50 protein-coding genes and 1 pseudogene (1 of these 51 running past the window's edge) are annotated in these 57671 nt (G+C 56.9%); 32 read left to right on the forward strand and 19 right to left on the reverse strand.

Going from position 1 to position 57671, the window contains the following annotated elements:
* From uca to ABNS66_RS09235, 4 genes and pseudogenes are all read left to right on the forward strand, one after another.
* The coding region (gene uca, locus ABNS66_RS09220; protein WP_348655306.1) for an urea carboxylase at positions 1-3464 on the forward strand (3464 nt) is incomplete at its 5' end.
* Positions 3461-5272: an allophanate hydrolase gene (gene atzF, locus ABNS66_RS09225; RefSeq protein WP_286839049.1), complete on the forward strand. Its 1812-nt coding sequence runs from the start codon at positions 3461-3463 to the stop codon at positions 5270-5272. The genes uca and atzF, both read left to right, overlap by 4 nt.
* Positions 5273-5309: 37 nt before the next feature.
* Positions 5310-5444: pseudogene (locus tag ABNS66_RS09230) on the forward strand (CPXCG motif-containing cysteine-rich protein); the annotation flags it as partial.
* A gap of 116 nt (positions 5445-5560) precedes the next feature.
* Entirely contained in the window at positions 5561-6073 is a 513-nt protein-coding gene (locus tag ABNS66_RS09235; protein WP_286839047.1) for an O-acetyl-ADP-ribose deacetylase, read from the forward strand.
* Between the two features lie 3 nt (positions 6074-6076).
* On the opposite strand, the gene ABNS66_RS09240 is transcribed toward ABNS66_RS09235, so the two are convergent.
* The gene (locus ABNS66_RS09240) at positions 6077-6505 is read right to left on the reverse strand and encodes a TlpA disulfide reductase family protein (RefSeq protein WP_286839043.1); all 429 of its coding nucleotides are present in this window, start codon (positions 6503-6505) and stop codon (positions 6077-6079) included.
* A gap of 72 nt (positions 6506-6577) precedes the next feature.
* On the opposite strand from ABNS66_RS09240, the gene arsC reads away from it, so the two are divergent.
* Genes arsC through sppA form a run of 4 tightly spaced genes read left to right on the forward strand, consistent with a single transcriptional unit; the run spans position 6578 to position 9770 of the window.
* Entirely contained in the window at positions 6578-6931 is a 354-nt protein-coding gene (arsC, locus tag ABNS66_RS09245) for an arsenate reductase (glutaredoxin) (protein WP_204996837.1), read from the forward strand.
* 10 nt (positions 6932-6941) lie between these two features.
* Entirely contained in the window at positions 6942-7538 is a 597-nt protein-coding gene (gene wrbA, locus ABNS66_RS09250; RefSeq protein WP_286839041.1) for an NAD(P)H:quinone oxidoreductase, read from the forward strand.
* Positions 7539-7561: 23 nt separating this feature from the next.
* Positions 7562-7939 (forward strand): DUF2069 domain-containing protein, encoded by a 378-nt coding sequence (locus ABNS66_RS09255; RefSeq protein WP_204996839.1) that lies wholly within the window; start codon positions 7562-7564, stop codon positions 7937-7939.
* A gap of 16 nt (positions 7940-7955) precedes the next feature.
* The gene (gene sppA, locus ABNS66_RS09260) at positions 7956-9770 is read left to right on the forward strand and encodes a signal peptide peptidase SppA (RefSeq protein ID WP_286839038.1); all 1815 of its coding nucleotides are present in this window, start codon (positions 7956-7958) and stop codon (positions 9768-9770) included.
* Between the two features lie 59 nt (positions 9771-9829).
* Here the strand turns inward: sppA and ABNS66_RS09265 are convergent, their stop codons facing one another.
* The 3 genes from ABNS66_RS09265 to ABNS66_RS09275 are packed head-to-tail and all read right to left on the reverse strand — an operon-like array spanning position 9830 to position 14300.
* Positions 9830-10846, reverse strand: a complete 1017-nt coding sequence (locus ABNS66_RS09265) for a TIGR03617 family F420-dependent LLM class oxidoreductase (protein ID WP_286839035.1) — start codon at positions 10844-10846, stop codon at positions 9830-9832.
* A gap of 15 nt (positions 10847-10861) precedes the next feature.
* Complete coding sequence (locus ABNS66_RS09270) at positions 10862-11863, reverse strand: hypothetical protein (protein WP_286839033.1); 1002 nt, start codon at positions 11861-11863, stop codon at positions 10862-10864.
* Between the two features lie 52 nt (positions 11864-11915).
* Positions 11916-14300 (reverse strand): PEP/pyruvate-binding domain-containing protein, encoded by a 2385-nt coding sequence (locus ABNS66_RS09275; RefSeq protein ID WP_286839031.1) that lies wholly within the window; start codon positions 14298-14300, stop codon positions 11916-11918.
* A 167-nt stretch (positions 14301-14467) separates the two neighbouring features.
* Between ABNS66_RS09275 and ABNS66_RS09280 the strand changes: the two genes are divergently transcribed.
* Positions 14468-15100, forward strand: coding sequence for a TetR family transcriptional regulator (locus ABNS66_RS09280; RefSeq protein WP_204996844.1), 633 nt, complete (start codon positions 14468-14470; stop codon positions 15098-15100).
* Between the two features lie 29 nt (positions 15101-15129).
* Here the strand turns inward: ABNS66_RS09280 and glpE are convergent, their stop codons facing one another.
* The 7 genes from glpE to cls form a co-directional block, all read right to left on the reverse strand.
* Positions 15130-15450 carry a thiosulfate sulfurtransferase GlpE gene (gene glpE, locus ABNS66_RS09285; protein ID WP_286694708.1) on the reverse strand — a complete coding sequence of 107 codons (321 nt, stop codon included), beginning with the start codon at positions 15448-15450 and terminating at the stop codon, positions 15130-15132.
* A gap of 63 nt (positions 15451-15513) precedes the next feature.
* Positions 15514-18660 carry an efflux RND transporter permease subunit gene (locus ABNS66_RS09290; RefSeq protein ID WP_286694709.1) on the reverse strand — a complete coding sequence of 1049 codons (3147 nt, stop codon included), beginning with the start codon at positions 18658-18660 and terminating at the stop codon, positions 15514-15516.
* Positions 18657-19883 (reverse strand): efflux RND transporter periplasmic adaptor subunit, encoded by a 1227-nt coding sequence (locus tag ABNS66_RS09295; protein WP_286694710.1) that lies wholly within the window; start codon positions 19881-19883, stop codon positions 18657-18659. The genes ABNS66_RS09290 and ABNS66_RS09295 overlap by 4 nt, the downstream gene beginning before the upstream one ends.
* Before the next feature lie 137 nt (positions 19884-20020).
* Positions 20021-22321, reverse strand: a complete 2301-nt coding sequence (locus ABNS66_RS09300) for an MlaD family protein (RefSeq protein WP_286839028.1) — start codon at positions 22319-22321, stop codon at positions 20021-20023.
* A complete protein-coding gene (locus ABNS66_RS09305) occupies positions 22308-22940 on the reverse strand; it encodes a paraquat-inducible protein A (RefSeq protein WP_036255498.1) in 633 nt (210 codons plus the stop codon). Before ABNS66_RS09305 ends, ABNS66_RS09300 begins: the two co-directional genes overlap by 14 nt.
* A complete protein-coding gene (locus ABNS66_RS09310; RefSeq protein ID WP_204996849.1) occupies positions 22937-23551 on the reverse strand; it encodes a paraquat-inducible protein A in 615 nt (204 codons plus the stop codon). The genes ABNS66_RS09305 and ABNS66_RS09310 overlap by 4 nt, the downstream gene beginning before the upstream one ends.
* Positions 23552-23561: 10 nt before the next feature.
* Positions 23562-25049, reverse strand: coding sequence for a cardiolipin synthase (gene cls, locus ABNS66_RS09315; RefSeq protein WP_286839026.1), 1488 nt, complete (start codon positions 25047-25049; stop codon positions 23562-23564).
* Between the two features lie 144 nt (positions 25050-25193).
* Here cls and ABNS66_RS09320 point away from each other — a divergent pair, with 144 nt between their 5' ends.
* The 7 genes from ABNS66_RS09320 to ABNS66_RS09350 all read left to right on the forward strand — a co-directional run bounded on the left by ABNS66_RS09320 (position 25194) and on the right by ABNS66_RS09350 (position 30634).
* Entirely contained in the window at positions 25194-25652 is a 459-nt protein-coding gene (locus ABNS66_RS09320; protein ID WP_204996851.1) for a MaoC family dehydratase, read from the forward strand.
* A 156-nt stretch (positions 25653-25808) separates the two neighbouring features.
* Positions 25809-26090 (forward strand): hypothetical protein, encoded by a 282-nt coding sequence (locus tag ABNS66_RS09325; protein WP_204996852.1) that lies wholly within the window; start codon positions 25809-25811, stop codon positions 26088-26090.
* Positions 26091-26341: 251 nt separating this feature from the next.
* Positions 26342-26632 (forward strand): hypothetical protein, encoded by a 291-nt coding sequence (locus tag ABNS66_RS09330; RefSeq protein WP_286694714.1) that lies wholly within the window; start codon positions 26342-26344, stop codon positions 26630-26632.
* A gap of 10 nt (positions 26633-26642) precedes the next feature.
* Positions 26643-27038 carry a thioesterase family protein gene (locus ABNS66_RS09335; protein WP_286839022.1) on the forward strand — a complete coding sequence of 132 codons (396 nt, stop codon included), beginning with the start codon at positions 26643-26645 and terminating at the stop codon, positions 27036-27038.
* A gap of 163 nt (positions 27039-27201) precedes the next feature.
* Positions 27202-29019, forward strand: coding sequence for a DEAD/DEAH box helicase (locus tag ABNS66_RS09340; RefSeq protein ID WP_286839020.1), 1818 nt, complete (start codon positions 27202-27204; stop codon positions 29017-29019).
* Between the two features lie 61 nt (positions 29020-29080).
* Positions 29081-30202 carry a chromate efflux transporter gene (gene chrA, locus ABNS66_RS09345; RefSeq protein ID WP_286839019.1) on the forward strand — a complete coding sequence of 374 codons (1122 nt, stop codon included), beginning with the start codon at positions 29081-29083 and terminating at the stop codon, positions 30200-30202.
* A 27-nt stretch (positions 30203-30229) separates the two neighbouring features.
* Complete coding sequence (locus tag ABNS66_RS09350; protein ID WP_286839017.1) at positions 30230-30634, forward strand: PaaI family thioesterase; 405 nt, start codon at positions 30230-30232, stop codon at positions 30632-30634.
* Here the strand turns inward: ABNS66_RS09350 and ABNS66_RS09355 are convergent.
* The 3 genes from ABNS66_RS09355 to ABNS66_RS09365 form a co-directional block, all read right to left on the reverse strand.
* A complete protein-coding gene (locus ABNS66_RS09355; protein ID WP_286839014.1) occupies positions 30631-31620 on the reverse strand; it encodes an LLM class flavin-dependent oxidoreductase in 990 nt (329 codons plus the stop codon). The two genes, ABNS66_RS09350 and ABNS66_RS09355, sit on opposite strands and share 4 nt — an antisense overlap.
* A complete protein-coding gene (locus tag ABNS66_RS09360; RefSeq protein WP_286839012.1) occupies positions 31617-32687 on the reverse strand; it encodes a metal-dependent hydrolase in 1071 nt (356 codons plus the stop codon). Before ABNS66_RS09360 ends, ABNS66_RS09355 begins: the two co-directional genes overlap by 4 nt.
* Before the next feature lie 77 nt (positions 32688-32764).
* On the reverse strand, positions 32765-33094 hold the full coding sequence (locus tag ABNS66_RS09365; RefSeq protein WP_286839010.1) for a TIGR02647 family protein: 330 nt from the start codon (positions 33092-33094) through the stop codon (positions 32765-32767).
* A gap of 41 nt (positions 33095-33135) precedes the next feature.
* Here ABNS66_RS09365 and ABNS66_RS09370 point away from each other — a divergent pair, with 41 nt between their 5' ends.
* Positions 33136-34614 carry an amidase gene (locus ABNS66_RS09370; RefSeq protein WP_286839008.1) on the forward strand — a complete coding sequence of 493 codons (1479 nt, stop codon included), beginning with the start codon at positions 33136-33138 and terminating at the stop codon, positions 34612-34614.
* Between the two features lie 9 nt (positions 34615-34623).
* Here ABNS66_RS09370 and ABNS66_RS09375 read toward each other — a convergent pair whose 3' ends face one another.
* Entirely contained in the window at positions 34624-36066 is a 1443-nt protein-coding gene (locus ABNS66_RS09375) for a succinylglutamate desuccinylase/aspartoacylase family protein (protein WP_286839007.1), read from the reverse strand.
* Positions 36067-36286: 220 nt separating this feature from the next.
* Here ABNS66_RS09375 and ABNS66_RS09380 point away from each other — a divergent pair, with 220 nt between their 5' ends.
* The 5 genes from ABNS66_RS09380 (at position 36287) to pbpG (ending at position 40486) form a co-directional block, all read left to right on the forward strand.
* Positions 36287-37834 carry a 2-isopropylmalate synthase gene (locus ABNS66_RS09380; RefSeq protein WP_204996863.1) on the forward strand — a complete coding sequence of 516 codons (1548 nt, stop codon included), beginning with the start codon at positions 36287-36289 and terminating at the stop codon, positions 37832-37834.
* Positions 37834-38583 carry a hypothetical protein gene (locus ABNS66_RS09385; RefSeq protein ID WP_286839004.1) on the forward strand — a complete coding sequence of 250 codons (750 nt, stop codon included), beginning with the start codon at positions 37834-37836 and terminating at the stop codon, positions 38581-38583. Before ABNS66_RS09380 ends, ABNS66_RS09385 begins: the two co-directional genes overlap by 1 nt.
* Positions 38576-39037, forward strand: a complete 462-nt coding sequence (gene rimI / locus ABNS66_RS09390; protein ID WP_286839003.1) for a ribosomal protein S18-alanine N-acetyltransferase — start codon at positions 38576-38578, stop codon at positions 39035-39037. Before ABNS66_RS09385 ends, rimI begins: the two co-directional genes overlap by 8 nt.
* Positions 39038-39042: 5 nt before the next feature.
* Positions 39043-39441 (forward strand): hypothetical protein, encoded by a 399-nt coding sequence (locus tag ABNS66_RS09395; protein ID WP_286694726.1) that lies wholly within the window; start codon positions 39043-39045, stop codon positions 39439-39441.
* A gap of 136 nt (positions 39442-39577) precedes the next feature.
* Positions 39578-40486 carry a D-alanyl-D-alanine endopeptidase gene (gene pbpG / locus ABNS66_RS09400; RefSeq protein WP_204996867.1) on the forward strand — a complete coding sequence of 303 codons (909 nt, stop codon included), beginning with the start codon at positions 39578-39580 and terminating at the stop codon, positions 40484-40486.
* A gap of 28 nt (positions 40487-40514) precedes the next feature.
* Here the strand turns inward: pbpG and ABNS66_RS09405 are convergent, their stop codons facing one another.
* The 4 genes from ABNS66_RS09405 to ABNS66_RS09420 all read right to left on the reverse strand — a co-directional run bounded on the left by ABNS66_RS09405 (position 40515) and on the right by ABNS66_RS09420 (position 46958).
* Positions 40515-40913, reverse strand: a complete 399-nt coding sequence (locus tag ABNS66_RS09405; RefSeq protein WP_204996868.1) for a response regulator — start codon at positions 40911-40913, stop codon at positions 40515-40517.
* 11 nt (positions 40914-40924) lie between these two features.
* Positions 40925-42706 (reverse strand): CHASE domain-containing protein, encoded by a 1782-nt coding sequence (locus ABNS66_RS09410; protein ID WP_286839000.1) that lies wholly within the window; start codon positions 42704-42706, stop codon positions 40925-40927.
* A gap of 111 nt (positions 42707-42817) precedes the next feature.
* Complete coding sequence (locus ABNS66_RS09415; RefSeq protein ID WP_286694729.1) at positions 42818-44308, reverse strand: FAD-dependent oxidoreductase; 1491 nt, start codon at positions 44306-44308, stop codon at positions 42818-42820.
* A gap of 178 nt (positions 44309-44486) precedes the next feature.
* Positions 44487-46958: a TonB-dependent receptor gene (locus ABNS66_RS09420; RefSeq protein WP_286694730.1), complete on the reverse strand. Its 2472-nt coding sequence runs from the start codon at positions 46956-46958 to the stop codon at positions 44487-44489.
* Positions 46959-47294: 336 nt separating this feature from the next.
* Here ABNS66_RS09420 and fabV point away from each other — a divergent pair, with 336 nt between their 5' ends.
* The 10 genes from fabV to ABNS66_RS09470 form a co-directional block, all read left to right on the forward strand.
* Positions 47295-48485 (forward strand): enoyl-ACP reductase FabV, encoded by a 1191-nt coding sequence (fabV, locus tag ABNS66_RS09425; RefSeq protein WP_286838998.1) that lies wholly within the window; start codon positions 47295-47297, stop codon positions 48483-48485.
* 134 nt (positions 48486-48619) lie between these two features.
* Positions 48620-50002 carry an MATE family efflux transporter gene (locus ABNS66_RS09430; RefSeq protein ID WP_204996873.1) on the forward strand — a complete coding sequence of 461 codons (1383 nt, stop codon included), beginning with the start codon at positions 48620-48622 and terminating at the stop codon, positions 50000-50002.
* A 52-nt stretch (positions 50003-50054) separates the two neighbouring features.
* Complete coding sequence (locus ABNS66_RS09435) at positions 50055-50888, forward strand: MBL fold metallo-hydrolase (RefSeq protein ID WP_286838996.1); 834 nt, start codon at positions 50055-50057, stop codon at positions 50886-50888.
* Between the two features lie 113 nt (positions 50889-51001).
* Positions 51002-52111 carry an alanine dehydrogenase gene (gene ald, locus ABNS66_RS09440; RefSeq protein ID WP_286838993.1) on the forward strand — a complete coding sequence of 370 codons (1110 nt, stop codon included), beginning with the start codon at positions 51002-51004 and terminating at the stop codon, positions 52109-52111.
* Between the two features lie 132 nt (positions 52112-52243).
* Positions 52244-53896 (forward strand): FadD3 family acyl-CoA ligase, encoded by a 1653-nt coding sequence (locus ABNS66_RS09445; protein WP_286838991.1) that lies wholly within the window; start codon positions 52244-52246, stop codon positions 53894-53896.
* A complete protein-coding gene (locus tag ABNS66_RS09450; RefSeq protein WP_286694735.1) occupies positions 53893-54405 on the forward strand; it encodes an Lrp/AsnC family transcriptional regulator in 513 nt (170 codons plus the stop codon). Before ABNS66_RS09445 ends, ABNS66_RS09450 begins: the two co-directional genes overlap by 4 nt.
* Positions 54406-54408: 3 nt before the next feature.
* Positions 54409-54900, forward strand: coding sequence for an Lrp/AsnC family transcriptional regulator (locus ABNS66_RS09455; RefSeq protein ID WP_204996875.1), 492 nt, complete (start codon positions 54409-54411; stop codon positions 54898-54900).
* Positions 54901-55037: 137 nt separating this feature from the next.
* Entirely contained in the window at positions 55038-55913 is an 876-nt protein-coding gene (locus tag ABNS66_RS09460) for a CoA-transferase (RefSeq protein WP_286694736.1), read from the forward strand.
* Positions 55914-55934: 21 nt separating this feature from the next.
* A complete protein-coding gene (locus ABNS66_RS09465) occupies positions 55935-56738 on the forward strand; it encodes a ketoacid CoA transferase (RefSeq protein ID WP_204996876.1) in 804 nt (267 codons plus the stop codon).
* A gap of 75 nt (positions 56739-56813) precedes the next feature.
* A protein-coding gene (locus ABNS66_RS09470) for a nitronate monooxygenase (RefSeq protein WP_286694738.1) crosses the window boundary here: on the forward strand, positions 56814-57671 show its 5' portion. 210 nt of this gene lie beyond the right edge of the window; 858 of the gene's 1068 nt are visible here — the first part of the coding sequence; the start codon lies at positions 56814-56816; its stop codon lies beyond the right edge, outside the window.

Raw genomic sequence — 57671 nt, forward strand, 5'->3', positions numbered from 1 at the left:
CCTATCTCAACAGCGACAAAGTCTTGGAAATTGCCCGCGCCTGTGGCGCCGAGGCCATCCACCCCGGCTACGGTTTTCTCAGTGAAAACGCGACCTTCGTCAGTGCCTGCGAGGCGGCGGGGATCGTCTTTATCGGCCCCACTGCGGAGCAGATGCAAAGCTTTGGCTTGAAACACCGCGCGCGGGAGATTGCCGCGGCCGCGGGCGTGCCCCTGCCGCCGGGCTCGGGTTTGCTGGCGGATGTGGATACCGCCTGTGCCGAGGCCAGGGATATTGGCTACCCGGTCATGCTGAAAAGCACCGCCGGTGGCGGCGGTATAGGCATGCAGGTCTGCGATTCAGAGGCGGCGCTGCGCGAGGCCTTTAACAAGGTCAAGCAACTGGGTAAGAACAACTTTGCCGACGACGGCGTGTTTCTGGAGAAGTACATTGCCCGCGCCCGGCATATTGAAGTGCAAGCCTTTGGTGACGGCCAGGGCGCGGTGCTGGCCATCGGTGAGCGCGATTGCAGCGCCCAGCGCCGCAACCAGAAAGTGATTGAAGAGTGCCCGGCGCCGAATTTGCCCGAGCCAGTGCGTCAGCGGCTTTACACGCTGGCCGAGGCGCTACTGTCCAGTGTGAACTACCGCAATGCCGCGACGGTGGAGTACATTTTTGATGCCGATACCAAGGAGTGCTATTTCCTCGAGGTGAACACCCGCTTACAGGTGGAGCACGGCGTCACCGAGATGGTCTGGTCGGTGGACCTGGTGCAGTGGATGTTGCAACAGGCGGCTGGGGAACTGCCGCCACTGGATGTGCTGCGTCAGGGGCTGTCTGCCAGCGGGCACGCGATTCAGTTGCGAGTGTATGCCGAAGATCCCTACCGGGATTTTCAGCCTTGTGCGGGGTTGCTCAGTCATGTGGCATTTCCCCAGCCTGATGAAGCGCTGCCGGGCTTGCGTATTGAACACTGGCTGGAAAGCGGCATTGAAGTGTCACCGTACTTCGATCCGATGCTGGCGAAGATTCTCTACCGAGCGGAGGACCGCGACGCCGCGATCCAGGGTTTACGGGAGACGCTGAATCAGACGCAGCTTTACGGCATTGAAAGCAACTGTGCCTATCTGCGTTACTTGTTGGATGACGCTGTGGTGGCGAAGGGCGACGTCACAACCCGCTATCTTGCGCAGGTAACTTGGCAGCCTGCGCGTATCGATGTGCTGCAGGGCGGTACCCAGACCACCATTCAGGATTTCCCCGGTCGCGGCGGCTACTGGGATGTCGGCGTGCCGCCCTCGGGGCCCTTCGACAATTATTCCTTCCGGCTCGCTAATGCCATGCTGGGCAACATGCCTGACGCGGCGGCACTGGAAATCACCCTGCAGGGGCCGACCCTGCAATTCAGTGCACCGACCCGCATTGTGGTGGCGGGGGCGGCTATTCCACTAAGTCTGGATGGCGACCCCGTGGCGATGCACACGCCGGTGGAGGTGGTCGCTGGGCAGACTCTGATCATGGGGCGTATCGAGTGCGGCGCGCGGGCATATCTGGCCGTTGCAGGTGGCCTCGATTGCCCCGAGTACCTCGGCTCGCGCTCCACTTTTACCCTCGGCCAGTTCGGCGGTCATAACGGTCGCGCGTTGCGCACCGGCGATGTGTTGGCGCTGGCGCAGAGCGCATCCACGGGACCAGCGCTGAGCCCGGATCAGGCCGCTCTGCCGGACATCGGCTCGCAGTGGTCGCTACGGGTGATTTATGGCCCCCACGGCGCGCCAGACTTTTTTACCGACGCCGATATCCAGCAGTTCTTCAGCACCGACTGGGAAGTGCATTACAACTCCAGCCGCACCGGCGTGCGCCTGATTGGCCCCAAACCGCAGTGGGCACGTCAAAGTGGCGGCGAAGCGGGCATGCATCCGTCCAATATTCACGACAACGCCTACGCCTTTGGCACGGTGGATTTCACCGGCGATATGCCGGTGATTCTCGGCCCGGACGGCCCCTCGCTGGGCGGCTTTGTCTGTCCGGCCACGGTGATTACCGCCGACCTGTGGAAACTCGGCCAGTTGCGCGCCGGGGACACGCTGCGCTTTGTGCCGGTCAGCGTTGACGCGGCGGTGGCGGCTGAGCGTTGCCAGCAGGCCTTTTTCGCCGGTGATGAGCTTGGCGATAACACCGCCGCTGCCGAATCCGCGGCGCCGGTCTCTGTCGAGGCCCTGCCGTCGCCCATCGTTAAACGCCTCAGCGCGGACGAGGTAGGCGATGAGGTGGTTTATCGCCTGGCGGGAGATCACTTCCTGCTGGTGGAATACGGCCCGCTGGAGCTGGATATTCGCCTGCGCTTTCGCGCCCATGCGCTGATGCAGGATTTGCAGCAGACACCATTGCCGGGGCTGCGTGAACTCACGCCGGGCATTCGCTCACTGCAACTGCATTATGACGCGCAGCAATTACCGCTGCGCGAGCTGCTGGACGAGCTGGCGCGCCGCGAACGGCGTTTATCGCAGCGCTTGGATTCCCTGCACGTGCCATCGCGCACGGTGTGGCTACCGCTGAGCTGGGACGACGAGGCCTGCCAGTTGGCAGTGGATAAATACCAGCAGTCAGTGCGTGCCAATGCGCCCTGGTGCCCGAGTAATCTGGAATTTATCCGCCGCATCAATGGTCTCGACAGCATTGCCGAGGTCAAGGATATCGTCTTCGACGCCGCCTATCTGGTGATGGGGCTGGGCGATGTGTATCTGGGGGCGCCGGTCGCCACGCCGGTCGATCCGCGTCACCGCTTGGTGACCACCAAATATAATCCGGCGCGTACCTGGACCGCAGAAAACTCGGTGGGTATCGGCGGCTCTTATCTCTGTGTGTACGGCATGGAAGGGCCGGGCGGTTACCAGTTTGTCGGTCGCACTTTGCAAATGTGGAATCGCTACCGCCGCACGGCCGCGTTTACCGAGCCCTATCTGCTGCGCTTCTTCGATCAGATTCGCTTCTACGAAGTCAGCCACGATGAACTCACGCAAATCCGTCGTGATTTCCCGCTGGGCGATTACCCGCTGCGTACTGAGGAGGGCGAGTTTTCGCTGGCGGAGTACGAAGCGTTTACTGAGCAGCACGCGGCGGAAATCGATGCCCATACTCGCCGCCGAGAGCAGGCCTTCGACGACGAGCTGGCGCGCTGGCATGCCGATGGTCAGTTCCACTACGAGGCACCGGAGGTTGAGGTCAGTGACGATACGCTGGTGATTGGCGACGACGATATTGTAGTGGACAGCTCGGTGGCGGGCAGCGTTTGGCAGCTGAATGTGGCCGAGGGCGATACCGTTGAAGCCGGGCAGTGCGTAATGCTGCTGGAGTCGATGAAGATGGAAGTCGCCGTGCTGGCCAGCCAGCCGGGCCGGGTGAAAACGGTGGTGGTGAAAGCCGGCGGCCGCGTTAGTGCCGGTCAGCCGCTGTTAATTCTGGAAGGGGAGAGAGACCAATGACCTTGCCCACACTGAGTCGCCGCAGCCTGCATCAGGCTTACCGCGATGGCAGCTTGACACCGCGCAAGCTGATGGCCGAGATTGCCGCGCGCTGCGACGCGCTCAAGGACCACAATATTTGGATTTACCGCCTCAGCGCGGCGGAGCTGGAACCGTATCTGCAAACACTGGACGGTCACAGTCCCGACAGCCTGCCGCTGTTTGGTCTGCCCTTTGCCATTAAAGACAATATCGACCTGGCGGGTGTGCCCACCACGGCGGCCTGCGATGCCTTCAGCTATACCCCCTCGCAATCGGCGACGGTGGTGCAAGCGCTGATTGCCGCCGGGGCGATTCCGGTGGGCAAGAGTAACCTCGACCAGTTTGCCACCGGGCTGGTGGGCACCCGCTCGCCCTGGGGCGCCTGTAAAAACAGTGTCGACCCCGACATGATCAGTGGCGGTTCCAGCTCTGGCTCAGCGGTGGCCGTGGCCAAGGGGCTGGCCTGTTTCAGCCTGGGCACTGACACGGCGGGCTCGGGCCGCGTACCCGCCTGCTTTAATAATCTGGTGGGCCTCAAACCCAGTATCGGCCTGTTGTCGGCCACGGGGATGGTGCCCGCCTGCCGCTCACTGGACTGCATGACAGTGTTTGCACTGAATGTGGATGACGCCCACGCGGTGCTGTCGGTGGCTGAGGGTGAGGACGCCAGTGATGCCTACAGCCGCGCCAACCCCTTCGGCAACCGTTCCCGCCATTACGGACGACATGCCGGCAAATTGCGCCTGGGCGTGATGCCAGCGGAACAACTCGCCTTTTTCGATCACGCGGGCTACGAGCAGGCCTATCAGCAGAGCCTCGCGGCGATTGCCGAGGATGATGAGATCGAGCTGATCGAGGTGGATATGTCGGCCTTTCTCGATGCCGCCAAACTCCTCTATGAAGGCCCTTGGGTGGCGGAGCGCTATCTGGCCTGCTCACCGCTGATTGAGGAGCAGCCCGACGCACTGCTGCCGGTCACCCGAACGATTATCAGCGGTGGTGCAACGCCGTCAGCGCGGGATGCCTTCTCTTTTCAGTATCGTCTAAAAGCCTTGCGCAAACTGGCGCAGGCCGCGCTGGATTCGGTGGATGCACTGCTCACACCCACCGCGCCGCGGCCTTATTCGATTGCCGAGCTGGACGCTGACCCCATCGCCCTGAACAGCAATACCGGCTACTACACCAACTATATGAACCTGTTTGACCTCTGCGGTTTGGCGCTGCCTACGGCGTTTACCGACGACGGTTTCCCCTTTGGCCTGACGCTGGTTGCCGAGGCCTTTGGCGACCGCAAGCTGCTGTCGATTGGTAACCGTCTGCAACAGCGTTTTGCCCTGCCGCTGGGCGCGGAAAAGCGTGCTTTTGAAGCGCTTTCCAAGAATGCTTCGACAGCGGCCGAGCGGGTGGACGTGGTGGTTTGCGGCGCCCATCTGGACGGTCAGCCCCTTAACTGGCAGCTTCGTGAGCGTGGTGCCACCTTACAGCTGTGCACGCAGTCAGCCCCTGATTACCAGCTCTATGCCTTGCCCGGTGGGCCGCCGTTGCGTCCGGCCATGGTGCTGGCCGAGTCCGGCCAGGGGCAGGCGATCGAGTTGGAGGTCTGGTCGATGCCGCTCGCCGAACTTGGCTGTTTTGTGGCCGGGATTCCGGCGCCACTGGGTATTGGCAAAGTGCGGCTGGCCGACGGACGGCTGTGCCCGGGCTTTATCTGCGAGCAGTCGGGGATTCGCGGCGCGACGGATATCAGCCATTTTGGCGGCTGGCGGGCCTACCTCCGCAGCCTGTAACGTGGCAGCATGGCGTTTTTGTCATCATGGCTGAACCATGTTGGAAAGCTGGAAAGATTATTGCCCATACTGCGGCGAGCGTATCGAACTGCTGATCGACCCGAGCCTAGCAGGGGAGCCGTACGTTGAAGACTGCGAGGTATGTTGCCGCCCCATGCGCGTCAGCGTGAGCGATGGCGACGCGCCACTGGGCGCTGATAGCTGGGCGCAGGCGATAGAGGAGCTGCCCGCGTCGGCGTCCGACTCCGGTTTGCAGGTTCAGCTTCAACGCGAAGATGAGGTGTAACGATGCCCTGTGAACTGCGAGCGATAGAAGCAGATATCTGCCAGCTGAAGGTTGATGCCATCGTTAATGCCGCCAATAACAGCTTGCTCGGCGGGGGCGGTGTCGACGGCGCCATTCACCGGGCGGCGGGGCCGGCGTTGTTGGAATTCTGTCGCGGCTTGCAGGGTTGCGCGACCGGCGATGCCAAAGTCAGCCCCGGTTTTGCACTGCCAGCTCAATACGTTCTTCATACGGTAGGGCCGGTGTGGCACGGCGGTGATCAGGGCGAGGCCGATAAACTGGCGAGTTGCTACCGCCGCTGTATTGAAGAGGCTAAGGCACTGGAGCTTGTCACTCTGGCCTTTCCGGCCATTAGCTGCGGCGTATATGGCTACCCTCACGACCAGGCCTGCGCTATTGCGGTGGCCAGTTTACGGGAGGCCTTGCTTGAGCCGCGCAGCCTCCGGCAGATCTTTCTGGTGGCGTTCAGCCCGGAAATGCTGGCCCACTGGCAGCGGGCTTTAGCGCACGGCTAGGGTTTACTGGCGGCCTAAAGCCTTGAGCAAACTGGCTTCCGTTTGTGGCCCCGTGAGTACACTGTGCAGTTCACCTTGTGGGCTGAGGATATAGGTGGTCGGTAATACTTTGGGGCGTTCTTGCCCGAGCAATTGGGCGGGGTCGGCGAGCATACTTTCAAATTGAATATCCAACTCGGTAATGGCCTCGTCTAGCGCCGGGCCCTGCAGGCGGTCGTAGTTTGCGCCGTAAACGTCGATGTCGCTGTGCTCGGCATCAAGTTTATTGAGTTCGGGAATTTCATCGCGACAGGGGCCGCACCATGTCGCCCAATAATTAATCAGTACCCAGTTATCGGTATCAGGCAAGCCCGCTGCGCTGGTTTCGCTGCGGCTGCAGGCGATTAATAAAGAGCAGGTAAGCAGTAGCAAGATTGATCGCAGTTGTATCATTTCCTATTCCAAATGGTGGCCAGCAATGCGCTGTGTATAATGTCGCTCATCGTTTACTACGCTGGATGAGCCATGTCTGTTTACACCCTGTACCACAATCCTCGCTGTTCCAAGTCACGTCAAACCAAGCAGTTGCTTGAAGACAATGGGATAACACCAGAGGTCGTCCTGTATTTAGAAGATAGCCCGAGTGCGGATACGCTGCGAGACTTGCTGGCGAAGCTGGGTATTTCTCCGCGGCAATTGTTGCGCAAGGGCGAGGCAGAATACAAGGAGCGCGGCCTGGCGGATGACAGTCTCAGTGATGAGGTCTTAATTCAGGCGATGGTTGAAGCGCCGAAACTGATTGAACGGCCGATTGTCGTAAAAGGCGATCAGGCGGTGCTCGGGCGTCCACCTGAGAACGTACTGGCTTTGATCGATTAAGGAATCTTCAATGACAGATGGCCCCTACATTTTGGTGCTGTACTACAGCCGTCACGGCACAACCCGGCGCTTGGCCGAGCAGATAGCGCGTGGTGTGGAGCAGGCGGGTATGGCCGCGCGGCTGCGCACGGTGCCCGCGATTTCCACCGTGTGTGAGGCCGTCGAAGAGGATATTCCCGATGAGGGGCACCTCTACGCCAGTCAGGAAGATTTACGCGATTGCGCGGGCCTGGCAATGGGCAGCCCTACGCGCTTTGGCAATATGGCGGCGCCGCTGAAGTACTTTATAGATGGTAGCTCGGCGCTGTGGATGAGTGGGGCTCTGATAGGGAAGCCCGCTGCGGTCTTTACATCCAGCGCCAGTCTGCATGGCGGTCAGGAGACGACGCTAACCTCGATGATGTTGCCACTACTGCACCACGGTATGGTGATCGCCGGTTTGCCCTACAGCGAGTCCTCGCTGAGCACAACAACCACAGGTGGGACGCCCTACGGAGCAAGCCACGTTGCCGGCAGTGACGGGCGCGATGTCGATGCCACCGAGCTGGCGTTGGCGACTGCCCTGGGCAAGCGTCTTGCGTTACTGGCTAAGCGACTGGTTGATTAACTCTACATAAGGAAACTTCAGGTATGACAAGTTTGGAAAAGCGCGCGGCCGTCACGGCGGCTTTGATGAAGTTTTCCTACGTCGGTTTGTTAATTTCATTGAGTTTGAGTACGTGGGTGTGGGTGCAAGAGGGGCGCCAGCCCAGCGTTACTATCTGGCTGATTCGCGTGTTGCCACTGCTGATTTTTGTGCTGCCGGTTTTTCGCCAGCAGCTCAAAGGCATTGCCTGGATGTGTTTTGTAAGCCTGTTGTATTTTGCCTCGGCGGTTACCGAGGCCATGTCGCCCTTTGTTATTTGGATCAATTATATTGAGCTGGCGTTGGTAGTTATTTTGTTCTGCAGCGCGACGGCGTTTATTCGCTGGCATGCGCAGGCAATGCGCGCCGCACAAGAAGTATGAGGAGTAAGGACACAGTATGAGCGATGCAAATAAGCGCGGTTTTTTTAGCCGTTTGGGCAATGTGCTGGACGGTGTGCGCCGCTGGACCTTAAACCTGTTCTTCTTGGTGTTTATCGGCTTGCTGCTGTTCAACATTGTGAATGCCTTCCGTGTTGAAGTGCCAAACGGTGGCGTTCTGGTACTGGCTCCTGAGGGGGTGGTGGTTGAGCAATACACCGCCGTTGACGCATTCACGCAAATCAGTGGCAGTGGTCTGCCGATAGAAACCCTGTTGCAAGACCTGATCGATAGTGTGGATTACGCCCGCGAGGACAGCAGCATCCAGGTACTGTTGTTATTGCTCGATGATATGCAGCACATCGGTATGGCCCGCTCATTGGAATTGTCAGATGCGCTGCGGCGTTTTCGCGAGTCGGGCAAGCAAATTGTCGCGATGTCGGGACACTACGATCAGGACAAGTACTTGTTGGCGAGCGAGGCTGACCAAATACTGCTGCACAATATGGGCGGCGTCAGCCTGGAAGGCTTTGCCGTGGTACGCAACTACCTGAGTGAGGCGATTGATAAATTAAAGGTGAACTTCCACGTATTTAAAGTGGGAAGCTACAAGTCGGCACTCGAGCCATTTATTCGCAATGATATGTCGCCGGAAGCGCGTGAAGCGAACCGAGGCTGGCTGGAACCGCTGTGGGATCTATACCGCGACCGCGTCGTTGAGCGCCGCAATATTGCTGTTAAAGACTTTAATTACTACGTGAACCATATCGATCGCGTGCTGGCTGGTAGTGGTGGCGATGCCGCACAAGCTGCCCTGGATTATGGCTTGGTCGACGGTATTGTCAGTCGGCCAAGGCTCAGCGAAATGATGGCTGAGCAGGTCGGTTGGGATAAAGATGGCTATTTTAACCAGGTTTATTACAAGCACTATCTGCGCTATAAGCGGGGTATAACCTTACCCGACGATACTGCGGGTGTGGCTTTAATCGTTGCGAGCGGCAATATTGTGGATGGTGAGCGGCCTGCGGGCAGCATTGGCGGCGATAGCCTTGCGCGTCTGGTTCGTACCGCGCGGCTGGATGAGAGTGTTAAGGCGCTGGTGTTGCGCATCGACAGCGGTGGGGGCTCCGCTTTTGCATCTGAAATTATTCGCGCCGAACTCGAGGCCCTGCAACAGGCGGGCAAGCCCTACGTGGTGTCAATGAGCAGCCTGGCGGCATCAGGTGGATACTGGATAGCGGCAGGTGCCGATGAGATCTGGGCGAGCCCTGCTACGTTGACAGGCTCTATCGGCATCTTTGGTGCTTTTCCCACCGTTGAGGAATTACTGGCTGATCTGGGTGTAAACACCGACGGTGTCGGCACATCGGCAGTTGCCGGTAAGCTGCGTGTTGACCGCCCGCTAGACCCTATTGTGGCGCGATCCATTCAAAGCAGTATCGATAATGGCTATCGCCGGTTTATTAATGTGGTTGCCGAGGGCCGCGGCAAACTGCCAGAACAAGTCGAGCCGATTGCCGAAGGGCGAGTGTGGAGTGGTATGGATGCTCGTGAACTCGGCTTGGTAGATAAGCTGGGCACCTTAGAACAAGCCATTCAGTCGGCCGCGAAACTTGCCGGGCTGAGTGACAGCCGACACCGCGAATTGCGCTTGCCGATGAGCCCGGAAGAAGAGCTGATGCGCTGGATACTAAGCTCGGGGGTCGCAGCGCCTTTGCTCCCCCAGTCTCTCTCTGCGTTAATTCAGCAGTGGCTGCCTGCGACCGCAGCGCTCCCCACGCTAAATGACCCGCGTGGTATGTATGCCTACTGTCCGGTGTGTGTGAGCCCGTAGCCGCAAATACAGGCATTGACACCCTCTTGCATTGGCGCCGGAGTAACAGTGAAACGCCGTTACTCCGCGCTGGCTTTTAGCTCCTGAATAATCGATGCCCACATAGCATCTGGCGCGGCGTAGGGGGCATAAATAGCCAATCGGTCTGCATAGCCAGCATATTTCTTTTTCAGCAAACCGGCGATCTCTTCAGGTTTGCCGCGAGTGCAGAACGCGTCGAGAAAATCATCGTCCACATAGCTGCCCAGCTCATCCCATTTGCCTTCCTTGGAGAGGCGATTCATTGTCGGCTGTAAGTCGCCCAGGCCTACCGCCTCCATCGGCGGGGCATAGGCTGGCGTCGAGGCATAGAACCCCAATAAGCTCTTCACGCTATTCTCCGCCGCAACATATTCCTCTTCGGTTTCTCCGGTGATGATGATGGCATTAACCTGTAAGGTGAAGTCATCCAGGGAGCGCGCCGATTTTTCTAAGCCCCTTTTCACGGCAGGTAGGGCTTTCTCTTCCAGAAAGGGCAGGCTGTTGAAGGGGTGGACGATCAAACCGTCGGCAACCTCGCCGGCGACTTCGGTCATTTTTGGTCCCAGTGCGCCCAGCATGATTGGTGGAATTCCATAAGGATTTGGCCCTGGGTTGAACATCGGCGTCATCAATGTGTGGCGATAATACTTCCCCTGGAAGTCGAGTTTGTTGCCATGTTGCCAACAGTCGAAAAACGCTTTGACCGCTAAGATATACTCTCGCATTCTCGCCGCGGGTGGATTGAAGTCTATACCGAAGCGCTTTTCTATGTGCGCTTTAATCTGTGAGCCGATCCCCAGGCTGAATTTACCCTTTGAAAACGTTTGTAGGTCCCACGCCTGGTAGGCAATGTGAGAGGGGTTTCTGGGGAAGGCCACGGCAATGCCGGTGGCAATATCCAGTTCGGGGGCATGCTCTGAGGCGAGCGCTAAAGGGAAGAACGGATCCCAGCTACCCTCCAGTGAATACACGCCGTCATAGCCGATTGCTGCCAGGCGTTTGGCTTCCGCCGCTGCGCCACTCATTTGCGCATAAAAGGGGCCGTCAATTTTCATTATTTTTACCTTGTTCTATTTACTTGGATTGCTGTCGCGATTGCATTCAAACCAGCCGATGACGGGCGCCTCATCGTCGATATAGCAGCGTACTAAAGAGCGTCGATACTCGGTGCGCTTGGGCGGTGAGAAGGTGTGGGTAATATCGATTTCCACACCGGAGATCGTTTCAATACGACCGCTGATCAGCCTACCACTACTGCAGGCGAGGTCGAAGTGCCCGGCAACGGAGCGATGTGGGGAGGTCGCATCAAAAGAGAGGTCGAATTCAACACCCTCCAGATTCTCCATCTCGCCGTCGTTTTCCTGGAAGTAACCAACCTTGATTTCCGGCCACTCCGGAATATTCACTACGGTGGACTGCAAACTGAATTTCTCCGTATTAATGACCAGAAACTGCCACTGCATATCCCAGGGGCGGGGGCCCCATGAGTGGTCGCGTTCGCCCCTAACAGTAACGTCCTGTGTGTACTTATCGATGCTCACCGTAAAGGCGCCGGCGATTGGCTGTTCATAGCGATTGGTACTAAAGCCCTCCGCTTGGTGATCTTCAACGGTGCCACCGCCGCGAGAGTGGGCAGGGCCCAGGGCATTCATGGTTAGCTGGACGGCGACCGGTAGCACCAGGCCTTGGCGTTGCCCCGACAGGACTCTTGCAAAGCCTGATACGCTCAGCGTTCCGGTTTGCAGGGCCTCACCGGCCTGATAACTAAATGCTAAGCCCCAGCCCTCATAAGCGAAAACGTGATTGTCGCTTTGTAACTTCAGCGCTGAGAAGGGGAGACGGTACTCTTCGATCGCGAGCCACTCTTCACCATCGAGCAGGTACAGCCAAAATAGCACGCGTTGTTGTACGGGGTGCCAACCGACTCGGCAGTGCCCTGCGATGCGGCCATTGGCGTCATACCAATCGAAAAAATACGATTCATTCCAGTCTGAATGATCGCGGCTAAAGGGGTGTGGAAACTCGTCGTCGAGTTGAATACCAAATTGCGTCAGCGTTTTATTATCTAGCATTGTGCTCTGCTCTCGGTAATGTATTTGGTTGTGGCAATCAGCAAGGCCGCACTTACAGAAGTGATACCACGCCGGTATCTGCGTTGAGGCGAATATTGTCGCCAGTTTTTATTCGTTGGGTGGCAACGCGGGTATTTACGATTGCCGGAAGGCCGTACTCTCTGGCAATGACCGCGCCGTGGGAGACTGAGCTTCCAACGTCGGTTATTAGACCGGCTATTGAACTGAAGTACGGGGTCCAGCCCACATCGGTGATGGGGGCCACGAGAATTTCACCAGGCTGTAGCCCCGCGGCGTCGCTAACGCTAAAGGCGACCCTGGCCTTGCCCTCGACCAGGCCAGAGGAAACTGGCCGTCCTAGGATGTCGCCACCGCTGTCCGCGCTCTGTCGTCGACGGTCGAGTGGTTGTGGGGGCCCCACGCAGATTTCATTGAAGTCGAGTTTATTTTGAAAGGCGAGGGCGGTTCGACGATTGCTGGCTTTTTCTTTCTCCAGCGCTGTGTCAGCGGAGCGTACGACGCTCATGAGTTCATCGTGGGTGAAAAAGAAAACCTGATCGGCGTCGTCCAGCTTTCCTTCGCGGTGAAGTTGCTCACCCAGCGCCCGGTAGCTGCGTTTGAAACGGTTGGCGATGTCGACCAGTAGTGATTTTGTTGCCTCTCGTCGGCGAATAGCCGCGTGCGCCTTGGGTAATATCCAGCGTACGCCTCGACTCAGTTGGCTGGTGTCGACTGCCTGTGGTTTCGGGTTCACCGCCTTGCCAGAGAGACGCGCGCTTGCCGAGGCTTGTAACGTGGTGACCAGTGTCTCGGGCGCATCTGCCCAGCAGGCTTCTCGCATGCAGAGTTCCCGATAGCCACGGTGACCGTGGCGATGTAAAAATGCCTTAAAGTCGTCAGACACTATTGTGCTGCTGGCTAGCCACTCGACAGCGTTAGTTGGCGAGGCATCGACGAAAGCCTGAGCGTCGTGCTCATGTTGAGCGATTTTCTCGACAATGGCATCCAGCTGCTCGACGAGGATGGCGCTTTCAACGCCGCTTGCGCCAGCCATTAAGTTTGCCGCCTGTGCCTGTTCTGCAGCGCTGCTCTCTTGCCCTCCAGAAATCATGGACTGGAGGATATTGCTGGCCACTCCGGAGGTTGTGGAGGATTGAAGGTGGACGGCCATTGCTTCGGAATAGAAGGGTAAGGCCTTGTCCAGCGCCTGAGCGATTTCCACGCTATTTCCAGAAGTTGGCAGGTTGAAGGCGTCGGCTTTCTTGCTAAATCGGGCGATGACATCATCGGCTTTTTGCAGATACCGGAGCATTTTTACGGTGCCCAATAGACGTATCCACCAGGGGCGCTTGGGGGGCTCTTGAAGCTCTTCCACCACTCCACCGCACAGGCTGTAGCCCATAGATTTTGCGTCCACCCCGAGTACGTTGGCAGCGGCAGCGATTGATCCGCTGAGGTTGATGAAGAGCTTGCCGTGACTCATTGCTATTTGAGTCCAGTCATCGGTTACGGCTTTGCGACCGGCATAACTCACATGCATGTGTTGCATGCCATTCTCTATGCTTCGCCCCGTGGTTGAAAAGGTTAGGGGGCAGACGGCGCCCGGCATCATTTCGCCGACGTTGCAGCGCGTGACAACGTCAGTGGCGTTGATTGGTGTATCTAACTCGTTCAGATCAGTCCCGATGGTGGTGATCGGCCGAGCTTGCAGCCAGAAGATGCGGCCCTGGCTGTCAGCGGCCCACTCCAGGTCAAGCGGGATACCGGCCTGTTGGCTAGCGTGCTTGGCCTGAGCAACGAGGGCGTCGAGTAGCGCGTCGGAGAGTATCGGCGTATCGCCGATAAGCTCAGAGTAGCTTAGCTGGCCACTGCGGTTAAATTCGTAGTGATCGGGTGTCGCTTCCCCGCTGACGAGTGATTCGCCGAGCCCCTCTACGGCGTTCACGACAAGCCGGTCGTGGCGGCCCGATACCGGGTCTACCGTGAATACCACACCGGCGGCGCTGGCATCTACCATGGTTTGCACAACAACGTTCATTTGCACGCCATGAATATTGTTCTTGCCTTGGTAAGCACTTGCCCGTTGGCTGTGTAGCGATGTGACGCAGCGGTCTATTGCTGCTTTTAGGTCGTCGAGTCCCTCGACGTTGAGGATACTTTCATACTGGCCGGCGAAGGAACTCTCCGCACCGTCTTCCCCCATTGCCGATGATCGAACGGCGACCATAGCGCCACCGAGCTTCTGGTAATAATCGGCCAATGCTTCAGGGTGCTTGCCACATTGCGCATTAACGATAACAAAGCCACTGGGCACCGTAAGTCCCCAGCGCATCAGTTGGTTGAGGCCGCTGGCTTTACCGCCCATGGCAAGCAATGCATCTTGGCTTGTATCGGTATCGTTTAGCCAGTGAATAGTCGTCACACTGTCGGTGATCATCGTTTTTCTCAGCTCATTATTGTTATGTGTGGTGTTGCTTCTACCGGTGATGGCGTCAAGCTTATCTTTGCTATACGATCGTATAGTGTTGGCTTTGTGTCAAGGGCAGTGCTAACTTCTTAAAATTGAAAGCATTTTTCTAATGAATTGGGGTAAGTTAAATTCCGATGAAGGCCGGTAGCGGAGCGCCGAAAACGAATGAGCGCCGGGAGCGGGTACTCCGGGCAGCCGCGCAGTTATTTGGACAACTCGGTTTTGACGGGACGTCGTTTGCGTTGGTGGCAGAGAAAGCGGGTGAACAGAAAACCTTTGTTCAATACCATTTCCAAAATAAAGACGTACTCTGGCGGGCGGCTGTGTCGCATGTTTGGTTGCAGCGCAATAATGCCTTACCGCGCTACATTGAAGATATTTCCTTGCAGCGTGCGCCCGACGACAGGGAAAAAATGATTCGTGACTTGTGCCGAAAAATACTGCACTTCACGTTTGCTCACCCCGAGTGGGTAAAAATAATGTTTCAGGAAGCATCGGCGCCTGGGCCGCGTTTAGATTGGCTCGTCAAAGAATTTATCGGCACGGACTTTATTGAAGGGCGCGCAATGATAGAGCTGGGCCAGCATCACGGTTTACTGCCAAAAGTGGATGCGATGGACCTTTTGCATATTCTGTCCGGCGCGTTGCTGTATTTGGTCAGCGTTGCGCCGATAACTGAGCGTGTGTTGGGGCTGCGGCCCGATTCCAATGACTACATTGACCACCACGTTGATACGCTGACACGCATCCTTCGGCAGCACGCCTAGGGCCCGGGCACCCGCGTGGACTTCAGGCCTTATTGTTCGCCACTTTGATGGGGGTAGTGCTGCCGCCATTCTTCAAACCCGCCGTCCATGCTGTAGACCTCGGTAAAGTCTTTCTCAACGAAAAACTGTGCGGCGCTCTGGCTGCTATTACCGTGGTAGCAGTATATGATCAGCGGCGCGTCCGGGTCGGCGTCTTCAATAAACTGCTGTAGGTTGTGGTTGTCCAAATGGCTGGCGCCCTTGATGTGCCCCAGCTGGTAGGACTGCTCGTCGCGAATGTCGGCGAGTTGTGTCGAGGGCTGGCGCAGCAGCTGTTCGGCGTCTGAGATCGAGATGCGTTTAAAGGACATAAGCGTTCTTATCAGGTCAGTCGGAAAATTACTGGTGAAATAACGGAGCGAGTGCGCGGGGCGCTACTCGCTCAGTGCCGGTTCGAGCTCGCGAGCAGACTTACTGCCAAACAGCACTTTCACATCTTCAAGTACGATATACAGGCAGGGTATTAATATCAATGTGATGACCGTAGCGAAGATGATGCCGAAGCCGAGTGACACCGCCATGGGAATCACAAACTGGGCTTGCAAGCTGTCTTCCATCAACATGGGTAACAGACCAAAGAAGGTGGTTAGCGACGTCAGCAGTATGGCTCTAAAGCGCTGACAGCCCGAGTCGACAACGGCGTCGATCAGGCGCTCGCCGCGGTCGATCGCCGAGTTAATGAAGTCCACCATAATCAGGCTGTCGTTGACGACAACGCCGGATAGCGCGATAACGCCAAAGAACGACATCATACTGAAGGACAGGTCCGTCACAATGTGGCCGAACACCGCACCGATAATGCCAAACGGGATCACCCCCATAATGATTAGCGGCTGCAGATACGAGCGCAAGGGGATGGCCAATAAGCCATAAATGCCAAACAGGGCGAGGGCAAAGCCGACCAGTAGGCTGACCATCAGCGTGCCCACTTCCTCACTTTCGCCACTGAGTTTGATGTCCAGGCCGGGGTAGCGCTGTTGCAAACCGGGCAGCAGGTTTTTAAGGATGCTGGAGGTGACTTTATCCGGCTCAACACGTGACTTATCGGCTTGGGCAGTCACACTGATAGAGCGCTCGCCATCAATACGCGTCATGGTTGTGTAGGCGGGCTGGATGGTGATTTTCGCCACGTTAGAGAGTGGCACAAAGGCGCCCTCGGCGGAGCGAATAAACATGTTTTGCAGGTCGGACACCGCCGCACGCTCATCGCGCGGGTAGCGAACCATCACCTTCACTTCGTCGTTGCCGCGCTGCACGCGCTGGGCTTCCGCGCCATAGAAGGCATCGCGAATCTGCTGTCCTAGTGCTGCTGAGCTGAGGCCCAGGGTTTCCGCTTCGGGGAGAATTTCCAGGACAATTTCATCGCGAAGCGCGCTGGCACCATTGCGAATATCGTAGACGCCCTCATAACGGCGCAGAGCATTTTCCACTTGTGATGCGGCAGCGGTAAGGTCTTCCGGATGGGGGCTGCTGATCTTTAGGGAGATCGACGGACCCATCTGTTGGTCGGCAATACTCACTGCCAGCACCTTGGCACCGGGGATATCACCAATTTCTTCGCGCCAGCGCCGCGCAATTTCCGCACCGTCGATATCGCGCATGTCATTCTTGGTGAGCTCGGCCATAAACGTCACGTGACGTCCGCCGCGACCAAAGGCGGCAACGTGGCTGATAAGTGCACGGTTGTCGTCGTTGGCATGGGCCGCGGAATAGGCCTCATTGACCTTGCGGAGGCTGCTATCCATATGTTCGAAGGCGCGGCGCGTTTCTTCCTCGGGGGTGCCTTCAACCATTTCCAGATTTGCCTGAACGAAGTCGCCAGGTACCTCGGGGATCATGACGAAATGCACCACTCCGCCGGCAACCAGCCCCACTGTGACGATGAGCATGGCGGTGAAGCTCGCGCCGGTGATATAGCGCTGGGCAATGGCCCGCTTAATAAAAGGCCGGTAGGTGTTTTCGACAAAATTACTGAGTATTGCATTGGACTTTGCCGGAATGCGATCGAGCTTTTGCCAAATGGGCCCAGTGCCGGGCGAACTGTGTGCCAGGTGAGCGGGGAGAATCCACTTCGACTCCACCAGTGAAAATGCCAGGCACAGGATAACAACCCAACCGACGGACTCCGGGAAAGGCGCGAAGGTACCGCTGGCGAACAGGGTTGGCGAAAACGCCATAATGGTGGTGAGTACGCCAAAGGTGGCGGGGGTGGCTACGCGCAAGGCACCTTTAATAACGGTGTCGACGGAGTGGCCGCTTTTTTCCGCTTCCGCGTAGGCGCTTTCACCAATGATGATCGCGTCGTCAACCACGATACCCAGTACCAAAATAAAGCCAAACAGGCTGAGCATATTCAGGCTGATATCGACCATTGGCATCAGCGCGAAGGTGCCGAGGAAGCAGATCGGCAAGCCGACCATTACCCAGAACGCCAGCTTGATATTCAGGAACAGACTCAACACCACAAATACCAGTAAGGCACCCATACTGAGGTTGTCGAGCATCATGCTCATACGGCCTTTCAGGTAGTAGCTGATGTCGGCAAACTGCGCAATCTCAACGCCCTCCGGCAATTGCTCGCGCTTGTTTTCGACATAGCGGCTTACCGCCTCGGCAACGCGGATTAAATCCTGGCTACCTACTGAGAAGACTTGCAGGCCCAGGCTGGGCTTGCCGTCGAAGTATGCAAAGCCGTCAACTTCCTCAAAGCCGTCGTTAATCGTCGCAATGTCGGCCAGCGTTAAGCGGGTACCGTCGGGGAAGCTTTTTACAACCAGGCGCTCAAACTCCTGCTGCTGGCGCGCCTGGCCTTGGGTTCGCAGGGAAATATTGCCGTTACTGGTTTTAATGGTGCCGCCGGGCAGGTCAAGCGACGAGCGACGAATGGCATCGGCGACATCGCTGAGGGTCAGCTGGTACTCGAGCAAGCGGTGCTCGGGAATTTCGATGCTGATCTCAAAGTCGCGGGCGCCGTTGATCTGAACAAAGGCGATGTCGGGGTCTTGCAGCATCTCCTGTTTGACCTGCTCGCCCAGCGATTTCAGGCTGCGCTCATCCAGGTCGCCGTAAAGCTCAACGTTGACGGTGTGCTTCTGAAACTCCAAGCGCTTTACGATGGGGCGCTCAGCCTGTTCGGGAAAACTGACAATGCCATCTACCGCGCTTTTGATCTCGTCCATCACGGCCAAGATGTCATAGTCTTTGTAGATGTCGGCACTGATCGTTGCCAGTGATTCGTCGGCGGTGGACTCTATGCTCTCAATCGCATCAATGTCCTGCAGCGCTTCCTCAATTTTGAGAATGACACCGTCTTCAACTTCCTCCGGCGTTGCGCCGGGGTAGGGAACCGTGATGCGGATGATGTTGATTTCGAAGTCGGGTTGCAGGGTGCGCTGAATATTCAGTGCCGAGCCAATCCCCACGCACAAGATGACGATCATCAACAGGTTGGCGGCAACGCTGTTTCGTGCGAACCACGGAATGATGCCGCGGCGAGTGTCTAGGTGCTCGGGAATAGTCATTGGACGCTGCTAAGCTCGGTAAAGGTAGCCATGCCTGATTCGCTCTGGGGCTTAACCAGTTCGGCGGTCGACATGCTGCTGTTGACTTTAACGGGGGTGCCGCTGATGGCGCTGGGCACCGATGACAGGCAGATCCGATCACCTTCCTCCAGACCTTCATACACGTAGACCAGCTTGCCTTCTGTGCGCAATGCTTTGATATCGCGGTTGCGCAGGGTTTGCTTGTCGTCGACCACCCACAGTTGATTACCGGTGCGCAGGATATGCCGAGGAACGGCGATCAGCCCATCGATTTTTCTGCCCTCTATATCCGCTTTTACAAAGCTGCCATTGAGGAGGGGCTTGCCCGGGTTCTCCAAGCGGTAGGGGTCATTCACGCGGGCGACAACAAATAACACGCGACTGCGTTCATCGAGCACGCCCTCGCTGCGCACGACCTCGGCGGGCCAGCGATCGCCAATGTCATTTTCCAGAATGACTCGGGGGTAGGTGTCGTCCTGGCTATTATTGGGTAGCTCCAAATAAGCGAGGCGGTCCGTTGGCACAGGTAGCCGTACTTCGGCAGTGTCAACGGAGAACATTTGGCCGACCGGCGTACCGGTACTAACAAATTGCCCGAGGTCGACCTGACGCATTTTAATCAAGCCGCGATAAGGGGCTTTGATTTGCGTCCGGTCCAGGTTGATCTTGGCCTGACGGCGGTCCGCGAGTGCGGAGTTCAGTCTGGCTTTGGCTTCGTTTAATTGCGGCAGCCTAAGTGCCAGGGCGCGCGCTTCTTTACTGGCGTGACGGCGGGGGTATTTGCGTAGGTCTTCCTTCGCGACTGCCGCGCGCCCTTTCTCCTGGAGCAGGTTGCTGTGGGCAGTGGCCACGGCGGCCTCAGCGCGTTTGAGTTCCGCGCGGTAATTGCGATCGTCAATGCGCAACAGTACTTCGCCTTGTTCTACCAAGCCGCCATTTTCGAATTTGGGAGAAACGTCCATGACCTGCCCCGATACTTCGGTGACCAGGCTGGTTTCTGTGCGCGGCTGCACGGTGCCCTGACTACTCACGTTGATCGTCAGCGCCTGTTTGGTCGCAATGGCGACGTCAATGATCAGTGAATGCTGCTCAACGTCCTGCTGTTCGGGGGCTGGGCGCAGCGCGAAAAGGATCACGGCAACGACAATGGAAAGGCCGATGATTGACGCGACGGCAATGGCCTGCTTGGGCAAATTAGGCAAAACAACGTTCTCTTTTTGTCGGTGGCGGCAATGCCGCCGGCGAGTCGATGGTTTATTGGGGCGCTATTCTAGCCTTATCTGCCATCTAACAGTGTGAAATCTTGGTAAGAGCGGCGTCTTTGTCACATTTTGGGCGACTATTCGTCGCCCAGCGGGATAGCGGGTGCCCAGCGCAACCAGCTCGGTTCCACGTCGGCGTGCAGCGGAAAGTGCTGGCTGGCTTCTGCCGGGGGTGCCAGGCCGTCCTCGCCCCGCCCTTCTGGGGTGGCGAAGGCGATGCCGCCTTCAAGCAGCGATTCGACCGACTTACTGCGGATGGTCGTGCCGCTGAATAGGCCAAAATTAATGGCGACGCCGCTGGAATTCCAAAAGCGGGTGTTGCGCCGCACCAGCGTGGCGTAGCGGGGCTCAATATTAATATGGATTAAGGTACGGCGTGCATCGCTAGACAGTTCAAAGCCGTAGACTTCACCCACAGGAATGTCGCGATAAAAGACCTTCACACCCTCTTTGAGTGAGCCGCGCTGATCAGCACTCAATATTACATTCAGCCCTTTTGCGGGCGCCCGCAGCGGTGGCGCGCGCTCCAAGCCGATAAACTCTGTGAGCACGTCGCCGCTGCCCGGTAGCACACTAATATAGGCGCCGGTTACCAGGGTTTCGAGATTGCGCGTACCCACTAAGCCCAGTTGCGGTTTCACCACCCAAAAGCGGCTACCTTCGCGGGCGATAGCTTTTGCCGAAGGCGCCAGGCGGGCACTGACCACAACGCCTTGCATGCTCTGGTCCAGCTCAACGGCGGTCACTTCGCCGACCTTGATTCCCTCGTATTTAATTTCGGTTCCCTTGCTTAGACTGGCGCCGCTGGAGAAGTACAGGCGAATTTCTCTGCCCTTATCGGCAAAGCTGCTTTCGTAGTCCTCGTGCAGGGTATAACGCAGCCCCTCCCAGGCGGCTTGCGGGCGAGCCACTTCAGGGGTGTGAAAGGCAATGCCGCCACTGACAATGGTCGCCAGCGACTCGGTTTTTACGTCGAGGCCACCGAGGCCACCGCTGATACTAATGCCGCTGGCGTTCCAGAACAGCGATTCGCGGTGCAATAGGTGGGCGTAGCGCTGATGAATAAATACGCCGATTTCAACACCTTTGCGCTGTAGCGACACGCTTTCCACTTGTCCGACAGCGATCTTGCGAAAATACACCTTGCTGCCAATTTTCACCGAGCCCAGTTCGTCGGCCTCGAGCACCACCCTGACCCCAGGCGCACTGATCCGCTGGCTGGGGGCGTCGCGCAGTGCCGTGTAGCGTTCCTGCAGCTCGCCGTCTTCGCCGTCGACATTCACGGCGATATACGGCCCTCCCAGCAGGGTGTCGAGTCCCTCAACACCTGAACCCGAGACTTTGGGGCTGACTAGCCAAAACTGGCTATTTTCATTGAGGTAGTCGTAATAGGGGGCGTTGATGCGCAGCTCGGCCTCGGCACCGGCGGTAGGGCCAGCCTCATTAAAGCGCAAGTTCTCGACGCTGCCGATGCGAATACCTTGCAGGCGAAGGTCCGCACCCTGGTTCAGGCCCTCGGCGCTGTCGAAGGCCACCACAATGCGCTTGCCGCCTTCGGCGTGCGCGCGGTTTTGATGCAGCGTAAATCGGTGGCCGCTGTCGACAGCGTCGCCGTCTTCGGGACTGTCGAAGGCCACACCGCCCGCAAGAATGCTCGCCAATGAGCCGGTTTCAAGCTGGACGCCTTGCAGCCCCGCTGTGACTTTAACGCCGCTGTGGTTCCAAAATCGGCTGCGATGGTTAATGAGATGGGTGTAGCGTGGGTCGATGTGGGCAGTAATCTCCACACCGTCGTCAAGCAGTGTATAGCCTTCAATATCACCGACATCGATTTGCTGATAGAGCACGGGGGCGCCAACAGATAGCGAGCCCAGCTCTTTGGCGTGCAAGGTGATTTGTAGCCCCGAGTCGCTGCGAGGCGTGGCCGGGGGTTCGAGTAGCGCGGTAAAACTGCGCGCCGCTTGACCGTCGCCGGGTTGAAAGCTGATGTAGTTGCCGGCGACCAGGGTGTCGAGCCCCGACACGCCAGAGAGCGAGATTTGCGGTTTAACCAGCCAGAACTTGGTGTTCTCGTTAATCAGTGGCTCGATCTGTGTTTGCAGGTCCAGCGTGGCATTTACCCCTTTTAGTGCGTCGTCGAGTTGAAGTTGACTGACGCTACCCACGGTAATTCCTTGGTATACCACGGGCGTTTTGCCAGCGGTAATGCCGCTGCCATTGTCAAAGTGTACGGTCACCTGCAGGGCATTGCTGCTCAGGTTCTCGTAGAGCAGCCACATTGCAATGGCTGCGGCCACCACAGGAAGTAACCACACTGCCGACAGCCGTTTTTTGGTTTTTAATTCGGCTTGGGGATAGTTTTGTTCAGTGTTTGTCATGGTGTTCCAAATCCCAAATCAGTCTCGGGTCAAAGCTGTTGGCAGCAAGCATGGTCAATACCACCGCACCAGCAAAGGCAGTGGCGGCGGGGCCGGTGTCGACGGTGGCGATATTGCCAAGGCTGACAACAGTAACCAGTATCGAAATCATGAATAGGTCCAGCATCGACCAGCGGCCGATAAGGTGCACAAAACGGTAGAGTGCTGTGCATTGCTGCTTGCTCAGCGAAAGGCGAAACTGCACCACCATCATCAGTAATAGCAGTGCAACGATTTTAATAATTGGCACAACGATGCTGGCAATAAAGACAACGGCGGCGATCGCTCGCAGATCTGCCTGCCACAGGCGAATGATCCCCGACATAATGGTGTCGGGCACGCCCTGTCCTAGATTGACAACCGTCATAATGGTTAAGACATTCGCCGGTATCAGCAGCACGGCGGCGGCGAGGCACAGCGCCAGTGAACGCTGCAGACTGTGATGGCGGCGGAAGTAGAGGTGGGCATGACAGCGCGGGCAGCGTGCCAGGTGATGTTGGTCGCGCGCAGGCATGGCGCTGAGTAAGCCGCAGTGCTGGCAGCGGGCGAGCCCGTGTTGCTTGGCCGTTGCTGCGTTCATGTCTGCCTCCGCTGCCAAAACTGCCAGGCTTGCTCGGCATTAAAGCTCTGCGCGCAAAGGATAAGGCTGATCATTAAACCGGCCAGGCAGTAGCTTCCGCTGAGAATGTGTATCTCACCGTCGTCCATCATCTTCACGTAGGCCACTAAAATTCCGATCGCATAGACCTCCAACATGCTCCACTCCTGCATAAAGTTGCCGAGCTTGATGCTTCGAGAAAAGCTTGGCGGGCAGTAGTTAAGGTGCTGGCAAAGAGCGATAAAGGTATTGAGGAGTAAGTGCATTAGCGGCGCTAACAGCGAGCAGAGTAATACAATCAGAGACAGCAGTTTGAAGTCCTGTTGCCACAGCCTGAGTACGCCTTCTGCAAGGGTGTTGCTGCCGGTTTGCCCGGCCAGGGTAAATTGTAAAAGTGGCAGGCAGGTGGCGGGAATGAATAAAATCAGGCCACACAAACCGGCGGCCAAACTGAGCTGTGGCAAGCGTGGCGGCGCCTCGGCTAAGACCGCATTGCAGCGCGTGCAGTGGGCGCGCTTTTTACTCTCGAGCCGTGGCAGCGTTTGCAACAAATCGCAGTCGGGGCAGGCGTGAAGGTGGGGTTGTTGCGTCATTGTTTGGCGTTTACTGCAGTGGCGCGAATAAGTAGGCGCAGCGGCTAGCCAGGCGGCGGATCAGCGACCAGCTGGCAACCTCTCTTGGTAGCAGCTGTCGACACTGCTTGAAGTCATTTTCGAGCATGTGAGTGAGTTCCCCCGCAAAACCCTGATCATAGACCAGTGCACTTATTTCAAAGTTCAGCCGGAAGGAGCGGTTATCCAGGTTTGCCGTTCCCACGACGGAAATCTCATCATCCACCAGCATGACTTTTTGATGCAAGAAGCCACATTGGTAGTAATAAAACTGCACGCCATGGGGCAAGGTTTCTCGAATTGCTGAGAAAGACGACAATTTGATGATCAGTTTGTCGGGCTGCTCGGGAAGCATAATGCGTACATCCACGCCGCGCATCGCGGCCAGCTGCAAGGCGTGAATAATGGGGGTGTCGGGAACAAAGTAGGGGCTGACGATCCACAGGCGCTCTCGGGCTTGGTGAATGAGCGTTTCAAAAAACAATGCGCAGCTTTCAATACTGTCGGCGGGGCCGGTGCCAATAATCAGCATTTGTTGGTCGCTATGGTCACCGGGTGCGGCCTCACAGGGTGTAGGTGTCCAGTTCAGAGGTGGTAGTGACTCCTGTGCCCAGTACCAGTCTTCGACAAAACTCAATTGTACGGCTTGCACCGCTGGCCCTGTTATTGCCAGGCCGGTATCGCGCCAAGGTGTAAGGACGGGGTGTTGATGACGGTATTCATCGCCAATGTTCATACCGCTAATGGCGGCGTAGTTACCATCGCAAACGACAATTTTTCGGTGGTTGCGAAAGTTCAACTGTAGGCGATTGCCTGCGCCCTTGGTGCTATTGAAGGGGACAATTTGTACGCCGGCAGCGCGAAGTCTCTGCACATATTGGCGCGGCAATTTTAGACTGCCGATTTCGTCGTAAATAAAGTAAACCGACACGCCTTCTTCGGCTTTTTTTACCAGTATCTCTGCCAGTTCATTACCGATACGGTCGTTGCGCAGAATGTAGAACTCAAGCAGTACATAGTGTTTGGCAGCGCGGATATGCGCAAACATATCCGCGAAGGCCTGTTCACCATCAATCAACAGGCGAGCGTGATTACCACGAGTGAATGGCAGGGTGCTGAGGCGGTTGAGACCGAGCAGCCGCGAGTCTTGGCGGCTCGGATAGGTCTCGATATTTGAGAGCTGCGGCGCAAGCTCGCGGATCAAGTCTTCGATCGCTCGTGTATCGCCGCGTTTGGCGATCGCGTAGCCGCGAAATTTGCGCCGGCCGAATATCCAGTAGAGCGGCACAAAGAGCGGGGGGAGAACAATTAGCACAATGGCCCATGCCACCGCACCCTGAGCGGTGCGGGTTTTAAGAATGGCTTCCAGAGCCGAGAGTATACCGAGCAGCGCAATAAACGCAGCCACAGCGGCCGCCAGCCCTGACTGGTTCGCCACTACCCAGGCTGTGCTGCTCGAAAAAAAGTCACTGATTCCCATGTGCCCTCATGCAAGTAGTCGCGACGCCGTGGCCTTCACCCGCATAGACGATGCCGAGTGTTGCGTAGCCGATGGTAAAGTGATTGCCATGAGAATACGACTGTGCGTGTTGCTTTCACAGTTTTGCAGAATGGGAATGTCATTATGAGTAGAGTTTTTGCCACACCCTCGGCCCTGTTGGACGCAGTGGGTGAACATTTGGGGGCCAGTGAATGGCTGGAGGTTGACCAGCAGCGTATCAACCTTTTTGCCGATGCCACCGGCGATCATCAGTGGATTCACACTGACCCAGAGCGCGCGAAGGATGGGCCTTTTGGCAAGTGTATTGCCCATGGCTATTTGACCTTGTCACTGGTGAATTTATTCCTGCCACAAATTATCGATGTGCAGGGCATTTCAATGGGCGTGAATGTCGGCTGCGAGCGTATTCGTTTCCCTGCGCCGGTGCCGGTTGGCTCGCGAGTGCGCGGGGTGGGCGAGTTGCTCTCTGCAGAAGAGTTGAAGGGCGGCGTACAGTCGGTGGTACGGGTGACCATTGAGATTGAGGGCGGCGATCGCCCAGCCTGTGTGGTAGACACCATTAGCCGCTATTTCCCAGAGTAATTGCTCGTCTGCTGGGATCAGCAAAGTGAATATTAACGGCGGCCGTTAAAAACCTTTGATATAAGGAAGTGATAGGTCGGTCAGGGCCGCCGTGGTATAACAAAAGTGTTGCTATAAAGCGATACGAGATAGTCCCTATCCGCATGGAGGTTGTCAATGGATTTGACCCACGGCGATGTGCTTGACGGCGGTAAAGAGCTGCTGAGTAATGTGCCCATGTATATTTCGGCCGACGACGGCTATGCGCAGTGGGGCGGCTGCTTACACCTCAAGCGCCAGAATGGCGATTTGCTGCGTTCTGGGGAGTATCGAATTCGTTTGCGCGATGGTCGGCTCGGCAATATTGTCGTTCGTAAAGTGATCTCCACCAATGGTGCCCACCACCTAGAGGTGCTCTTTGAGGGGCGCGGCGAGTTAGCGCAACGGCGCGCAGGGTAAGCGCTTCGGTTTCTGAGTTGTCATCGCTGCCATTGAATGCGCGAGCCCCTTTTCCATTTCTCAGCGCGCTGTTGGCGCCTTTCTTGTTATATGTCCTACCACTCTTCGACAGAATCCCCTATTTTGTGGGCATCGTATGTAATGTGTGTGGCTAAAAGTAGTCATCTTTATTTGCGGTGTTTAGCATTTAACGGCAGTAATGGACGAGATAGGTACTAGTCGTTGCCTAGCCCTAAGTTTGGAGAGTATTGATGAAGGCGATGTCAGTATTAGTGGCAAAATGCATCGGGGTGTTGGGCCTGGCCAGCGCGGCCCTGGTACTTGTGCACCCGGTGAACTTGGCAGGGCTTGAGTATTCCTGGAAAAGCGCCTCCCTGCTGCTGGCCCTGCAGGTTTTGTTGTCATGTCTGCTATTGTATGCCGCCGAGCAGCGCCGTCAGGGCAGCGAGATAGCGGAGAAGGCCTTTCCTGCAGCAGTTATGGCGGTGGTGCTTTGGGTTTGTATGTTTGCTTACTGGTTACAGCAAGCCGTTATAAGCTAAGGAGTCATGAATGCTGCGCTGCGAATTATTGCCTCGCTTCTACGAAACCGATGGTCTGGGACATATCAATAACACGGTCGTGCCAAAGTGGTTTGAAACGGCGCGCACGCCGATTTTTAAAATCTTTAACCCCGAGCTCAGCCTTGATCAATGGAACCTGATTCTGCGCAAGATAGATGTGGAGTTTATCGCGCAAACCTATCACGAGTATCCAGTTGAAGTCCGCAGCTGGGTCAGTCATGTTGGCAACACCTCGTTCACGGTCAGTCATGAGCTATGGCAGCGTGACGAGATGACGGCAAGCGGAACGGCTGTACTTGTGTATTTTGACTACGATGCTCAGCAAAAGGGAGTGATCCCCGAACATTGCCGCAGTGCATTAAAGGAAATAGTGAAAGAGGGGTGAGTCGTATTGGGCAGGGGCTGCGCATAAATACCGCAATCAGCGTCGATTAGCTCGGGTATTTAATGACACTAGCGCGTATAATTTGCGCCCCCGCCGGTACTGTGTTCGTCTGACGCCGAATTTAACCGCGCGTCACTCTCGACCCCCAGATCAGGTCCACATTATGAGCAACACCGTAACCGCTGACGCGGAACTCCCCTTATTTACCGAACTTGGCCTCCATCCTGCTGTTGAGACGGTTGTCTCAGAGTTGGGGTATGAACGTCCATCAGCAATCCAAGCTGCGACTATTCCCTTGTTATTGGAAGGTCGTGATGTATTGGGACAGGCCCAAACTGGCACGGGCAAAACGGCAGCGTTTTCGCTGCCTATGCTGTCCATGCTGGATGTTAAAAGCAAAACCACCCAGGCGTTAATTCTTGCTCCTACGCGTGAATTGGCCATTCAGGTTGCCGAGGCGATTCAGAGCTATGGTAAGCACTTAAAAGGTCTGAAAGTACTCTCAATCTATGGTGGTCAGGGTTATCGAGAGCAGCTCGATGCCTTGAAGCGGGGCGTCCAAGTGGTCGTTGGCACACCCGGCCGGGTTATGGATCATATCCGTCGCGGTACGCTCAAACTGGACGGGTTGACTCACTTGGTGCTTGATGAAGCCGATGAAATGCTGCGCATGGGCTTTATCGACGATGTTGAATGGATCATGTCGCAAACGCCTGAAAGCCGGCAGATAGCCCTTTTCTCGGCGACAATGCCCGCGGCTGTTCGACGCATTGCCAATACCTACCTGAATGACCCCGAACAAGTAACGATCAAAACTGCGACAAGCACTGCGGTCAGCATTCGTCAGCGCTATTGGTTGGCGCGTGGTGCGAGCAAGTTTGATGCCCTGTGCCGCGTCTTGGAAGCAGAAGACTTCGACGGCATTATTATTTTCGTGCGCACCAAACTGGCCACAACCGAGTTGGCAGAGAAGCTCCAGGGCCGCGGTTATGCGGCGGCAGAATTGCACGGCGATATCGCCCAGGCGCAACGTGAGCGCACCGTGGAAATGCTCAAGGGTTCGCGCTTGGATATTTTGGTCGCGACCGACGTGGTGGCGCGGGGCTTGGATGTTGATCGCATCAGCCACGTGATTAACTACGATATTCCCTACGATACCGAGGCTTATGTGCATCGCATTGGCCGTACTGGTCGGGCGGGGCGCAGCGGCGATGCCATTCTGTTTGTTGCACCGCGCGAGCGTCGGATGCTGCAATCAATCGAGCGTGCCACGCGTCAGCGTATCGAAGAGATGGGCCTGCCCGGTGCCGCCGAAATCAATGCCCTGCGCATACAGCGTTTCCAGGCAAAATTGTTGGCGACCCTGGAAGCAGGGCGGGATAAGGACCTGTATCGCGAGATGTTGCAGACTTTCTGTGAAGAGCACAGTGTCGATCCTCTGGATGTTGCTGCAGCATTGGCTCGCTTGGCTCAAGGCGATAAAGACCTGCTGCTTAAAGGCGACCCGAAACCCAGCAAAGCGCTGGCGGACAAGCCTGCTCCTGGTAAAGCCACTCGCACTGAGCGCCGCAGCCCTCGCGGTGCCGGGCCGGAGTCGGGGATGGAGCGTTTCCGCATAGAAGTGGGCCGCAAGCACGGTGTTGGTGTGGGCAACATTGTCGGCGCAATTGCGAATGAAGCGGGGATCGACAGTGATTATATCGGCCGTATCCAGCTCTTCGACAACTTCAGCACGGTCGACCTGCCTGCGGAAATGCCCGACGATGTGTTGAGCGCTTTGCAGTCTCCTCGCGTAGCGGGGCAGCCAATGACCATGTCTCGATTTAGCGGAGAACTGCCGGATACCCCTGTGCGCAAGCACCGCAAGGGGCCGTCTCCGTCGGGCAAAAAACCGCGCAAAGCCGACAAGTCTGGCGCCAAGGCGAAAACCTCGGGAAAGGCGCCTAGCAAACGGCCGATCAAACTCCGCAATAAAGACTAGGGGCTAGGCCCTGCTGCTCGGCTCACGTACACTCTCTGCGAGTTTTTTGAGAGGGTGTGCTGTGAGCGCGCGGATTTTTCTGCACTTTCTTCTGTTGGGCTGCGTCAGCTTTGGTGGGCCCACGGCGCATATCGCCTACTTCCGCAAAGTATTTGTTGAGCAGCGCCAGTGGCTCAGTGACGAAGACTTCGCCCGTCAGTTGGCGCTGTGTCAATTCCTACCGGGGCCGGCATCGAGCCAGCTCGGCTTTGCCATAGCCCTTCAGCGCGGCGGCATTCCCGCGGCTTTCGCCGCTTTCATCGGCTTTACACTGCCATCGTTTCTATTGATGTACGGCCTTGCTGTGTTCAGCTTAGCGCAGACACCGGTGTGGATGCAGAGCCTTGTGGCAGGGATGAAGTTATTAGCACTGGTCGTGGTCGCTGATGCGCTAATCAATATGGCCAGACAATTTTGTTCAGGGCCCTGGCTTTGGGCCACCGCATCGCTAAGTGCGCTGGCGCTGCTGTTTATGATGAACCCTGCCTTGCAGTTGTCGCTAATGCTTGGCGCGGCGCTGGTGGCCTATTTTCGATCGCCGAAGGTTGAGTGCGATCCACTACCCTCGGCGCGGCCGGCGCGAATTCCCTTGCTGATATTTGTTGTCTTGTTGGCCGTGGCAGCGCTGATTCCCGACGCCGTGTTCAGCGAATTCTATCTTGTTGGCAGCATGGTCTTTGGCGGTGGTCACGTCGCGCTACCGCTGCTCAATGCCTTTGTGGGTGACGAGTTGAGTAGCGAGCAGTTTATTTTGGGGTATGCGGCGGCGCAGGTCGTTCCGGGCCCGATGTTTTCTATGTCGGCATACCTGGGGGCGATGTTGAGCCCAGCGCAACCGTTCGTTGGTGCATTGGCTGCCTGTACGGCAATTTTTTTGCCCGGTTTCCTGTTGGTGCTGGGTTTGTCGCGGGCCTGGTATACGCTGGCAGCCCGGCCGCGGGTGCGCGCCGCTGTGGCCGGCGTCAATGCGGTGGCGGTGGGCATGTTGGCCGCGGCCTGGGTTGACCCCTTACTGTTAGAGTTGCCCCGAGAGGCGGCCAGCATTGGGATGGCGATTGCGCTGTTCGCAGCGCTGCGTAGCGGCAAAGTGCCATTGCTGGCGCTGATCGGGGTTGTGGTCGTCTACTCGCTGTTTTTTCTCTAAGCCCCCATTTCCAAGGAGCGTCCATTCATGGCAAGTAAGGAAGCAATAAGTCAGTTTCTGCTACAGGAATTCCCCCAGTGCAGCGCAGTTATCGAAGACCTGAGCGACGGTCGAGCAGTGGTGCGGCAGGCGGTTGATCACAGCTCGTTGCGCCCGGGTGGCACGGTTTCCGGGCCAACATTGATGGCGCTGGCCGACCTTGCTGTCTATGTGGCGGTGTTGTCGCGTATCGGCATTGTGCCGCTGGCCGTGACGACCAACCTCAATATTCACTTCTTAAAGAAGCCCGCCGCCGGAAAAGACTTACTGGCGCACTGTCGGCTGATTAAATGCGGGCGCAGCATTGCGGTTGCCGACGTTGAAATTTTCTCTGAGGGTGACGAACACTCGGTGGCCTATGCATCGGCCAGCTACGCGATTCCCAAGGGCTAAACGCCGTCGGCGAGTGCGTTAGCCAGTATTTCATAGCTGCGCACCCTGGCGTTGTGGCTGTGCATTTGGCAGCTGATAATCAGCTCATCGACATTATTTTCCTCAATGAACTGCCGGGTCTGCTGGGCAATAGTCTGGGCATCGCCGATTGCGGAGCAATTCATCACTGACTGAATCAGCGCGCGCTCAGGGGTGGCGAGCTGATTCAGGTAGTTGGGTTTTGGTGGCGGCAATTGGCCAGGTGTACCGCGACGCAGGTTGACGAAGGCTTGTTGCATCGAGCTGGCAAGGTACTCTGCTTCAGACTGCTCCGGGGCGGCAAACACATTGAAACCCGCCATCGCGTAGGGCGCATCGAGGTACTTTGATGGTGTGAACTGCTGGCGGTACAGCGCAATAGCCTGTTGCAGTTGCCCAGGCGCAAAGTGCGAGGCAAAGGCGTAGGGCAGGCCGAGTTGCGCAGCGAGTTGCGCGCCGAAAAGCGAAGAGCCCAGAACCCACACAGGAATATCCAGCCCGACACCGGGAATGGCTCGCACCATTGCCTGGGGGTCGCCGTCGAAGTAATTAAGCAGCTCGACAACATCCTGCGGAAATTGCTCAACATCTGCATGTAAGTTGCGTCGCAGCGCACGAGCCGTGGCGGGGTCGGTGCCGGGCGCGCGGCCCACACCGAGGTCAATGCGCCCTGGATACAGTGATGCCAACGTGCCGAATTGCTCGGCGATAATAAGCGGTGCGTGATTGGGTAGCATAATACCGCCCGCGCCTACCCGAATGCGCGAGGTGGCTGCCGCCACGTGCTGAATGACCAAGGCAGTGGCGGCGGAGGCGATACCGGGCATATTGTGATGCTCGGCGATCCAGTAGCGTTGATAGCCGAGGGATTCGCAGCGCTGTGCCAGTTCTGCGCTGCGCGCTAGTGTTTCACCGACATCGCTGCCTTGCGCGACAGGTGCCAGATCGAGTACGGAGAGCTTGGTCACAGTGCTTTGTTTTCCTCAGCGTTTTCATTGTCACTTGCTGCCAGCGAGTGCCCCGGGGTAGAGGGAAGGTCTTCACCGCGAAGCATTGCCCAGAACAGCGCGGTTTTTTCTCGACTGTTTCGGTGCACCTGATACTCAACGCCGCGTTGTGGCTCATCGGGGAAGAGTTGGATGCTCCACAGGGCATCGAGTTCGTGGGGTAGTATCGAGTAGCGAATATCGATGATCTTGCTTGGATTACCGGGTTGCAGGGCGGTATAGCCCTTGGAAAACCAGTCGAAGCGCTTTACGTCATTCGCCTGACGCGAGACTGACGGCAGCCAGGGCAGGTCGCGCGGAATATTTAGTGCGGCAATCGAGTCGCCGGGGTAGATACGGATATCCCGCGCCACGCGCACGGCATCCACATAAAAGCGGTCGTGACTGCGGTACACCGTTTTCCACAATATTAAGTTGGCGAAAGAGGGTTTGGCCTCCAGTGATTCGACCTCGTGGCCGCGACTTGCTGCCAGCCGATAACCCTCGGCCTCTGCGCGTTCGCGCTGCACAACACCCAGCAATGGGTAGGTGAGTATCCAGGCCAGAGCAAGGCGCGCAGCCCAGCGGCGATTGCCCTTCCATGCCAGCGCGACCAGCGCGGCGATGGGCAGGGTGTATAGGGGGTCAATAATCGACAGGATATTCCACGCAATGCGGGTGTCGCTAAATGGCCAGAGTAGCTGCGTACCATAGGTCGTGCAGGCGTCGAGGAGCGCATGGGTGGCGTAGCCGGCACCACAGAATAGTGCGCTGCGGCCGAAGGACATTGGCCAGCGGCGCCGGAAGAATAGTCTCAGCACTGCGGCGCAGAGTAGGGCGCCCAGGGGAATGAAGACCAGCGAGTGGGTGAATTGGCGGTGAAACTCCAAAAACAGCAGCGAGTCGTGAGGAGAGCGAATCAGTACGTCTAGATCTGCCGCCATACCAGACAGGAAGCCCAGCGTGGCGGCGGCAACGGCATAGCGCCGCGGTGGCGATAGGTTTTGCGCGGCGCTGGCGCCAAGTAACCCTTGTGTGAGTGGATCCATAGCAGGCTCAGGGAAGCAAAGCCCTCAGTGTAACGCGATTTCCGCCAGTGTGGTCGCCAGTGAGTGAATTGTTACACCTAGTGCAGCGACGCGCTTTCCATATGGGTACCCAAGACCGTTGTCAGGCTATCCAGGTGACGCATAAGCTCAATGCCGGCGTCGGTGAGATAGCCGCCGTCTATGCGGCTGATGATGCCTTTGCTAAACAAGCGTTCGGTCGCGGCAATCAACGCGGGGTCGGCATCGTGATGGACCTTGATGCCCTCCAGGCCCGAGGCGGGATTGAACTGGGAAAGCACACGAATTTCTTGCAAGATACTGTCCGACATTCTCATGGGCGAAGGCTCCAAATTAACAAAAACTGGCAGGCCTGAATCAATGTAGTCAGCATCGAGCAACTTTTCCATTGTTCGGCGTTCGGGCCGCGACACTAACTAGGATAACGATCATGTTCAGCGAATACTCTCAGTTCGACGCGATGGAATTGGCGGCTCTGGCGCGCCGTGGAGAGGTGTCGGCCCAGGAATTATTGGACGCGGCACTGGCCAGGGCCGCCGCCTGTAACCCGCAGTTAAATGTGCTGATCCACAGTTTTGCCGATCGCGCCAGACAGCAGATTATTGATGGTCTGCCAGAGGGGCCCTTTCAAGGTGTGCCCTTTGTGCTGAAGGATCTAATGGCGATGTTCGCCGGTGAACCGATTTGTATGGGGAGTCGCGCGTTGTCCTATACCCCCCGTTATGACAGCGAGCTGGTAAAGCGCTATAAAGCGGCCGGACTGAATATTTTTGCGAAGTCGAATACGCCGGAATTTGGGCTGATTATCACCACCGAGCCCAAGCGTTTTGGCCCGTCTCACAACCCGCATCGGCAGGGTTACAGCACGGGTGGCTCCTCAGGGGGGAGTGCAGCAGCTGTGGCGGCGGGCATTGTACCCATTGCCCACGGTGGCGATGGTGGCGGCTCGATTCGCTTCCCTGCGAGCTGGTGTGGTGTGTTTGGTTTAAAACCGTCACGAGGCCGCAACCCAATGGGGCCCGACTTGGGGGAGGATTGGCAGGGGGCGGTGGCAGAGCATGTGTTGAGTAGAACCGTTCGCGATAGTGCCGCCATGCTCGACTGCACAGCCGGGCCGGAGCTGGGGGCGCCCTACAATATTCGGCTGCCTGAGGGCAGTTTCCTTGCGGCTGCTGAGCGGGACCCAAAGCCTTTGCGCATTGCCCTGTGCCGAGAGCCGCTGGTGCCGACCGATGTTGACCCCGAGGTACTGACCGGGCTGGAACAAACCGCTGAGCAACTGGCGGCGCTGGGACACCGGGTGGAGGAAGCTGAGCTGTCGGTCGATCGAGACCAAATGTGGCGCGACTTTCTGGTTATTGTCGGGGCAGAGGTAGCCGGTTTGCTGCGCCGTATTCAACGAGATTACCCCGGCAGTGACATCCGCCGCTGTGAACCCTCAACCAAAAATCTGGCAATGATGGGGCGCTCTTTTTCCGCGGCAGACCTCGTGGAGGCGCGTTACGGCTGGCACAAAGTGCAACGTGCCGTGGGTGAGTTGATGGCCGATTACGATGTCATACTTTGCCCGACAACGCCCACCGCTGCTGTGCCACACGGTCAGTTACCGCCGTCACCCTGGGAGGCTGCACAAATGCTGGCGTCTCACCGTATGAATATAGGCCGAGCGTTACTGCGTAGCGGATTGGTGGAAAAAATGGCCTTGCCGGTGCTCGGGAAAATGGCCTACACCCTGCTTGGCAATATTACGGGCCTGCCTTGCATGTCGGTGCCGCTGCATAAAACCAGCACCGGGCTGCCGTTTGGAATGCAATTTATCGCCGGTATGTGTGAAGAAGAATTGTTGTTTAGCTTGGCAGGGCAGCTAGAGCGAGAAGTGGGCTTTACCGACCTCCCGCTGCTGGCCTAGCGCGCCGCGTTATTCCGGGTGCTCGTCTATCTCGCGGTGTTGGGCGTCTTCAGGCAATGACGCCGCATCGGGAGCGAGATGGTCACCTGCTTTGGGTTTGGCGGGCTTCTCCTCCAGCAGGCGGCCAGCGTCCTTGGCGGCTTCTTTCACCGCCTCGCGGGCAGCATCGCTAACCGTTTTCGGATCATCGCTGCGCTCGGCGGCAGACTTCGCCGCTTCACGCGCTGCTTCTTTCATATTTTCGGCAACCGGTTCCAGCGCTTCGGCTACCACGGAGTCGGCGACCTTTTCCGCCGTGACGCGCTTCTCGTCGGCAGCGATGCCCACATGGTAAGCGGCAAAGCCCGGCATGACCATTTGATTGAGCGCCATACCGATTATCTGGCCGTCCACGCTGCTGCGGATCACGCTGGACCGGTTGGTGATCGGGTCGGTAACGGTGCCAAGGATATCGCCCTTTTTCACGTTTTCGCCCAACTTGCTCTCCGACAGAAAAACGCCGCTTTGCTCTGCGCGTAGCCAGAGTGATTTATAAAAGACTTTCTGTTTGGGAGCGCGAACGGGTTTGTCGTCGATCATCTTCATGTAGTGCATAACGGCTTTAATACCGTTGACGCTTTGCTTCACCTCTTTGAGCTGCATTCGCAACGGTTCACCGGCTTCGAGCGTAACGGCTGGAATGCCAGCGTCGACCGCGGCGCGGCGAAGGGTGCCCTTGGCACCGGCGCCATCTAATACCGTGACATCGTGAAACATTTTGCTAAATTGCTGCACGCTCTCTTTGCCCAGGTCACTGCGCAGCTGGGTGAGGTTGGTGCGATGGAAGGAACCGGTATGAATATCGATAAGGCGGTCGCAGTGGGAAATCACCTCATTGAAAAAACTGTGGGCAATGCGGCCAGCGGAGCTGCCCTGTGCATCGCCGGGGAAATAGCGGTTGAGATCGCGGCGATCAGGCAGGTAGCGAGAGGTTCGCAGAAAGCCGTGCATGTTGACGATCGGCACGCCAATGACGGTGCCATTTAGCTTGTCGCTTTCCAGGCTGAACATCACGCGGCGAATAGTTTCTACGCCGTTGAGTTCATCGCCGTGCACCGCCGCCGTAAGGCACAGTGTGGGCCCGGGGTTCACGCCAGCGGCAACCAAAACCGGGGTGGGCATGGCGAGCCCGGCTACGGCTTGCCCCGCGGTCCAATAGAGGCGTTGAAAACTGCCGCGCAGAATATCGTGGCCGAGTATGTTTAAGGCGATATTGGGGTCGGCTTCGGGTACTTCAGCGCGAGCGATGATCGCCGCGGAGCGCTTTTGCCGTGGCGTTTGCAGACCGTTGCTGGGCTTGGCGGCGGCTTCTTCCAATGACTTGCTCTGTTGCTCGTTAGCTAAGGCAATGCTAGTCACAGTAGGCAGTGCAAGCAGTGCTATGAGGCTTATCGTCAATGGCAGTGCACGCATAATTGAACAGCTCCGACGGTCGATTCGAGGTTTAAAAGGCTACTTAGCCGTGCCCGGCGGCGCAGGTCAAGTGCACGACAGGCTTATGTGCATGTTTGATGTCGATACGCCGACAAGTTCCGCAGAGCGCGCAGCGAGTGTTAAATTGGGGGCGCGGTAATGGTCCACAAAGTCTATAATTGGGCCATTCTCATCAGTGCAGTGGCAGAAGGAGCACGGAGTGGCACAAGACAGGCTGGTAATTTTTGATACAACCTTGCGAGACGGCGAGCAAAGCCCCGGTGCGTCAATGACGCGAGAGGAGAAGGTTCGCATTGCCAAGATGCTTGAGCGCATGGGTGTGGATGTTATCGAGGCGGGTTTTGCAATTGCCAGTGTCGGAGATTTTGAGTCGGTAAAAGCCGTTGCAGAGGCCGTGAGTGAGAGTACGGTATGCAGCTTGTCACGGGCGGGCGCGCAGGATATTGATCGCGCTGCCGAGGCATTGAAGCCGGCCAAGCAGGGTCGTATCCACACGTTCATAGCAACCTCGCCTATCCACATGCAGTATAAGTTGCGGATGCAGCCAGATGACGTGGTCGAGCGCGCTGTATCGGCGGTTAAGCACGCACGCAATCTCGTTGGCGATGTGGAGTTTTCCTGCGAGGATGCGTCTCGCTCCGAGTTTGATTTTTTATGCCGAATTATCGAGCAGGTCATCGACGCCGGTGCGTCAACGATCAACCTGCCGGATACCGTGGGTTATGGTGAGCCCGGTGAATATGGCGAGCTGATTCGGCGCTTAATAACCACCATTCCCAACGCCGACAAAGCCATATTTTCTGTGCACTGCCACAATGACTTGGGCCTGGCAGTGGCCAACTCGTTATCGGCAGTGATGAATGGTGCTCGCCAGGTGGAGTGCACCATCAACGGCTTGGGTGAGCGCGCGGGTAACGCCTCTCTTGAAGAAATCGTTATGGCTGTTCGCACCCGGCGCGATGTGTTCCCGGTTGATGTGGGAATAGACACTACGCAAATTGTGCCGACATCGCGGTTAGTCTCGTCGATTACGGGCTTTCCTGTGCAGCCTAATAAGGCGATTGTCGGTGCCAATGCGTTTGCCCACGAGTCGGGTATTCACCAAGATGGCGTGCTGAAGCATCGCGAAACCTATGAAATTATGCGCGCTCAGGATGTGGGTTGGCACACCAACAAGCTGGTCCTGGGTAAGCATTCGGGCCGCGCTGCCTTCAAAGCGCGCCTTGAAGCGCTGGGCATAGAAGTCGCTCATCAAGGTGCGCTCGATCTCGCTTTCACCCGTTTTAAAGAACTGGCGGACAAGAAGCACGAGATCTTCGACGAGGACCTGCAGGCGTTAATGAGCGACGTGCAGCCTGGTGATAAACCGCAGCGCTACCAGCTGCAAACCTTGGAGGCGGTGTCGCGCAGTGGCTTTAAGCCTCGCTCCGATATTTTATTGAGCATCGATGGTGAATCTCACAGTGTCAGTGCAGAGGGTGACGGACCTGTCGACGCGGCGTTTAAAGCGCTTGAGTCGGCGGTAAACTCCGGCGCAAAACTGGAACTTTACTCAGTTAATGCAATTACTCAGGGCACCGACTCGCAAGGTGAGGTGCAGGTGCGTCTCGCCAAGAATGGCCGTATCGTCAATGGCAATGGTGCGGATACCGATATCATTGTCGCTTCGGTCAAAGCGTATCTGGACGCATTGAATCTGCTGGAGCTGGACAGCGCCCGTGCTCATCCCCAGCGCGAGGGCGTGTAGTGAGCGCTGAGCTTCAGCATGCTTACTTAAAGGCCATGGGGCTACCGCTCTATGTGCCGCGCTTTTGTCTGCCGGGCGCCAAGCCCAGTGTTCGTGCTGAATACGCGCAGGCGCCTGAGCCGCCGCGCGATGCCGTAGCTGAATCCAAGCAGCCACTTGAAACAGGGGCACCGAATATCGATACGGCGTCTGCGCGCCGTGCGCTGGGAGAGCTGACTGCAAGTAAAGATTCGCCGGCAGAGAAGCCGGTTGAGAAGCGCTCTGCCACGGCGGCGACTGCCGAGACTGAGCGCAGCACCGCACTGCGTTTTACTGCTAGCCTGGTCGACAGTGGCATCGGTATACGGTTCTTGGCTGACTGCAGCAATTCGGACCTATCACCGGCCAGTAAACGGCTTGTCGCCAATATTGCCCGAGCGATGGCGCGGCACTGGCAGCGTGAGCAGCAACTGTCGCTATCGGCCACCGTGTTTGATTGGCCTATTGTGACAGTGCCGGGCTTGCTAACGGGCGAAGAAGAAGCGCGCGAGGCGCTGAGTGCCTACCTTATTGCGCAGCGTGGCAGCACTGTCACCGCGAACGTGGTTGTTGTGTTTGGGGATTCATTGCGCCCCTATGTCGATGGCGACTATCTGGCCGCGCATTCTGCGAAACTGATTCAGGCCCCCAGTGTCGAGGTTTTACAGACGCGCCCCGGCGCGAAAGCCGAGTTATGGGCGGCATTACGGGCTGTTCAGGCAAGTGTCTAATACGGTCGACTTCGTTGAACTACGCAGTGTCGATTTGCCGGCCTGCCTAATGCTTAGTCGCCACAGTGACCCCTATCCCTGGCGAGATGAAAATTGGCGGCGCAGCCTGCGAGACGATTACTGCTTCGCGCTGCGCGAGGGTAGCGGGTTGATCGCGATTGCGGCGTTTTCCCTGATTTTAGACGAACTCAGTCTGCTCAATATTATCGTTAGCAATAAACAGCGCGGTCGCGGTCTTGGACGACAGCTCCTCTGTGACGGGTTGGAGTGGATGCAGCAAATAGGCGCCCAACGCTGCTTTTTGGAGGTGCGTGAATCCAACGTTCCGGCGCGTGCCTTGTATCGGGCTTTGGGTTTTACCGAAGACGGTATCCGGAAAAACTATTACCCCTCGGCCAACGGTCGCGAAGATGCCATCCTCATGTCGACGCCGTTGCCCTTGTATACAGGATAATTCCCATGCGTGAAGTCGAAAGTGATTTTTGGTTTATTGCGTTGCCTGAGCAGTGGCACAGCGAACGTGACGACGACAGTATTTTAATCTTCGATGAAGACGAGCTGGGTTGTATCTGCCTCAGCAACCTGCAATCCGATGACGGCAGGGTCGACCCACAGGGGCTTGAGCGACTGATCGCTGAAATGGGGCACTCGCTGAGTGATGGCGAGCGAGTCGAGGTTGGTGAAGCGTGGCGCGGTTGGGAGTTTGCTGGCGAAGACCAAGGCGACTTTATACGTGAATGGTATCTGATGGCGGAGGATCATTTGCTGCTTGTCACTTATACCTGCGCCATGGAGGATCGAGACATGGATCGCGGCGCCGTAGACGAGATTCTGGACAGTCTTCGTTTGAAAGCATAACTATACCAATGGTTTAAAATCACTTGGCGAAGTTGTTGTAACCTAGCGTTTGTGTTAAGAAAGGCGACAGCGCGCACAGTTGCGGCCCCTGAGCTGTGCTAATGTCTGGCTAAATAAAAACGTTAGGGCAAAGTCTATGAGAAGTTTGAGTTCTCTCATCACCGCCATACTTATTATATTCAGCGGTAGTGTTTTTGCTGGGAACACGCAGGAACGATTAAAGCTGGCATCCGTTAGTGCATTGGCAATGGATGCGGAAAGCGGCGAGCTCTTGTTCCAAAAGCACGCTAATCTTCGCATGCCGATCGCATCGCTGACCAAGGTGATGACGGCGATGGTCATCCTTGATAGTGCTCAGCCCCTAAATGAAAAAATTCGCTTCAGCGACGTAGATCGTCGGGCGATCAATTACTACTTCTCCCGTATTCGCGTTGGCTCAGAGCTCCCCAGAGGTGAACTGCTGAGGCTTGCCTTAATGTCCTCCGAAAACCTTGCTGCAGCAGCGTTGGCGAATAATTATCCGGGTGGGGAGCGGCAATTCGTAGCGGCGATGAACGCTAAGGCCGCTGAATTGGGGATGAAGAACACACGGTTCGTCGACAGTAGCGGCCTGTCGCCTAAAAATACCTCGACGGCGCTTGATCTCGCAAAAATGGTGGCTGCTGCTGCCGAGTATCCCGAAATCAAAGAATATTCCACAACGCCCGTTCACACGGCAAATTTTAGCCGTCCGCAATACCGTCTGGCTTACGTCAACACGAACCCTTTGCTGCGCTATGAGCGCTGGCAGGCCGAAGTGAGTAAGACCGGTTACTTAGATCTGGCGGGACGCTGTCTGGTAATGAAAACCGAAGTGGATGATCGCCCGGTCGTCATGGTAATGCTGGATTCATTCGGTAAGAGTAGCCCGGTGGGGGATGCAGGCCGGATCAAGCGCTGGATTGAAAGTGGTGAGAGTGGCCGCGTGGCATCGTCAGCGCTGAGCTATCAGCGTAATAAACTGGCGGGCTATATGGCTAAGCAAGCAACGGCAAGTCTGCGTTAGGGCTGGCGCTTCGGTGATTTCTCGGTAATTAGGACGGTTCGAGCTGCTGAGTGAGGCCGTCCAACCAATCTTTTTGTAGCGGTTTGCTGATGTAGCCTTCAATCAGCGGGTGCGCTTCTGCACGCTCACGGTCTTTCGGGTCGGTCGACGTTGACAGCATGTAAATATCCGCTGTTCGCTGCTCCTTGGTCAGACAGCGGCTGTAGTGATTGAGAAATTCCCAGCCGTCGACCGAGGGGATGTTGATATCCAGGAAGATGATGTCCGGCATGGGGTGCTCGCCATCCAAGGCGGCAATCAGGTAGTCGAGGGCGCTTAATGCCGAGGTGCAAGCGGTGATCTGCGTCGCTATACCGGCCTGCTCCAGTAATAACTGGTGGTAGTAATTGTCGGCGTCGCTGTCATCGATCAACAGTATGGAATTCACACTCGGACTCATTATTTTTCGCCCTTCGGTACGGTGAAATAGAAACAGCTACCTTTTCCGACCTCGCTTTCCACCCAAATTTCGCCGCCCATCAGTTTTGAAAGTTTTTTGCAGCTGGCCAAGCCAATGCCGCTGCCGGGGATATCTTCGTGTCGGTGTAGTCGTTTGAATACATCAAAGATAGCATTCTGATGCGCGCTGTCTATACCAATACCGTTATCGCAAACACTGAATAACCATGTACTCTCTTTTTCGGTGCACTCGATCTCTACTTGTGCGGCCCTGTCGTTTGCGCGGAATTTTATCGCATTGGTAATCAGGTTTTGTAAAAGCTGGCGGATCTCATTGCGCCCAACCTGAATGGTCGGCATTGCTCCAACGCGAATATCTACTTGACCGTCCGCTAGTTGCCGGCCGAGATCATCGCGCAATTCGGCGAGCAATTCAGTGCAATCTACCGTTTCGGCTTGGTAGCTGAAGTCTATGCGGCTGTAGTTGAGTAGGGCGGTGAGAAGCTCTTCCATGCGCGTAGCAGCTGCCTGTATAAAGTCGATGGCCTTGCCGCGCTGCTCGTCTGTCATACTGCCATCATCATTTTTGAGCAGCTCGCTGTAATTTCCCAGGCTTCTCAGCGGCTCACGCAGGTCGTGTGAGGCAATAAACGCAAAGCGTTCCAGTTGGTGATTGCTTTGCTCCAGCTTATCAATGGTCTGGGTCAGGGCGGCGGCATTTTTCTCTGAGTTGGCCAACATGCGCTGCGCAAAATTAAAACTGCGGCGGTGAGCGCGGCTCAGACTGATAAACAGCAGCAGGAGCATGGCATCAATAACCAGGGCGCAGACCAGGATGATCTTGGGCTGCGAATCGTCAGTATTACGCCAGAAACTTGGGCTGCTGGCCGTCGCGACCTGCCATTCACGGCCGTAGATATTCAGCTTGTATTCGGCGAACAGGCCCTGTGCCTCATGGTTGTCAGGGAACTCATCGTATAGCACGGTATCGCCATCAGAAATACGTAAAAATATATCCCGTTGTTGCTGTTCCAGTGTCCCGCGCATCAGTTCAGCGACCACAAAAGGCGCGTAGACCATGCCTGCGAAATTGGCGCGGCGCTCCTCTAATGTTTCACTGTGTTGGCGATAAAATGGCGCGTAGAAAAGAAACCCCGGCGTTTTATTAGCGTCCTGAACCAGTACGATGGGGCCGGTAATTTGTGCCTTGCCGCTGTCTCGGGCGTTAAGTGCGGCGCGCAATCGGTTAGCCTCATGGGCGACATCGAGGCCAATGGCTGCGGCATTTTTATCTTCCGGCATGATAAAGGTGATGGGCAGCAAAAAGGGTAGTGTGTGCTGCGGGTGCACCTTATATGCCGGGCGGTCCCGTCGGTGCGTAGCAAGGTAGTCGTCTAACTGCTGCCGAGGCACATAGTCGATAACACCAATGCCATTAATACCCGGATATTTATCGCTAATGTGTAAGGCCGAGGAGAAGCGCCGCCACGTTGCCAGGTCGACCGCTTGACTATGGGAGTGCTTAGCAGCGACACCTGCCCAGAGGGCATCTTCGTACTTGTGGAGCCGTTCCTGAATCAGGCCAGCAACCTGGGAGCTGTAGCGTTGGAAGCGGCTTTCGCGCTTGTCCTGTGCTTGGCGCTCAGCGTATTGCCAAACAAAAAAAGTGAGCACGAGCGAAAGTGCCAGCACACTCCAGTGCGCACCGTGTAAGCGACCTGAGCGTTCGATACTGCGCCGTTCGTCGGCTAGCTCTTGTTGTTCAGTTGTCGTGCTGGACATAGCAAACGTGTAATTATGTTTAGTTGCTACGCTAACACAAATGGTGTGGCAGGCCTGCCTCGAAAACGTAGGTAGTTTCCGAGGCAGGGGTTAGTGGTTTTGCCGCTGAATTTAACGAAGAGCGGCTTGCTTGCCGGCCATGCGACCAAAGAACGTTGCGTCACCCACTGACATGCCACTGGCGTAACCCGCCGCTGTTCGTGGAATACCCGCAGTGGTGCGGCCGGCAGCATAAAGGCCGGGAATGACCTCTTTGTCGCCGTTCAGTACTTCTCCGGTCGGTAAGCTCTCCAGTCCACCGAGTGTGAAGAATGGGTAGAAGGGGCCGCGCCCCAGAGTGCAGTCCAGGGCAACGTAAGGCGCTTGAATTGGCCGCAGCCAGGCCTCTGATTTATGGAATAGGGGGTCTTCTCCGCGCTCTGCATTTTGGTTGTAGGTATCCAGGCTGTGCTGCAAGCTGCCCTCGGGCAATTCCAGTTCCTGTTCAAGCTCGGCAATGCTTTCACCGGTGCCGGCAACTTGGGCACCGAGGTAGCTCATCTTTTCGTAGTCGCCGTAGCCGTCAACGTCGGTGATCAGGTAGATACGCTTTGAATTTTGCTGCTGAAGCAAAGCGTTATAGCCAACGCGGCCGTGATAGCAGTCTTCGTTGATAAAGCGCTGGCCCTTATCGTTGACCAAAATGCCGTAAGTCAGTGACGACGGTGGGTAGTATGGGAGGCTGACAAAGCACTCGTGCATATTGGTGACCGCTGCACCTGCACCCATGCCCATACGGATGCCGCTGCCGGTGTCACCGGGATTGCCGATTGGTGTCAGGCCGCAGTCAAACTGGGGAGCATATTGGCGCAGCATGTCTTCATTCATGCAGAACCCGCCGGCACAGAGGATTACGCCTTTAGTCGCTCGCACGTACTGCTCTTTCTGGTTGATGCGCACCACGATGCCAACGACTTCGCCTTCATCGCTTTGAACCAAGGTCAATGCCCGTGCTTCGTAATGAACGTTAATCGCCGGGCGCTGTTCCACCGCGTCAGTAAGAATTTTCATCAGCAGCGGGCCGCCGTTGTCGCCCTCTACTTCAAGGTTGTGTCCGCGGGGCACGGGTTTTGCCTGCTCGTAGAAGGGGTAGGCTTTTTCATTGCCGGTAAACAGCAGGCAGTCATCGGTCAGGGCCATAATGGCGCGCTCTTTTAGCTCGCTCATTTTGAAGGGAACGCCCATGCCGGTAAGCCATTCATAGTGCTTGATGCTGTTTTCACAGTAGTGCTGTAATTTCGCGTCATCGGCCTGATTGCCAAAGCATGCGCGCAGATAGCTCAGCATATTGTCAGTGTCGTCTTCGTAGCCACAGGCTTTCTGAACCGGCGTACCGCCATTGCCACCCATGTAAATCTCAGCGCTTGAGAGTGCCGTGGAGCCACCGCTGGCACTGGCTAACTCAAACAGGGCGACCGAGGCGCCTGCATCGGCTGCTTCAATCGCCGCGCAAGCACCTGCGCCGCCGAAGCCGACAATGGCTACATCTGTTTCAATATCCCAGTTGCTCACATCGCTGGCGCGGAGGGGGTTGCTGGGGCTGCTTTTATCTTTATCGCTCATAGTGGTGACTCTTTTAATATGTCTGTATTAAAAACTGCGTCTAATCTACTGTTTTTCGCCTTTTTCGGCAACCGCCTAGTGCTTGCGTTTCCAGGGTTTAATGTTGCTGGCGATGACTTTTCTGCATGTTGCAGGCAAAAAAAAGGGCTGCATAAGCAGCCCAAATAAGACCAATTACTTAGTACTCATAGAAGATGTCGATACCGTAGGTACGGGGCTCACCCCAAATTACCGAGCGGTCTGCCTGAGGCAGGTTGTCGACCGCTGTCAGCTCGTACTCTTCATCCAGCAGGTTCTTCGCCCACAGGCCCGCAGCGAGGCGGCCGCCAGCAAAGGGAACGTCGGTCAGGCTAAGACGAGCGTTAACCAGCTCGTACTGACGCAGCTGCGTGTTTTTAACGTTTTCAGCACGCGAGCCGCCGTTGCGCTCGTCCATGTAGTTCACGCTGACGTTCAGGCTGGTGCGGCCCCAGTCGGCTTGCAGCAGCGTGTAGTCAGCCGAGGCAGTGAAGCTGTGCTCCGGTGCTGAGAAGAACACGAACTGGTCAGAGGCGTCGTTGCCATTGATGTCAGTGGCCTTGGTAACCTCGGTGTCGAGGTAGGCGTAGTTCAACATCATCAACAAGTTTTCTGTGGCCAGGAAGGTCACGTCAGCCTCAAAGCCGAACATTTCTGCTTCACCAGCGTTAGTGACCTTAGTATCTGCCACTGTGCCCGCCAGGATGAAGTTCAGCTGCATGTCCTCGTATTCACTGAAGAATACATCGGCGTTGATACGCAGGCGGCGATCCATCAGCTCGCTTTTAATACCCAGCTCGTAGGAGGTCACGTACTCAGCGTCGAAGCCATCAGCGTAGCCAAAGCCGTAGTCGTTGCCGTCAGTCGCAGGGCCTTGGTTACCGTCCTGCTGCGGGTCACGGGTGTTAAAACCACCAGACTTGTAGGCCTCTACACGTTTGGCGTAGATGTTGATGTCGTCAGTCAGGTCGTATTCGGCAACAAAGCTGAATGAGTCGTTACTGAAGTCCTGAGACGCAGGAATGTTGTCAAAATCGCGGCATGTGCCATTGGTAATGTCGCCGCCACACTGTGCAAACGAAACATCGATGGGGCCGACGGGGGTTTCTGCGTAAGTGCGGTCGATCTGGAATTTAACGGTAGAGCGCTTATCCTCGGAGCGACGTGCACCGAAGGTCAAGTGCAGACGGTCGTCCAGAATATTCGGTGTCCAGGTGAATTGGCCAAACACCGCCGCCGCTTCGTTTTCAATATCGTAAACCTGGCTAAGCATGTTTACTGCGCGGGTGCTGCTAAGCAGGCCGCCGATGACCGGGATGTCGATATTGATTGGGCCACTCAGCTGGTGGTGAAGTGGGCCGTTATCTTCAGTTGCTTCTTCGTGGAAGTAGTAGGCGCCAACAATATAGTTTACGCGGCTTTCAAACAGGTCGCCGCTGATCTGCAATTCGTGAGAGTACTGCTCCTGGTTTACCTTGGGGTAGACCAGTGGCAAGCATTGGCCTGCTCCCATTACCGCTTCTGCGGCCGCGCCGCAGTACTCGTTCGAGTCCAGGCGGAAGATATCTTTACTTTCAGAATTGTCGCCATGTGGGCTTTCACCTGGCTCCAGGGGTACACCGCCACCGAGGTCGGCATAGGACTTATCGAACAGCTCGCGGTAGGCGCCGATGTACTTCACTTGGGTGTTTTCAAAGTCTTTGGTCAGCGTGAACGCGAAGCCTTCAATATCGGTGGTTGAAGGCTCGAAAGGCATTACCGTACCGACGCGCTTCTGGCGAGAATCCGAATAGCTCGCTTTTTGGCCTGCCGATACTAAGTCAGCCTGGCTGCCAGGGATCGGTGTACGCGGACGAACGTGCTGATACTGCGTGTTATAGTAGTCGAAATCCGACTTGTCGTAGGCAAAGTCCATTGCCAGTGAGTCAGTGATATCCCAACGCAGATCGACGCGGTAGCCCTCTACGTCGCGGTCACCAAAGTCGCCGCCGGGGCCGGTGTTTTCAATGTGGCCATCCTGCATCGTGCGCATCGCCGCCAACTTCACTGCGATGGTATCGCTAAGTGGCAGGTTCAGGGTGCTCTTTGATGTAAACAGGTTGCGGTTACCTGCGGTGAATTTCTGCTTAAACTCGATGCCTTCAGTGGTGGGCTTCTTGGTCACCAGGTTGATCGCGCCACCTGTGGTGTTGCGGCCATAAAGAGTGCCCTGCGGGCCGCGCAGAATTTCGATACGTTGCAGATCCGCTACATCCAGTGCGGTACCTGTTGAGCGGGCGATATAGACGCCGTCTACATAAATACCAACCGGTGGATCCTGGGTGATTTGCGCGTCTGAAATACCAATACCGCGAATAAAGATACGCAGTGTGGCATTATTGATTGGGAAGGGTTCAATGGTCAGGCTTGGAACCTTAGAGCCGATGTCGCCCAGGCTGCTGATGCCTTCAACTTCGAGGCGGTCTTCGCTGAACGCGGTCAATGAGATAGGCGTGTCCTGCAGTGACTCAGCTTTCTTTTGAGCCGTTACAATAACTTCCTCAAGCGCGGCTTGTGCGTATAGCGATGGCGCAAACGCCGACAAGCCCAGCCCGCCCAGTGCAGCGAGGGATTTAAGCTTACTGACTTTCATATATCACCCTTTTTTTGTAAGACGCAATGCGATTGCGACTGCGTAGTTTCCCTTGATTATTCGGAATTATGGTTATTTCTTATTGCGCATAAAGCAGATTTTGTGCAATTAGTTACACTATTGTTACTTTTATGAGAGGAATCATAGCACAGCGTTTCCCGGTAGCTGGGTAGTCTGAAACGATTATGTGCCGCGGTCATTGGCTAGAAAAATTGTGCTCGTTGTCGCCCTAGCCAGTGGGGCTTTCAAAGTTGACAGTGCATATTAGTCGCCGACTAAAGCAGGCCGTATAATGCCCCACAATTCAGGGCTAATAACGATGGAGCAGGACAGCGAATGATCATTAAACCCCGTGTGCGCGGCTTTATGTGTGTAACCACTCACCCCGTAGGCTGTGAGGCGAATGTTCGCGAACAAATTGACTATGTGAAGGCGCAGGGGGCTATCGAAAACGGCCCTAAAAAAGTGCTGGTGATCGGTTCTTCCACTGGCTACGGCCTGGCCTCGCGGATCAGTGCCGCCTTTGGTAGTGGGGCGGCCACGCTGGGTATCTTTTTCGAGAAAGAGGGCACCGAGAAAAAGCCGGGCACCGCAGGCTGGTATAACTCGGCGGCGTTTCACAAGTTCGCCGAGGCCGAAGGGTTGTATGCCAAGAGCATCAATGGCGACGCTTTCTCCGATGAAATAAAGCAAAAAACCATCGCGCAAATAAAGGAAGACCTGGGGCAGGTTGACCTCGTGGTGTACAGCTTGGCGGCGCCGCGTCGTCAGCACCCCAAAACCGGTGAGATCTATAATTCGACCTTGAAGCCCATCGGCAAGGCGGTCAGCCAGCGCGGCGTGAACACCGATAAAGAAGTCATCGAAACAGTCACGCTGCCCGAGGCTTCACAGGAAGACATCGACAACACGGTGGCCGTGATGGGCGGTGAAGATTGGCAGATGTGGATCGACGCCCTCGATGAGGCCGGTGTGCTTGCTGATGGCGCCAAGACGACTGCCTACACCTATCTCGGTGAGCGCATCACCTGGGATATCTATTGGCATGGCACCATCGGTCAGGCGAAAAAAGATCTGGATAAACGTGTGGTCGATATTCGTCAGCGCTTGGCGGCCAAGGGTGGCGACGCGAGAGTTTCAGTGTTGAAGGCGGTGGTGACTCAGGCGAGCTCAGCGATTCCGATTATGCCTTTGTACTTGTCACTGTTGTTCAAAGTGATGAAAGCCGACGGCAGTCACGAAGGTTGTATCGAGCAGGTATACGGGCTGTTTCGCAACAGCCTTTACAGCGATGCGCCGGTGCTGGATGACGAGGGCCGGCTGCGCGCAGATGGCCTGGAGCTGCGTGAAGAGATTCAGCAAGCCGTGGCTGAGGCCTGGGATCAGGTGACGACAGAAAACCTCCACGACCTCACCGATTTTGCGGGCTACAAGCACGAATTTTTGAAGTTGTTTGGCTTTGATATCGACGGCGTGGATTACGACGCCGATGTCGACCCCGTGGTGGCGATAAAAAACATGGTGTAAGCCGCTGAATTAGCCGTGCAACGGGAGCATTAGCTCCCGTTTTTATTTGTAAAGAAAAAATTGATTCGGGCGGTTTGCGGCGCCGCGTTGGCTGCGTTAGAGTGCAGGCCGAATCTGTCCCACCGAGAGTCTCAATGTCGTCCTCCCAGCAACAGGAATTACGCAGCCAGCTGCGTATTGCTCTGCCTATTTTTGGTGGCCAGTTGGCCCAGTCTGCCAACGGATTTGTAGACACCGTCATGGCCGGCCGCGTCTCGGCACTGGACTTGGCCGCCGTGGCAGTTGGCGCCAGTATCTGGGTGCCGGTATTTCTGTTTCTGACCGGCTTGCTAATGAGCACGACCTCGGTGCTGGCTCGCCATATGGGTGCAGGCCAGCACCATCGGGTGAGCCCGATTATGCAGCAGGCGGTGATGCTGGGTTTGCTATTTGGGGTACTGGCCTTTTTCCTGTTGCGAAACACGGCCCCTGTGCTGGCCTGGATGGATGTTGATGAGACGATGCGTCCAATGGTGCGAGAGTACCTGCGGGGCCTGAGTTGGGGCTTGCCGGCCATTGCCGTGGTATTGGCGCTGCGCAGTTACACCGAGGCGAGGGGAGACACCCGGCCCGTATTGTGGATTAGCGTGATAGGGTTGCTCGTCAATATCCCGGTGAACTACGTGCTGATCTACGGCAAATTGGGTTTTCCCGCAATGGGCGGAGTTGGCTGCGGGTGGGCCACGGCGGTGGTGATGTGGCTGATGGCGGCGCTGATGATTTTTTACGTATTGCGCCATCCCAGTTATGCAAACTCCGATGACCGCTTCAAACTGAGCCCGTGGCGGCTGGAACCGGCGACCCTGAGGTACTTATTTGGCTTGGGCTTGCCTGTGGCCTTGGCGATATTTTTTGAAGTCAGCATTTTTGCGGTGATAGCCTTGTTGCTCAGCCAGTCCGGCCCCATCATCGTGGCGGGCCATCAACTGACCCTGAATTTCACCTCGCTGGTCTTTATGCTGCCGCTCAGTTTTGCCCTGGCGGCAACGGCGCGCATCGGCCATGCGCGCGGTCGCGAGGACGAACAAGCGCTGCGCACCGCGATAAACGTCGCCTTTCGCATTACGCTATTTATCGGTTTTGCGGCGGCGAGCTTGCTGGTGCTGACGCGGCAGTGGATTCCCCGCATCTACACCGACAACGCAGAGGTTATTGCGCTGGCCAGTTATCTGCTGCTGTTCGCCGCGCTGTATCAAGTTTCAGACGCTCTACAAGTGACTGCCAATGGCTGCCTGCGCGGTTTTGAAGATACCCGAGTGCCGATGTTGCTCACGCTATTTGCCTATTGGGGCGTGGGTTTGCCGGTGGGCTATGTGCTGGCAACCGGGCAGTGGCAGCTGTCGCCGATGGGGCCAAGCGGCTACTGGTTGGGCTTGTGTGCCGGGCTGAGTTGCTCAGCGCTGTTGCTGGGCGCGAGGTTGCTATGGCGCTTGCGCAGTCCACTGCAGGCGGCGCACAACAAAGCGCCTCTGCTTTGACGGCCCGCTGCGAAATCGACACACTTGTAGCGTGAAAGGCGGAGCACAGACAATGCAAAGTGGAATTCTCGAGCAATTGCGACCGACGGTACACCGAGTGATCGCGCCAAACCCCGGCGTAATGACCGGCCCCGGCACCAATAGCTACTTACTTGGCCGTCGCCGTATAACCCTGCTCGATCCGGGGCCGCCAATGGTCGAGCATGTGGAGGCTCTGGAGGCCGCTTTGCGCCAAATTGGCGGCGAGCTTACGCAAATTGTTGTGACCCACACCCATCCGGACCACTCTCCCGCGGCGGCCATGCTGGCAGAGCGTTACGATGTGCCGCTGCTTGGACGGGCCATTGCTGATGATGGTCATCAGGACACGAGCTTTTCGCCACACATTGAGCTGCAGCACGAGCATGATATTGATGTCGACGGTGAGCGCTTAATCGCCGTGCATACCCCCGGGCATGTCGACAATCACTTTTGCTTTCTCCATGAGCCCAGTGGCCTGCTGTTTACCGGCGACCATATTATGGAGGGGGCGACGGTGGTGATCATCCCTCCCGCTGGCGATATGGCCGATTACATTGCGTCGCTCGAACGCATGCTGGAATACCCGCTTCAGGCCCTGGCGCCTGGGCACGGCCGTCTTATTGACGAGCCCCGCGCGGAAATCGAGGCGCTGATAAAACACCGCCTGGGGCGAGAGCACAAAGTGCGCCAAACACTTGAGTCGCAGCAACGCCCCCAGTCGCTGGATGGCCTGGTGGTACACGCCTACGACGATGTTGACCCTGCCCTGCACCCCATAGCCCAGCTCTCGCTGTGGGCCCATCTGTTGAAATTGCAAAAAGACGGCGAAGCGATAGAGCGCGACGGTCTATGGCAGCGCGTGTAAATCCGTAAACCGCGATAGAGCCGTTGCCCGTTCACCAAATTGGTAATCTTGTAGATATCAGCCATATTTCCTGTGAGAAAGCTGCCCTTTGTGCGGTGTAACGGGAGATCGATATGCGTATCGGCGTGCCAAAAGAGCAAAAAGCGCAGGAATATCGTGTGGGTTTGACGCCCAGCGCGGTGCGTCAGCTCACTGAGCAGGGTCACCAAGTCGTTGTTGAAGAGGGCGCAGGTCAGGGATCGGGCTATCTGGATGACGAATATCGGCAAGCCGGTGCTAGCTTGTTGTCAGGCGCTGAAGAGGTCTACGCGCAAGCGGCGCTTATCGTCAAAGTGAAGGAGCCCCAGCCTGGGGAAATTGACCTGCTGTGCGCGGGCCAGTGCTTGTTCTGTTATCTCCATCTCGCCCCCGATATTGCGCTATGTGATGACCTGCTTGCCAGCGGCGTGACGGCCATCGCCTATGAAACGATTACCGACGACGCGGGCCGGCTGCCCCTGCTAAAGCCAATGAGCGAAATTGCGGGGCGGCTCTCAGTGCAGGCCGGGGCGCACTGTTTGGAAACTGCGCAGGGCGGTCGGGGCGTATTGCTGGGGGCTGTTGCCGGGCTGCCGCCGGCAAAAGTGCTGGTGCTCGGAGGGGGTGTTGTGGGCAGCCAGGCCATCGACGTGGCGCTGGGAATGGGGGCAACAGTTGCGGTGGTTGAAGAGCAGCGACAGCGCCGGGATCAGTTGGCCGCTCATTACAACAGTGCGCACCTGGCGGTACTGGCCGAGCTCGATTGCGAGGCCGTGTTGCCCAATGTCGATATGGTGGTTGGAGCGGCCTTGGTGCCGGGCGCGCGAGCGCCGCAGCTACTTAGGCGAAGCCATCTCCCACTGCTGAATGCCGGTGCGGTATTGGTCGACGTCGCGGTCGATCAGGGCGGCTGTTTTGAAAGCAGTCGTCCGACCAGTCACCAGCAGCCCACATTTATTGATCAGGGTATTGTCCATTACTGCGTCGCCAATATTCCCAGTGCCGTATCGCGAACGGCGAGCCTGGCATTGAGTCAGGCAACGCTGCCCTATGTGCAGCGCATCGCCAGCAGTGACTTGCCCAGCATTGCGGCAACGCCGGGGATACGCGACGGTATCAATATTGCCGGTGGTGCCGTTTACTGCCCGGCGGTGGCCGAGGCGCAGCAGCGTCCGCTGGCCGATCTGGCGTCACTCACAGCCTAGGTTAACGTCATCCGAAGGGATTAGTTATCAGTGTTATGCGTAGTATTTAATAGATAATGCTACGCAAAGTCTTGTTGTATTGCGGTTCTGCTTCTAGACTCTATGTTTTCGCCGATGTTTAGGGGCTTGAACATGCCATCGTCTAAATCGCCTTCTGCCAATGCTTCTGGCCGCGCTGATCAGCTTGCTGATCTCACCTTGCCGCCGCTGACTGTCCCCCGTTTGATGGGGTGGGCCGCTCAGCAGTACGGTGCAAAAACGGCAATACAGGCAGACGACGAGGTGCTCAGTTATCGGCAACTCAATGATCTTCGTCGCAGTGCCGGTCGCGCGTTCATGGCGCTGGGGGTTCAGTCGGGTGACCGGGTAGCTATTTGGGCGCCGAATAGCGCGCGTTGGATTATTGCCGCGCTGGGCTTGCAGTCAGTAGGTGCTGTGTTGGTGCCTCTTAATACCCGTCTGCAGGGCCCCGAGGCTGCCGATATTCTCGCGCGGGCCGGAGTGAGTGTATTGCTGACTGTCGGTGCGTTGGAGGGGGCAGTTCCCGCCGAGGTGGTGAAGAGCGAAAGCCTGCCAGCCTTGCGCCACAGTGTTCGACTGGACAGCGACGGCGACAGCGCGGATCAGTTGGGGTGGGCGGCATTTATGGCGAAGGCCAGCGAAGCCGACGACGCTGCCTTCATTGCGCTGGAGCGCGCGATTAATCCCGAAGACAGTGCCGACATGCTGTTTACCTCGGGTACCACCGGCAAGCCCAAGGGCGTCCTGTGTAGTCACGAACAAAACATTCGCGTATTTGCCACCTGGAGCGACACCGTTGGCCTGCGCGCCGACGACAACTACCTGATTATCAATCCCTTCTTCCACTCCTTTGGCTACAAGGCCGGGTGGTTGGCAGCCCTGATTAGCGGGTGCACGATTTTCCCCATGGCGCAGTTTGATCGCCGCCTGGTTATGGAGGCAATTTCTCGCCACCGCATCAGCATGTTGCCCGGCGCTCCCTCACTTTACGAGATGCTACTGGCCGACCCCGAGCGGGGTAATTATGACTTCTCAAGCTTGCGCCTCGGCGTAACCGGCGCCGCGACGGTACCCGTAAAGCTGGTAGAGGACATGCGCAGCGAACTGGGTTTTGAAACGGTGGTGACCGCCTACGGACTCACTGAGTCGACGGGGGTGGTGACCATCTGCCGCCCCGATGACGACCCCGAGACCATCGCCAACACCTGCGGCCGCGCGATGCCCGGTGTCGAGCTTAAATGCGCCGATCCGCAAACCGGTGAGGCGCGCGCTGCCGGCGAAGAGGGCGAGGTGTGGTTGCGGGGCTACAACGTTATGCAAGGCTACTTCGATATGCCCGAGGCGACCGCCGATGCCATCACCAGCGATGGCTGGCTGCGCACCGGCGATATTGGCGTTATGGATGAGCGCGGCTACCTGCGCATTACCGACCGTTTAAAAGATATGTACATCATGAACGGTGAAAACGTCTATCCCGCGGAAGTTGAAAAACTGCTCTACGGTTTGGATGGCGTCGCCCAGGCTGCCGTCATCGGTGTACCCAAGGCCCCACAGGGTGAAGTGGGTATGGCCTTTATTGTGCGCCGCGCGGGCAGCGAGCTGTCGGCTGAACAGGTAAAAGCCTTCTGTGCTGAGCAATTGGCGCGCTACAAACTTCCTTACTACGTGGCATTCGTCGATGCCCTGCCAATGAACGCCTCGGGCAAGGTGTTGAAAACGGAACTGGCTGCGCAGGCCGCCCAGCATATTGAGGCCCAGGCGTGAATATTGGCAGCGATGGTGCCATCCCGCCGCTGGCGGGGGATGAGTCCAACCAGGGCATGGACGAGGTGGACTTTCGTATTGTGGCCTTGCTGCGCCGCGACGGGCGCATGCCCTACAAAGCGATTGCTGCCGACCTCGGTCTAACCGAGGCCACTGTGCGCTCGCGGGTGCGTCGCATGGAGGAGGCCGACAGCCTGCGGGTCGTTGCGGTTACCGACTACGAGGCGGTGGGCTACAGCATGATGTTGGCGGTCGGTATCCAGGTGGAGGGCCGCGCCGCCGATGAGGTCGCAGAAGATTTAGCGAGTTTTGCCCAGGTTTTCTCCGTGTGCCAGGTGGTCGGCACACTGGATATTGAAGCACTGGCGGTGGCGCGTGACCAGGAAGACCTAAACAAGCTGCTCAGTGAGCTGGCTGCCGTGCCCGGTGTGAGAAAGCTGGAGCCATCCGTCGCGCTGGACGTTCTCAAAAATCAGTCAAATTGGGTGCCCTTCGGGCAGGCGGACTAGGCCATGCAGAAGAAACAGCTAGATGAGCTCGATCTGAAAATTCTCGATGGCCTGGCCCATGACGCCCGCACCAGCAACCGCAAAATTGCTGCAGAGCTCGGGATTACCGAGGGCACGGTGCGCTCGCGCATCAAGCGCATGGAAGCCGAAGGCCTGGTGCGCATCACCGCAATGACCAACATCGCGCGGCTGCGAAACCCCATACTGGCTTACATTTGGGTGGAAGTAGAGCGCAGCGCACAGTGCGACGAGCTGGCCAAGCAGTTGGCGGCGGTGCCGGAAATCGGCTTTGTCGGCAAGATGTTGGGCCGCTTTGACTTGCTCGCCATTACGCTGGTGCAGAACCACGCGGAGCTCGCGGCCTTCTTGCACCGGCGTATCAGCGGCCTGCCTGGTGTACTGCGCACCGAATGCTCGTTGGGGGTTAATTTTGTTAAGCATGATTACCGCATGAGCCGGATCGTCGGCCCAGAGCCTGATAATGGGTCAGAATAAGTTTTTGCGTAATCTATTTGGCTTATGGCTTAGGTTTTTTTCATTGGTAAGCTGTAATTTCTAATGTTATGCGTAGTAGAGCTGCGTATGACGGATTGTCTCAAGCGGCAAACCTCGCTTTGTATTAAGGAGTGGACGTGAATAAAGAAATGGCTTTGCAGGAGCTCGTTGGCGAGCTACGCGATGGCATGACCATCGGTATTGGCGGCTGGGGGCCGCGTCGTAAGCCAATGGCGCTGATTCGCGAGATTCTCAAGTCTGATCTTAAAGACCTGACGATCGTGGCCTATGGCGGTGCAGATGTCGGCATGTTGTGTGCTGCCGGTAAGGTGAAAAAAGTGGTGTTCGCCTTCGTGTCGCTGGACTTTATTCCGCTGGAGCCCTATTTCCGCCAGGCTCGTCAGAATGGCGAGATTGAGGTGATGGAAATTGACGAGGGCATGATGCTGCTGGGCCTGCGCGCGGCGGCGTGGGGTTGTCCTTACATCCCGTCTCGTATTGGTCTGGGCACCGACGTTGTCAATCTCAATCCCGATATCAAACTGGTCGATAGCCCTTACGATGAAAAAGAATGGCTGGCGATGCCTGCGCTGAAACTCGATGCGGCGCTGCTGCACGTAGACCGCGCGGACCGTCGTGGCGTTTGCCAGATCAAAGGTCCCGATGTGTATATGGACGAGTGGATGGCGCGCGCGGCCGACAAAACCATCGTCAGCTGTGAAGAGCTGGTCGACACCGAATACTTTGCTCAGGGCGACGAAGCGCGTTACGTGTTCTGGGAGCGCACCATGACCTCGGCGGTTATTCCGGTTGCCGGCGGTGCTCACCCAACATCCTGCACGCCTGAATACGGCTTTGATGTGCCGCACTTCCAAGAGTACAACGCCTCGGCGAAAGAGGGCGGCTTTGAAGCCTACTTCGACAAATACATCAAGGGTCGCAGTGAAGCGGAATACCAGCAAGCTGTGGGTGGCATCGACGCCATCCGTCAATTGCCGCTGCCTGTTTACTGATCGGTCTGAGGAATTCTAGTTATGACTACCCCTGCAACAGAATACAGCCTGGCCGAGCTGATGATTTGTGCCAATGCCAGCGCTTATGACAATGACGGCGAAGTCCTGGTCACCGGCATCGGTGTGCTGCCGCGTATCGCCGCCAGCCTCGCCATGCTGAGCAGCAATACCGACATCATGATGACTGACTCCGAAGCGTGGTTGCTGTCGGAGCCCAATCCCGTCGGCAAACGCGACGCCGACTTCCAGCCGAAGGCGGAAACCTGGATGGGCTTTACCCGCATTTTTGACAACGTATGGAGCGGCCGCCGTCACCTGACCGGTGGGCCAACCCAAATCGACCGCTTCGCACAGGCCAACATCTCAGCGCTGGGTGGCGATCACAGCAAGCCCAAGGTGCAAATGTTGGGTGTGCGTGGTTTCCCCGGAAACTCGATTTGTCACGCCAACAGCTACCTGGTGCCCATGCACAGCAAGCGCGTGTTTGTAGAAGGTGAGTGCGACGTGGTGTGCACCATTGGCTACAACCCGGATCGTCTGCCTAAAGGTTACAGCTTCGACGAGATCGATGTGCGTCAGGTCTACACCAACTTGGGCGTGTTCGACTTCCGCGGTCCCAACCGCCAAATGCAGATCGTTAGCCTTCACCCCGGCGTTACCGTGGAAGAGGTTCAGGAAAATACCGGCTTCCCGGTGCATGTTCCCGCGTCTATTCCAACAACGCCGGCTCCCACCGAAGAGCAACTGGACATTATCCGCCGCATTGACCCGCACAACCTGCGCGCCAAGCAGTTGAAGGATAACCCTCCGGGCGTTCGCGGCTAATACGGCCAGGCGCAACAAGCACCGGCCTGTAATGCAGGTCGGTGCTTTGTCGATTCAACGCAGAGCTAATTATTTATGTCGACGCTACTCGATACCCGCATTACCGAATTACTGGGCTGTAAATACCCCATTATCCAAACCGCGATGGGCTGGGTTGCCGACCCGAAACTGGTTGCGGCCACTGGCAATGCCGGTGGTTTTGGTTTTCTGGCCGGGGCAACCATTCCGCCTGAGCAAATGGAAGCCAATATTCTGGAAGTGAAGTCGCTAACCGATGCGAACTTCGGCGTGAACTTCCATATGTATCAGCCCAACGCCGCTGAGATTATTGATCTGGTGATCAAGCACGGCGTTAAGGCGGTGAGCTACTCGCGCTCGCCAGGTAAAGAGATGGTTGCTCGCCTGAAAGAGGCTGGCGTGGTCTGCATGCCAACCGTTGGTTTGCCCAAGCACGCCATCAAGGCAGTAGAGATGGGCGCTGATGCCGTCGCCGTTCAAGGCGGCGAGGGTGGCGGTCACACTGGCGCGATCCCCACAACCTTGTTATTGCCACAAGTGGTGGACGCCGTGGGTGACAAAGTGCCGGTCCTGGGGGCGGGCGGCTTTAAAGATGGTCGCGGTTTGCTGGCGGCACTGGCCTATGGCGCTGACGGCATCGCCATGGGAACACGCTTCTTGTTGACCAAAGAAAGCCCTGTCCCCGAAGCGACCAAGCAGCGCTACCTCGCCTGCAAAGACCCCGGTGCCATCATTCGCAGTGAAGCCCTCGACGGACTGCCACAGCGCATGATTTTGAACGACTTCCTCAGCGAGCTGGAGAAAGCCGGGCCACTGAAAAAACTGATTATCGCCTTGCGCAATGGTCTGGCCTTTCGCAAGTTCACCGGCGCCAGCCTGACCTCCCTGCTGCGTTCTGCGCTCGCCATGACCAGC

The sequence above is a fragment of the uncultured Spongiibacter sp. genome, assembly GCF_964011655.1.
GTDB lineage: Bacteria > Pseudomonadota > Gammaproteobacteria > Pseudomonadales > Spongiibacteraceae > Spongiibacter > Spongiibacter marinus.

Coding starts and splice junctions, on each gene's coding strand:
- atzF (WP_286839049.1), top strand. CDS start 3,461: ATGACCTTGCCCACACTGAGTCGCCGCAGCCTGCATCAGGCTTACCGC.
- ABNS66_RS09235 (WP_286839047.1), top strand. CDS start 5,561: ATGCCCTGTGAACTGCGAGCGATAGAAGCAGATATCTGCCAGCTGAAG.
- ABNS66_RS09240 (WP_286839043.1), bottom strand. CDS start 6,505: ATGATACAACTGCGATCAATCTTGCTACTGCTTACCTGCTCTTTATTA.
- arsC (WP_204996837.1), top strand. CDS start 6,578: ATGTCTGTTTACACCCTGTACCACAATCCTCGCTGTTCCAAGTCACGT.
- wrbA (WP_286839041.1), top strand. CDS start 6,942: ATGACAGATGGCCCCTACATTTTGGTGCTGTACTACAGCCGTCACGGC.
- ABNS66_RS09255 (WP_204996839.1), top strand. CDS start 7,562: ATGACAAGTTTGGAAAAGCGCGCGGCCGTCACGGCGGCTTTGATGAAG.
- sppA (WP_286839038.1), top strand. CDS start 7,956: ATGAGCGATGCAAATAAGCGCGGTTTTTTTAGCCGTTTGGGCAATGTG.
- ABNS66_RS09265 (WP_286839035.1), bottom strand. CDS start 10,846: ATGAAAATTGACGGCCCCTTTTATGCGCAAATGAGTGGCGCAGCGGCG.
- ABNS66_RS09270 (WP_286839033.1), bottom strand. CDS start 11,863: ATGCTAGATAATAAAACGCTGACGCAATTTGGTATTCAACTCGACGAC.
- ABNS66_RS09275 (WP_286839031.1), bottom strand. CDS start 14,300: ATGATCACCGACAGTGTGACGACTATTCACTGGCTAAACGATACCGAT.
- ABNS66_RS09280 (WP_204996844.1), top strand. CDS start 14,468: ATGAAGGCCGGTAGCGGAGCGCCGAAAACGAATGAGCGCCGGGAGCGG.
- glpE (WP_286694708.1), bottom strand. CDS start 15,450: ATGTCCTTTAAACGCATCTCGATCTCAGACGCCGAACAGCTGCTGCGC.
- ABNS66_RS09290 (WP_286694709.1), bottom strand. CDS start 18,660: ATGACTATTCCCGAGCACCTAGACACTCGCCGCGGCATCATTCCGTGG.
- ABNS66_RS09300 (WP_286839028.1), bottom strand. CDS start 22,321: ATGACAAACACTGAACAAAACTATCCCCAAGCCGAATTAAAAACCAAA.
- ABNS66_RS09305 (WP_036255498.1), bottom strand. CDS start 22,940: ATGAACGCAGCAACGGCCAAGCAACACGGGCTCGCCCGCTGCCAGCAC.
- ABNS66_RS09310 (WP_204996849.1), bottom strand. CDS start 23,551: ATGACGCAACAACCCCACCTTCACGCCTGCCCCGACTGCGATTTGTTG.
- cls (WP_286839026.1), bottom strand. CDS start 25,049: ATGGGAATCAGTGACTTTTTTTCGAGCAGCACAGCCTGGGTAGTGGCG.
- ABNS66_RS09320 (WP_204996851.1), top strand. CDS start 25,194: ATGAGTAGAGTTTTTGCCACACCCTCGGCCCTGTTGGACGCAGTGGGT.
- ABNS66_RS09325 (WP_204996852.1), top strand. CDS start 25,809: ATGGATTTGACCCACGGCGATGTGCTTGACGGCGGTAAAGAGCTGCTG.
- ABNS66_RS09330 (WP_286694714.1), top strand. CDS start 26,342: ATGAAGGCGATGTCAGTATTAGTGGCAAAATGCATCGGGGTGTTGGGC.
- ABNS66_RS09335 (WP_286839022.1), top strand. CDS start 26,643: ATGCTGCGCTGCGAATTATTGCCTCGCTTCTACGAAACCGATGGTCTG.
- ABNS66_RS09340 (WP_286839020.1), top strand. CDS start 27,202: ATGAGCAACACCGTAACCGCTGACGCGGAACTCCCCTTATTTACCGAA.
- ABNS66_RS09350 (WP_286839017.1), top strand. CDS start 30,230: ATGGCAAGTAAGGAAGCAATAAGTCAGTTTCTGCTACAGGAATTCCCC.
- ABNS66_RS09360 (WP_286839012.1), bottom strand. CDS start 32,687: ATGGATCCACTCACACAAGGGTTACTTGGCGCCAGCGCCGCGCAAAAC.
- ABNS66_RS09365 (WP_286839010.1), bottom strand. CDS start 33,094: ATGGAAAAGTTGCTCGATGCTGACTACATTGATTCAGGCCTGCCAGTT.
- ABNS66_RS09370 (WP_286839008.1), top strand. CDS start 33,136: ATGTTCAGCGAATACTCTCAGTTCGACGCGATGGAATTGGCGGCTCTG.
- ABNS66_RS09375 (WP_286839007.1), bottom strand. CDS start 36,066: ATGCGTGCACTGCCATTGACGATAAGCCTCATAGCACTGCTTGCACTG.
- ABNS66_RS09395 (WP_286694726.1), top strand. CDS start 39,043: ATGCGTGAAGTCGAAAGTGATTTTTGGTTTATTGCGTTGCCTGAGCAG.
- pbpG (WP_204996867.1), top strand. CDS start 39,578: ATGAGAAGTTTGAGTTCTCTCATCACCGCCATACTTATTATATTCAGC.
- ABNS66_RS09410 (WP_286839000.1), bottom strand. CDS start 42,706: ATGTCCAGCACGACAACTGAACAACAAGAGCTAGCCGACGAACGGCGC.
- ABNS66_RS09415 (WP_286694729.1), bottom strand. CDS start 44,308: ATGAGCGATAAAGATAAAAGCAGCCCCAGCAACCCCCTCCGCGCCAGC.
- ABNS66_RS09420 (WP_286694730.1), bottom strand. CDS start 46,958: ATGAAAGTCAGTAAGCTTAAATCCCTCGCTGCACTGGGCGGGCTGGGC.
- fabV (WP_286838998.1), top strand. CDS start 47,295: ATGATCATTAAACCCCGTGTGCGCGGCTTTATGTGTGTAACCACTCAC.
- ABNS66_RS09430 (WP_204996873.1), top strand. CDS start 48,620: ATGTCGTCCTCCCAGCAACAGGAATTACGCAGCCAGCTGCGTATTGCT.
- ABNS66_RS09435 (WP_286838996.1), top strand. CDS start 50,055: ATGCAAAGTGGAATTCTCGAGCAATTGCGACCGACGGTACACCGAGTG.
- ald (WP_286838993.1), top strand. CDS start 51,002: ATGCGTATCGGCGTGCCAAAAGAGCAAAAAGCGCAGGAATATCGTGTG.
- ABNS66_RS09445 (WP_286838991.1), top strand. CDS start 52,244: ATGCCATCGTCTAAATCGCCTTCTGCCAATGCTTCTGGCCGCGCTGAT.
- ABNS66_RS09455 (WP_204996875.1), top strand. CDS start 54,409: ATGCAGAAGAAACAGCTAGATGAGCTCGATCTGAAAATTCTCGATGGC.
- ABNS66_RS09465 (WP_204996876.1), top strand. CDS start 55,935: ATGACTACCCCTGCAACAGAATACAGCCTGGCCGAGCTGATGATTTGT.